General features: G+C 59.8%; 46 protein-coding genes (1 of these 46 cut by a window edge). 14 read left to right on the top strand and 32 right to left on the bottom strand.

Annotated elements, in window-relative coordinates; genetic code table 11:
* Positions 1 to 11 precede the first annotated feature (11 nt).
* The 9 genes from MMG91_RS28890 to MMG91_RS03150 form a co-directional block, all read right to left on the bottom strand.
* Entirely contained in the window at positions 12 to 401 is a 390-nt protein-coding gene (locus tag MMG91_RS28890) for an Imm50 family immunity protein (RefSeq protein WP_405046509.1), read from the bottom strand.
* A 164-nt stretch (positions 402 to 565) separates the two neighbouring features.
* On the bottom strand, positions 566 to 955 hold the full coding sequence (locus MMG91_RS03185; protein ID WP_310658710.1) for a hypothetical protein: 390 nt from the start codon (positions 953 to 955) through the stop codon (positions 566 to 568).
* 105 nt (positions 956 to 1,060) lie between these two features.
* On the bottom strand, positions 1,061 to 1,405 hold the full coding sequence (locus MMG91_RS03180) for a hypothetical protein (RefSeq protein ID WP_310658709.1): 345 nt from the start codon (positions 1,403 to 1,405) through the stop codon (positions 1,061 to 1,063).
* A 105-nt stretch (positions 1,406 to 1,510) separates the two neighbouring features.
* The gene (locus MMG91_RS03175) at positions 1,511 to 1,897 is read right to left on the bottom strand and encodes a hypothetical protein (RefSeq protein ID WP_310658708.1); all 387 of its coding nucleotides are present in this window, start codon (positions 1,895 to 1,897) and stop codon (positions 1,511 to 1,513) included.
* On the bottom strand, positions 1,898 to 6,559 hold the full coding sequence (locus tag MMG91_RS03170; protein WP_310658707.1) for an RHS repeat-associated core domain-containing protein: 4,662 nt from the start codon (positions 6,557 to 6,559) through the stop codon (positions 1,898 to 1,900).
* On the bottom strand, positions 6,559 to 7,296 hold the full coding sequence (locus MMG91_RS03165; protein WP_310658706.1) for a DUF4123 domain-containing protein: 738 nt from the start codon (positions 7,294 to 7,296) through the stop codon (positions 6,559 to 6,561). Before MMG91_RS03165 ends, MMG91_RS03170 begins: the two co-directional genes overlap by 1 nt.
* Positions 7,286 to 9,328: a type VI secretion system tip protein TssI/VgrG gene (tssI, locus tag MMG91_RS03160; RefSeq protein ID WP_310658705.1), complete on the bottom strand. Its 2,043-nt coding sequence runs from the start codon at positions 9,326 to 9,328 to the stop codon at positions 7,286 to 7,288. The genes MMG91_RS03165 and tssI overlap by 11 nt, the downstream gene beginning before the upstream one ends.
* Positions 9,329 to 9,459: 131 nt before the next feature.
* Positions 9,460 to 9,975, bottom strand: a complete 516-nt coding sequence (locus MMG91_RS03155; RefSeq protein WP_007900657.1) for an Hcp family type VI secretion system effector — start codon at positions 9,973 to 9,975, stop codon at positions 9,460 to 9,462.
* A 123-nt stretch (positions 9,976 to 10,098) separates the two neighbouring features.
* A complete protein-coding gene (locus MMG91_RS03150; protein WP_310658704.1) occupies positions 10,099 to 10,275 on the bottom strand; it encodes a hypothetical protein in 177 nt (58 codons plus the stop codon).
* Between the two features lie 101 nt (positions 10,276 to 10,376).
* Between MMG91_RS03150 and MMG91_RS03145 the strand changes: the two genes are divergently transcribed.
* A complete protein-coding gene (locus MMG91_RS03145; RefSeq protein WP_310658703.1) occupies positions 10,377 to 11,054 on the top strand; it encodes a type 1 glutamine amidotransferase domain-containing protein in 678 nt (225 codons plus the stop codon).
* Positions 11,055 to 11,175: 121 nt separating this feature from the next.
* On the opposite strand, the gene MMG91_RS03140 is transcribed toward MMG91_RS03145, so the two are convergent.
* The 5 genes from MMG91_RS03140 to MMG91_RS03120 all read right to left on the bottom strand — a co-directional run bounded on the left by MMG91_RS03140 (position 11,176) and on the right by MMG91_RS03120 (position 17,513).
* On the bottom strand, positions 11,176 to 12,567 hold the full coding sequence (locus MMG91_RS03140; protein WP_305449212.1) for a VOC family protein: 1,392 nt from the start codon (positions 12,565 to 12,567) through the stop codon (positions 11,176 to 11,178).
* A 145-nt stretch (positions 12,568 to 12,712) separates the two neighbouring features.
* Positions 12,713 to 13,930 carry a glycolate oxidase subunit GlcF gene (glcF, locus tag MMG91_RS03135; protein ID WP_310658702.1) on the bottom strand — a complete coding sequence of 406 codons (1,218 nt, stop codon included), beginning with the start codon at positions 13,928 to 13,930 and terminating at the stop codon, positions 12,713 to 12,715.
* A gap of 1 nt (position 13,931) precedes the next feature.
* Positions 13,932 to 14,981, bottom strand: coding sequence for a glycolate oxidase subunit GlcE (gene glcE, locus MMG91_RS03130; protein WP_310658701.1), 1,050 nt, complete (start codon positions 14,979 to 14,981; stop codon positions 13,932 to 13,934).
* Complete coding sequence (glcD, locus tag MMG91_RS03125) at positions 14,981 to 16,480, bottom strand: glycolate oxidase subunit GlcD (RefSeq protein ID WP_310658700.1); 1,500 nt, start codon at positions 16,478 to 16,480, stop codon at positions 14,981 to 14,983. Before glcD ends, glcE begins: the two co-directional genes overlap by 1 nt.
* 88 nt (positions 16,481 to 16,568) lie before the next feature.
* A complete protein-coding gene (locus MMG91_RS03120) occupies positions 16,569 to 17,513 on the bottom strand; it encodes an alpha/beta fold hydrolase (RefSeq protein WP_310658699.1) in 945 nt (314 codons plus the stop codon).
* Positions 17,514 to 17,823: 310 nt separating this feature from the next.
* Between MMG91_RS03120 and MMG91_RS03115 the strand changes: the two genes are divergently transcribed.
* Both MMG91_RS03115 and MMG91_RS03110 read left to right on the top strand, forming a co-directional pair.
* Positions 17,824 to 18,897 (top strand): diguanylate cyclase, encoded by a 1,074-nt coding sequence (locus MMG91_RS03115; protein ID WP_305449217.1) that lies wholly within the window; start codon positions 17,824 to 17,826, stop codon positions 18,895 to 18,897.
* Between the two features lie 115 nt (positions 18,898 to 19,012).
* Complete coding sequence (locus tag MMG91_RS03110) at positions 19,013 to 20,254, top strand: M20/M25/M40 family metallo-hydrolase (RefSeq protein ID WP_305506091.1); 1,242 nt, start codon at positions 19,013 to 19,015, stop codon at positions 20,252 to 20,254.
* Between the two features lie 130 nt (positions 20,255 to 20,384).
* Here the strand turns inward: MMG91_RS03110 and MMG91_RS03105 are convergent, their stop codons facing one another.
* The 8 genes from MMG91_RS03105 to MMG91_RS03070 form a co-directional block, all read right to left on the bottom strand.
* Entirely contained in the window at positions 20,385 to 21,254 is an 870-nt protein-coding gene (locus MMG91_RS03105; protein WP_310658698.1) for an oxaloacetate decarboxylase, read from the bottom strand.
* A 357-nt stretch (positions 21,255 to 21,611) separates the two neighbouring features.
* Positions 21,612 to 22,646, bottom strand: a complete 1,035-nt coding sequence (astA, locus tag MMG91_RS03100; RefSeq protein WP_305449220.1) for an arginine N-succinyltransferase — start codon at positions 22,644 to 22,646, stop codon at positions 21,612 to 21,614.
* Between the two features lie 61 nt (positions 22,647 to 22,707).
* Positions 22,708 to 23,739: an arginine N-succinyltransferase gene (locus tag MMG91_RS03095; protein WP_310658697.1), complete on the bottom strand. Its 1,032-nt coding sequence runs from the start codon at positions 23,737 to 23,739 to the stop codon at positions 22,708 to 22,710.
* A 119-nt stretch (positions 23,740 to 23,858) separates the two neighbouring features.
* Positions 23,859 to 25,208: an APC family permease gene (locus MMG91_RS03090; protein WP_305449222.1), complete on the bottom strand. Its 1,350-nt coding sequence runs from the start codon at positions 25,206 to 25,208 to the stop codon at positions 23,859 to 23,861.
* Positions 25,209 to 25,265: 57 nt separating this feature from the next.
* The gene (locus MMG91_RS03085; protein ID WP_310658696.1) at positions 25,266 to 26,018 is read right to left on the bottom strand and encodes an N-formylglutamate amidohydrolase; all 753 of its coding nucleotides are present in this window, start codon (positions 26,016 to 26,018) and stop codon (positions 25,266 to 25,268) included.
* Entirely contained in the window at positions 26,002 to 27,333 is a 1,332-nt protein-coding gene (locus MMG91_RS03080; protein WP_310658695.1) for a glutamine synthetase family protein, read from the bottom strand. The genes MMG91_RS03085 and MMG91_RS03080 overlap by 17 nt, the downstream gene beginning before the upstream one ends.
* Complete coding sequence (locus MMG91_RS03075) at positions 27,330 to 27,974, bottom strand: isochorismatase family cysteine hydrolase (protein ID WP_305506101.1); 645 nt, start codon at positions 27,972 to 27,974, stop codon at positions 27,330 to 27,332. Before MMG91_RS03075 ends, MMG91_RS03080 begins: the two co-directional genes overlap by 4 nt.
* 2 nt (positions 27,975 to 27,976) lie before the next feature.
* A complete protein-coding gene (locus MMG91_RS03070; protein WP_305449226.1) occupies positions 27,977 to 28,831 on the bottom strand; it encodes a MurR/RpiR family transcriptional regulator in 855 nt (284 codons plus the stop codon).
* A gap of 342 nt (positions 28,832 to 29,173) precedes the next feature.
* Between MMG91_RS03070 and MMG91_RS03065 the strand changes: the two genes are divergently transcribed.
* Both MMG91_RS03065 and cobF read left to right on the top strand, forming a co-directional pair.
* Entirely contained in the window at positions 29,174 to 29,746 is a 573-nt protein-coding gene (locus MMG91_RS03065; RefSeq protein ID WP_305506105.1) for a histidine phosphatase family protein, read from the top strand.
* Entirely contained in the window at positions 29,746 to 30,501 is a 756-nt protein-coding gene (gene cobF / locus MMG91_RS03060; protein ID WP_305506107.1) for a precorrin-6A synthase (deacetylating), read from the top strand. Before MMG91_RS03065 ends, cobF begins: the two co-directional genes overlap by 1 nt.
* 120 nt (positions 30,502 to 30,621) lie before the next feature.
* On the opposite strand, the gene ftrA is transcribed toward cobF, so the two are convergent.
* Positions 30,622 to 31,596: a transcriptional regulator FtrA gene (gene ftrA / locus MMG91_RS03055; protein ID WP_310658694.1), complete on the bottom strand. Its 975-nt coding sequence runs from the start codon at positions 31,594 to 31,596 to the stop codon at positions 30,622 to 30,624.
* A 101-nt stretch (positions 31,597 to 31,697) separates the two neighbouring features.
* On the opposite strand from ftrA, the gene MMG91_RS03050 reads away from it, so the two are divergent.
* Positions 31,698 to 32,132 carry a rhodanese-like domain-containing protein gene (locus tag MMG91_RS03050; RefSeq protein ID WP_310658693.1) on the top strand — a complete coding sequence of 145 codons (435 nt, stop codon included), beginning with the start codon at positions 31,698 to 31,700 and terminating at the stop codon, positions 32,130 to 32,132.
* 117 nt (positions 32,133 to 32,249) lie between these two features.
* Here MMG91_RS03050 and MMG91_RS03045 read toward each other — a convergent pair whose 3' ends face one another.
* Positions 32,250 to 32,891: a type 1 glutamine amidotransferase gene (locus MMG91_RS03045; protein ID WP_310658692.1), complete on the bottom strand. Its 642-nt coding sequence runs from the start codon at positions 32,889 to 32,891 to the stop codon at positions 32,250 to 32,252.
* A 322-nt stretch (positions 32,892 to 33,213) separates the two neighbouring features.
* On the opposite strand from MMG91_RS03045, the gene MMG91_RS03040 reads away from it, so the two are divergent.
* From MMG91_RS03040 to MMG91_RS03030, 3 genes are all read left to right on the top strand, one after another.
* Entirely contained in the window at positions 33,214 to 33,993 is a 780-nt protein-coding gene (locus tag MMG91_RS03040; RefSeq protein ID WP_305506115.1) for an ABC transporter substrate-binding protein, read from the top strand.
* 102 nt (positions 33,994 to 34,095) lie between these two features.
* Complete coding sequence (locus MMG91_RS03035) at positions 34,096 to 35,208, top strand: M14 family metallopeptidase (RefSeq protein ID WP_310658691.1); 1,113 nt, start codon at positions 34,096 to 34,098, stop codon at positions 35,206 to 35,208.
* Between the two features lie 192 nt (positions 35,209 to 35,400).
* Positions 35,401 to 36,117, top strand: coding sequence for an alpha/beta hydrolase (locus MMG91_RS03030; RefSeq protein WP_305506119.1), 717 nt, complete (start codon positions 35,401 to 35,403; stop codon positions 36,115 to 36,117).
* An 11-nt stretch (positions 36,118 to 36,128) separates the two neighbouring features.
* On the opposite strand, the gene MMG91_RS03025 is transcribed toward MMG91_RS03030, so the two are convergent.
* The 5 genes from MMG91_RS03025 to MMG91_RS03005 form a co-directional block, all read right to left on the bottom strand.
* Positions 36,129 to 36,716 (bottom strand): hypothetical protein, encoded by a 588-nt coding sequence (locus MMG91_RS03025; RefSeq protein WP_201060113.1) that lies wholly within the window; start codon positions 36,714 to 36,716, stop codon positions 36,129 to 36,131.
* A gap of 87 nt (positions 36,717 to 36,803) precedes the next feature.
* A complete protein-coding gene (locus MMG91_RS03020) occupies positions 36,804 to 37,559 on the bottom strand; it encodes a hypothetical protein (protein WP_310658690.1) in 756 nt (251 codons plus the stop codon).
* Between the two features lie 233 nt (positions 37,560 to 37,792).
* The gene (locus MMG91_RS03015; RefSeq protein WP_310658689.1) at positions 37,793 to 38,971 is read right to left on the bottom strand and encodes an acetyl-CoA C-acetyltransferase; all 1,179 of its coding nucleotides are present in this window, start codon (positions 38,969 to 38,971) and stop codon (positions 37,793 to 37,795) included.
* Between the two features lie 11 nt (positions 38,972 to 38,982).
* Entirely contained in the window at positions 38,983 to 39,648 is a 666-nt protein-coding gene (locus MMG91_RS03010) for a CoA transferase subunit B (RefSeq protein WP_310658688.1), read from the bottom strand.
* A gap of 35 nt (positions 39,649 to 39,683) precedes the next feature.
* The gene (locus MMG91_RS03005) at positions 39,684 to 40,382 is read right to left on the bottom strand and encodes a CoA transferase subunit A (protein ID WP_007896014.1); all 699 of its coding nucleotides are present in this window, start codon (positions 40,380 to 40,382) and stop codon (positions 39,684 to 39,686) included.
* 148 nt (positions 40,383 to 40,530) lie between these two features.
* Between MMG91_RS03005 and MMG91_RS03000 the strand changes: the two genes are divergently transcribed.
* Positions 40,531 to 41,430: a LysR substrate-binding domain-containing protein gene (locus MMG91_RS03000; protein WP_310658687.1), complete on the top strand. Its 900-nt coding sequence runs from the start codon at positions 40,531 to 40,533 to the stop codon at positions 41,428 to 41,430.
* 41 nt (positions 41,431 to 41,471) lie between these two features.
* Here MMG91_RS03000 and MMG91_RS02995 read toward each other — a convergent pair whose 3' ends face one another.
* Positions 41,472 to 42,518 carry a class I SAM-dependent methyltransferase gene (locus tag MMG91_RS02995; protein WP_310658725.1) on the bottom strand — a complete coding sequence of 349 codons (1,047 nt, stop codon included), beginning with the start codon at positions 42,516 to 42,518 and terminating at the stop codon, positions 41,472 to 41,474.
* 302 nt (positions 42,519 to 42,820) lie between these two features.
* Between MMG91_RS02995 and MMG91_RS02990 the strand changes: the two genes are divergently transcribed.
* Both MMG91_RS02990 and MMG91_RS02985 read left to right on the top strand, forming a co-directional pair.
* Positions 42,821 to 43,657, top strand: coding sequence for a DUF692 domain-containing protein (locus MMG91_RS02990; RefSeq protein WP_310658686.1), 837 nt, complete (start codon positions 42,821 to 42,823; stop codon positions 43,655 to 43,657).
* Positions 43,650 to 44,420, top strand: coding sequence for a putative DNA-binding domain-containing protein (locus MMG91_RS02985; RefSeq protein WP_310658685.1), 771 nt, complete (start codon positions 43,650 to 43,652; stop codon positions 44,418 to 44,420). Before MMG91_RS02990 ends, MMG91_RS02985 begins: the two co-directional genes overlap by 8 nt.
* Positions 44,421 to 44,632: 212 nt before the next feature.
* On the opposite strand, the gene MMG91_RS02980 is transcribed toward MMG91_RS02985, so the two are convergent.
* Complete coding sequence (locus tag MMG91_RS02980; RefSeq protein ID WP_310658684.1) at positions 44,633 to 45,943, bottom strand: HAMP domain-containing sensor histidine kinase; 1,311 nt, start codon at positions 45,941 to 45,943, stop codon at positions 44,633 to 44,635.
* Positions 45,940 to 46,680, bottom strand: coding sequence for a response regulator (locus MMG91_RS02975; protein WP_008011892.1), 741 nt, complete (start codon positions 46,678 to 46,680; stop codon positions 45,940 to 45,942). Before MMG91_RS02975 ends, MMG91_RS02980 begins: the two co-directional genes overlap by 4 nt.
* A gap of 302 nt (positions 46,681 to 46,982) precedes the next feature.
* Here MMG91_RS02975 and MMG91_RS02970 point away from each other — a divergent pair, with 302 nt between their 5' ends.
* Together MMG91_RS02970 and MMG91_RS02965 are read left to right on the top strand one after the other, a co-directional pair.
* Positions 46,983 to 47,246 carry a DUF2790 domain-containing protein gene (locus MMG91_RS02970; protein ID WP_310658683.1) on the top strand — a complete coding sequence of 88 codons (264 nt, stop codon included), beginning with the start codon at positions 46,983 to 46,985 and terminating at the stop codon, positions 47,244 to 47,246.
* Positions 47,247 to 47,395: 149 nt separating this feature from the next.
* On the top strand, positions 47,396 to 47,594 hold the start of the coding sequence (locus MMG91_RS02965; RefSeq protein WP_310658682.1) for a cytochrome c biogenesis protein DipZ. It continues 1,013 nt past the right edge of the window; 199 of the gene's 1,212 nt are visible here — the first part of the coding sequence; its start codon is at positions 47,396 to 47,398; the stop codon falls past the right edge of the window.

The following is a 47,594-nucleotide window of genomic DNA, read 5'->3' as shown; positions in this document are numbered from 1 at the left end:
ATGTTCTTTTGCTACACTGCACCATAGTTATGGTATGCCTTAATATTTGCTATTGTAATGTTTTTTGCATTGCATGTGGCTGTACATGAATTTCCAAACCCAAGTGTGACTTTGTAGTTTGAGCCATCTTGAGTAACGATTATAGTTGTGGGGCCGCTGAAGTTGAAATTTTCTACATTGAAATTTTCTACATTTATTATGTAAAGCTGGAATTCGTACTCGTTATAATCTTTTTTCAGCCATTTCTTAGGGGCGACTGCTTGTTCTACTTGGCTGCATAGTTTTAAACATATAGAGTTTCCGTCCAGCATGACGTAAGAAGTGCGCATGCTGGTAGGGGAGTAGTCTTCTCCAAAAATAGAAGTCCACTGTTTTTTATTCGATATTGATGATGTCCACATTTTAGATTACTCAAACACGTAATGATTGGCCGCACTTTTGAGGTGGAGTGTTTTAGTTCGATGCAACCAAAGGGGACAGATTTACTTTCATGAGTGTGCAGAAAATAATCTGTCCCCTTTGTTGTCCGGCTAGTGGGTATCAACTTTTATAGTTGTTTTTAGGTTTACAGGGGGTAGTCACATCGCCATGGTGGTGTGAAAAGTTCAGGGGTGATATTGTTTTTTTCTAGAAAAGTATTTGTTTCTTCTTTCGAGTCCATCGTTTCAAGTTTTATTGTTGTGATGTCTCGGTCATCAATGCCGTCGCTTGTTTTTATTGTTTCAATTGGTGTTGAGAACTCTATTGCTGTACAGCGTGAGTTCTTTGATGAGTTTATGAAATCATAATATTGAAAAGGGGCATCTGGCGAAAATTCAAATTTGTAAATTGCATATATGGTAATCCATTTGCGCAGTAATGGAGTTTCAGACTTAAGTTCTTGTGCAATTTTGTCATAGCCAGTACCTTCGAGTCCGTACCAAACGCTTCGTGGGATGATTTTTCGGTCGTTCATTTTTGCCCCTCAATTGATTTGGCCAATCGAAAAGGTGACAGATTTATTTTTATGAGCGCTTAGAAAGGTGGCTAGAAAAATAAATCTGTCATCTTTCTGTTGTTGTTAAATTCCAAGCATGTAAGATTCAATTTTGTCAATAGACTCGATTTTGTTTTTGGTCTTGAAGTCGCCCAGAAAAACTTCCGAGTTCTTTACGGGTTTTCCTTTGTTGTCATATTGGATCGTTAAGAACTCAATAACGAATTCCCCCTCGGGATCCCCCTCTGGCTCAACTCTAGCGTCAAAGCAGTGCCCAGTGCTTTTTCTTACACCGCCTAGAAGTACTGAGCTGCTGAACCATTCCGTTGTTTCTTTTGTGAGCTCTACTTCGAATAAGTTGTTTATTGTGATTGTCCAGCCGCTTGGTACTCGAATTGGTTGGAGTTTATACTTTAGCTTCGAATTCATTCGCTTGGCCTTCCCCAAACCCAAAAGTGGTGTATTTATTTTTATGGGTGCATAGGGGGAAGTTTGTCTCCTTTCGTATCTATTTGCGTTGTTGTTAATTTTTAATTAAATATGTGTAGGGTGTAGGGAGGTTTCTTTTGCACTTATGTCAACAAACATTGGTAAGGAGTAGTGTGCTTGATTTAATGATATTAGAGCTATTGAATCGCCGATTCTCAATGCCCCACAGCCATCGTCTTCGCTAGAAATTAGCTCGGCCGTAATGTGAAGCTTCCCGGAGTGAAAGTCGATCGATGGTGCATGCTTGATTGATGGGGTTATATTTTCACTCCAAAAAAAATCGTCATCAATGCTGATCTCTACATCATATGTCAGACCTTCTTTGACTTCAGGGTCGGCAAAAAATGATGAGCCAATTCCATAAAGTGTAGAGAACTCCACGTTGGTGCCGAGAGCAGTGGAGTCGATGATGCGTAGTATAGTTGCCTTCATCTACTTAGTTCCTAGCGGAACGCGGACAACGGTATTGTCGACATTCATGACATTGTTTATCAAGTCGAGCGTCCATGTTTCTTCATGGTAATGATGCTTGTTCGGCTTGCTGTTCATTTCATGAGCTCCGTACCGAATACTTCTTTTTCCGTCAGCAGAAACTAACCGATCATTATCGGGAAGCCCCGTCCGTGGATGGATATTAGTATATGGACCCTCACCCAGGAAATCATGCCACTTCCCAGCGGCATCTTGTGGTTTTACTGGTTTACTCGCGTAAACCTCGTTGTGATACCCCTGTCCTGGCGGGTTGGCGGGAGCAGGAGGGGTGGCCGGGCCTGCGGCGTGAACATTAGTTCCTGAAGAGCTATCCGGTGTTTCACCCAAAGGCAGTTTCTTGTCTGCATCAGGACAATTGCCACTCAACCCCAACGGATCCACCCACCCCGTAGGGTTAGGCACGTACTGGTAGCCGTTCAACCCACCCGCAAGCTTGATCGGATCCGGCGTCAGAAACCGTCCAGTCCCCGGATTGTAGTAGCGATGCCGGTTGTAATGTAAGCCCGTTTCCGCATCGAAATACTGACCCTGAAAGCGCAGCGGGTTGTCGATTTCGGCAACGTCGAGGGTGGCGAGGTTGCCGTAGGCGCGGTATTTCGCCGACCACATGATCTCGCCGCTGTAGTCGGTGAGTTCCTGCGGTGTGCCGAGGTGGTCGAGTTGGTAGTAGAACGGCGTGGCTTTCAGCGGGCCTTCGCCATCGAGCATGGCCAGCGGACGGAAGCTGCCCGGTTCATAAATGTAAGTGCGGTAGCGGTTGTCAGCGCTTTCGGCGATGAGACGTTCGCCTTGCCACAGGAATTCAGTGGTGTGGCCATCGACGGTTTTGGCGATGCGGCGGCCAAAGGCGTCGTACTTGTAGCTTGCGATGCTGCCGCCGGGCAGGCTGACGCCGATCAGGCGATGCTGGCAGTCGTAACGATATTCGGTGACGAGTTTCTGGCCGGTGCCGCGACGTTCGCGAATCAGGTTGCCGTGGGCGTCGTAGTCGTAGTGACGGTCGCCCTGCATGAGCAGGCGGTTGCCTTTGACGTTGGCCAGGTTCGCGGTCGGCTGGTCGCCTTGGCCGAGGAGGTTGCCTGCCGGGTCATGGGCGAAGCTTTCCGGGATAGTGCCACGGACGTTGATCAGGCGATCGAGCGGATCGTAGTGATAGCTGCGGTTGCCTTTGCGGCTGTCGTCGATGCCGGCAAGGTTGCCGTTTGCATCGTAGGCGTAGCGGCGACGGAACAGGTTGCGTTCCTGTTGGCTGACGGTGTGGGCTTGCAGTCGGCCTTGTTCGTCGTACTGGTATTGGCTGAGCAGCAGGCCTTGTTGGCGCTGCTGTTCGCGACCGGCGTTGAACTGGTGCGTGGTCAGGCGCGAGCCGTTGAGGTCGATGCTGCTCAGACGGCCGCCGGGTTGGTGGCGGTAGTCGAGTTTGCTGCCGTCTGGGAGGCGGCAGTGACTCAACTGGCCGAGGTTGCCGTACTCGTAACGCAAGGTGCCCCAGCCCTGGTGTTCGGTGATGAGGCGGTCTTGCAGATCATATTCGTAGGCGAGGGGCCAATGGCCGTCGTCGACGTTTACGAGGCGGCCGAGGGCGTCGTAGCTGTAGTGAACTTCTTCACCGTCGGCCAGGGTTTTCACCAGCAAGCGGCCTGCAGCGTCGCGTTGGTACTCGGTGATCAGCTCGCTGCCGTTGTCGCCGAATTCGGTTTTCTTCAGCAACTGGCCGTTGAGGTCGTACTCGTAGGCCGTACGGCGACCGTCGAAGCCGGTTTCCTGTTGGATCAGGCCGTTGGGGTAGTAGTCGAGGTGGTAGTGCTCGCCACGTTCGTTTTCGATCTCAGTGAGCAGCAAACGTGAGTTGTCGTAGCGGTAGCGAAGCTGACTGCCATCCGGGTTGAGGCGACAGCTGACCAGGTGCAGGCCATCGGCGTATTCGTAGCGCGTGACGCGACCCAATTCATCACGTTCGGAAGTGACTTTGCCGTAGGCGTTGTAGGTGAATGCGCGCGTCGCACCGCCGGGCAGGGTAATTTGCGCGAGGCGATTAGCGGCGTCCCATTGGTAGTGGGTGATGGCGCCGGTTTCTTCCTGGCGGGTGATCTGCCGGCCCAAGACGTCGTAACGGTACTTGCGCTGGCCGCCGTCGGGTAGGCGCTCTTCCAGCAGTTGGCCGAGGTTGTTCCAGCCCAGTTGATGGCGGCTGCCATCGGGATGGCGGATTTCCAGCAGCCGGCCTTGGCGGTCGTAGCTGTAGAGGGTGGCATTACCATCCGGGTCAATCTGTTGAGTGATGTCACCCTGATTGTTTCGTTGATACTTCCAGATGGCTTTGCCACGGCGCACATCACTGACGAACCCGTTGCTGTATTCATACGAAACGGGTTCATCTTCCGGAGGAATGACGGCGGTCATCAGGCCGTCTTCGTCGTACCGATATTCGGTCACCGCGCCTAATGGGTCTTTTTCTGCGATCAGCTGACCTTTTTCGTCATAGGCCTTCAGGTGTTCAGCGCCGTCGGGGTCGATCTTGCTGACAAGCCGTGCTTTATCGTCGTGGGTGTAAACCTCTTCGCTGCCATCGGCGTTGGTAACGGTGACGCTGCCTTTATCGTCCCAGACGTAATGCGCTTCCATCTGCGAGAAACTTGCCCAGTGATGGACGCAGCGCGACAACTTGCCTTCGTTCTCCCACTCCCAAAAGAAACTCGCACCACCCGCCAGTTGCCGTTCAAGAATCACGTGCTGATCGTTGTAGCGATAGTGTTCGGCCTCACCGGCAGCGTTCTTCGCTTCAATCAGCCGGTGCTGCGCGTCATAGCTGTACGTGACTAACGTCTGGATGGTGTTCCAGGCGTCTTCTAGGTTGTCAGCGGGAATAAATTGTTGATAGTCGACGGCGATGATGTGTTTGCGGTCGTATCGCAAGAGCAGGGCGCGACCGGCACCATTGTCGAGGCGTTTGATCCTGCCGTGGATGTCACGGGTGATGTGCAGCCGGTTGCCATAGCTGTCGCTGATGGCGATCAGGGTTGCGCCCTTGCTGTTGTAGCGGAAGTGGTAGAACGATGGGCGGCTCCCGGATTGCGCCAGGACAAGTTCCGACGGGTCGTCACCGAGGAAAATCGCTGCCCGTGAGAGGCTGTTGGTGATCGCTGGTCGTTGTTGGCTTGGAAGTGGAAATGGCGTTGACCGGTTTTCGTGGTCGGTCCAGATGACTTCATCGCCATTGATTTCGACTCGATGAGCCAGCGCATGGCTCCAGCCATAACCCAGACCGCAATCGATTTCCACTGCGCTGCTTCGGTAAAGACGTGTCCACTCAAACGGCAGCAGGCCGTCGAGCTGGCCATCATTGAGCGTCAATAACTCTTCACCGGTGACCATCGATACAGGGCACTTGTCGGTGCAGGTTTTGGCGGCGGGCTCAGCACTTTTGTCGGCAGGTGTCTTGGCTTGCCTGGAAGCGTCGTCGCCCGTTTTGCCCTTGCCCAGTTTTGTATTTGTCTTCCCGTCAAAGCGAACCTGCGCCACCCCTTTCTTCACCTGAGCCGTCACGCCACGAGCCGCTACCGCGGTGTATTTCGCGACGTATTCCATGAAGCCTTTGATGATCTTGAACACCGACTCCACAAAACCGGTCACGGCCTTGATGATGATTTCGCCGTACTTTTTCAAGCGCGCGGCGAGGTAGATGACACCAGTACCCTCCGCAGCAATGGTCAGCACGATCGAAATCACGATGTCGATCGCGATGCCAACGACCGCCGCAGTGGTCATTTTTGCCGCGTCACCGGCCATCTTCATCGGTGGCAGGCCGGCCAGCCAGATCACGGCACTGCGTACCATCAGGAACAGGGCGGCCTCGTCGCTGGCCAGCAACATGGCCTTTTTCATGACGTCTGGAGTTTCTTTTGCCAGCGCAATCAGCTTCTGGGTGCCGGCACCGAGGTCTTTCGCAAACTTGCTCGGGTCTTGCAGGATATCGAGCACCAGGCTGATGCCGTCCCAGACCCCTTTGATTGCTTCCCAACCACCTTCAAGGATGCCGTTGCCGACCGCCATGGCGGTCCCCGAAGCAGACATGTTCGACCATTGCGGTTTGAAGCCGGCCCATTCCTTACGCAGGAAACCTTCCAGTTGACCGGTCAGGCCGTCATAGGACTTGAACAGGGTATCGATCTGAGCGGGCGTCACTTCGTTGTGAACACGGATCTTGTAGAACTTGCCCGGAATACCGCCCGTCCAGCTGGCTTTGCCTTGGGCGTCGAGTTTGACTTTGCTGACCGCGCCGCCTTCTACCGCAACGATTTCGACTTCGATGTCACCCAGCGGGATGTCATACACCGATTCGAATTTGCTCTCGATCAGCAGCGGCCCCTTGAGTGGGCACTGGGCAACATTCGAGGCGAAGTCGCCATCGGTCATGCTCACCGATTTGCTGGTGTTGCCGACCTTTATGACGCGCTCCATGCCCAGCAGGGAGGGTAGGTCTGTTGCTCGACTGCCTTTATCGGCGGCTTTCGCGTACCAGGTTTTGGTCTGTTCTTGATACAGCTTCAAGCTGTCCTTGAACGTGCTCAGTTGGTTGTCAACGTAGGCAACGCGATCCATCAGCCTTGCTCCAGAATCAGGTGGTTTAAAAGTGCTTCATTAAGGCTTTTCGGAGCATCCGGGCGGCGCACGAAACGTGCGACTTTCAGCTTCAGATTGCTCTCGGGGTAAGCGGCGTAGATGTCTGGACGTTCCTCTTCCAGCCATTGCATCAGGTTGCCGATCAGGGTCGACGGGTTTTGTTTCGCGAGGCTGTCGAGTAGCTTCTGCGGCACCTCCCACCACGGCCAGTCCTTCGCCGGCGGCACCGCGCGCGGCCCCACCTCCAGGCTTTTCCCATTGATCAGATACCGATCAAACACCGGCAGCACCTCACCGGCGGCGTCGCCGAGTCCGTCCAAAATCGGGTAGATATGCCGCCCATCCCAGAACCGGAAAAACACTTCCGTCCCATCCGGCATGCGAACCTGCGTGAGGCTACGCAGATGTTCGAACACCACGTTCGGTTCGCTGCTGGAAACGGCCAGCCACCCCCAATCGAGGGCGTCGGTTTCGGCAATCCATGACAGGAAGCTTGAGTTGGGTTTCAACTCGGTGAGGTAGGGCATTACTGGTTGCCAAGCCGCGTAGGGTGTACCGCCCCAGATCGGGATCGCCTGGGTTGTGGGTTCAGTTTGGTAAAGCGTCTTGAGCGCTTCGGCATCACTGGCCGCGCTAACGATCAAGTACAACCGCTCACCCGTCCGCAACGGCCGTTCAGCCAACCACGCCTGTGGAGTCAACAGATCAGATCGCACAAGCACCTGCCTTGCATTTCTCGCACTCTTCACAGAATGGCGCGTTACGTTTCAGGGTGTTGATCTGCGCCGGGCTCAGAACCGCACCAGCCTTGTCCGCATCCGCCTGTTTCAACGCCCCCGGCATCAACGGTGCCGCCCCGGTGCCGCTGCCCGGGCTGCCGCCGGAGTTCATGTTGATCACCGGGCCGCTCAGCGTCACGCCGCTGGCGTCGATCTTGATGAAGCTGCCGCCGCCCTTGAGGGTGAGTTCGCTGCCGGCTTCGAGCACGACTTTCATGCCGCTGCTCAGGTGGATTTCCTGGCCGGCTTCGATGAACTGGCCGGTGCCGACCTTGATGTGCTGGTTGACGCCCACGGTGAGGTGGTCGTTGGCGCGGGTTTCGACTTTGCGGTCGGCGTAGACAGTGTGGTGTTCTTCGGCCTTGAACTCGCTGTAGCTGTTTTGCTCGACGGTGTCGTGGCGTTCGTTGCCGACGCGGATTTTCTGGTCGTGCTCGATGTTTTCGTCCCAGTCGCGCTGGGCGTGCAGGAAGATCTGTTCCTGACCTTTTTTGTCTTCGATGCGCAGCTCGTTGTAACCGCCGCCACCCGGAGAGCTCAGGGTTTTGAAGGTGCTGCGGGTCTTGTTCGCCGGCAGGGCGTACGGGACGACGTTTTCCTTGTGGTACAGGCAGCCGCTGATCAGCGGTTGGTCGGGGTCGCCTTCGAGGAAGCTGACCAGCACTTCCATGCCGATGCGGGGAATGGCGATGCCGCCGTAATGGGCGCCGGCCCAGGCGGAGGACACGCGTAGCCAGCAGCTGGTTTTGTCGTCGGCCTGGCCTTCGCGATCCCAGTGAAATTGCACTTTGACGCGGCCGTATTGGTCGCAGTGGATTTCTTCGCCTTTGGGCCCGGTGACCACGGCGCTCTGGCTGCCGAGGATCCGTGGTTTGGGGTGGTTCAGTGGCGGGCGGTTCGGCACGTCCCAGGGGGTGGCCTGGAAGCGGTTGCGGTAGCCCTGATGGAAATCGCCCTTGAGCTGGGTCGTGTTGCTGGTGACCGACTCTTCCAGCACTTGCGGCTGTTTGCCTTCATGGAGGATTTCGGTCAGCAGCCACAGGTCGTTCCATTTGGCTTTGGGGTGTTGGGTCAGGGGCAGGAAGTGGCCGCTGACCAGCAACGGCTGATCACTTTTGCCTTCGGCGAGCTGGAAGTCGCTGCGATGACGCTCGAGGGCGCGTTTGGCCAGGTGCTTGCCGCGTTCGCGGTCGATGAAGCGACCGGGGTAGTCGTAGTCTTCGAGGTCGGGCAGGGCATCGCCACGGTTCTCGCTTTCCAGGGTCAGGCGCGGTTTTTCGAAGTCGTAGTCGCGGCGGGTGGTGCGGCTGGTGCGGGTTTCCAGGCGCAGGTCGAAGCGCTTGATCGTCGGGTCGTTGGCGACCATGCCGGAGTCTTGCTGGTAGGCCACGGGTGCGAGTTTCGGGAACACCGTCTGGTCATCGCCGAACACCAGCTTGTGGGCCGTGGCGCTGTGCTGGAAGTGGTAGTGGATACCTTCTTCCTCGCACAGGCGCTGGATGAACTGCAGGTCCGATTCATCGTACTGAACACAGTAAATGCGCTCGGGATAGATCGCTCCGACTTTGAATTCGTAGGCATTGCTTTGGATGCCGTGCTCTTCGAGGACCATGCCGACGATTTTCGGCACGGTGAGGTTCTGGAAGATGCGTTGGTTGATGCGGTGCGCCAGGTAGGACAGCCGCGGGCGCAGGGTCACGGCGTAGCGGGTCAGGCGTTTGCCCGAATCGCCTTGGGCGGCGCGGTAGATCTGGCCATGGATGCCGCTGCCGTCAGGCGAGAGCTGCAAAAAGGCTGGTTTGTGCAGCAGGGGCTCGAGGTCCAGGGATGGCTGTTCACTGACCAGCTCCACCTCAAACACAAAAGGCTGGCTGATGGCTTCCCGACCTTGCAGGGAAAGGACCTGGAGATCGTTTTCCAGACCTTCGATAGTCAGGGCAAAGTGAGTCTGATTGGCCGGCGCGAACATCCCTTGTTCCTCGTGCAGTGCTGCGGCGTTCGTTGACACCCGGAAGCCGGGTAACGGACGCAAAAATTCCTGGAAGGCGCAAATGACATCGACCAGCAGAGCTGGCCGATGTTTGGAACCGTCAGCCGCGATTAAGCGACTGGAACACGCCAGTCATCGGAACCCGAAGTACCGGATACTTCGTGGGTCCAGGTGATTTTGCGGTAGGTGAATTGCACTTCTTCCAGGTGCGTGAAGTGCGAGTTCGACGGATCCTGGCAGTTGTGCATTTTGTTGTTGATGGCGACGATGATCGCGTCTTCCAGTTTGGTGGTGTAGTAGTGCTCTTGGGTGCCTTGAGCCGAGGTGCGGTACCACTGGATAACGATTTCGCTCATGCGCTCGCCGGAGGTCAGTGCCGCTTGCAGCAGTGGCGAAGACTTGTCGTAGACCTTGGTGATCACGACTGGCTTGTGTACACGCTGACCGGTCGGTTGGCCGGACTGTGGGTCACGCGGGATGATCACGTCGTGGCTGAAAGCCTGAACCATGACCTGGTCTTCGTGACCTTCCTGGTAGGTGTTGCCAACGGAGTCGGCGGTGAACGCGCCGGCAGTGATCAGGCCTTGTTTCTCGCCAGTAACGGACATGTACGCTGGTGTAGCCATGGATGTGCTCCTTGCTAAAAGTTAGGGTGCCCGGGAGGCGGTATCGCCCGGTGGGTGCCTGACTGTTATCAAGGTCCATGCCAGAAATGATTAAAGCTATATAAATCAGGTGGTTGAGGCGATTTATCCAGCGCCGAAAGAGTTTTCGGCAAGGATCAGCTGAAAAGGTGCGCAAGAAGTTGCGCACCACTGCGCAACTTCTTGCGCACTGGGCTGGAGGGCTTGATAAACCTGGCGTCCAGCGCCGCTGGGGGACTTTTCATCAAAATAGTTGCGCAACTTCTTGCGCATCAAGGCCATGAAGCGATCACCCCGAAAATGGGCGCAACGAACAGCGCTGTCCGATGGTCAAACCCAGCGCCGAGATCACTGAATAACCCTGAAATCGACTGGAGAACGACATGAAAATCCTGATGGTTTTAACGTCCCACGATCAATTGGGTAACACCGGTAAGAAAACCGGCTTTTGGCTCGAAGAATTCGCCGCACCGTATTACATCTTCAAGGACGCTGGCGCGCAGCTGACCCTGGTCTCACCCAAGGGCGGCCAGCCACCGCTGGACCCTAAAAGTGATGAGCCAGACGCGCAGACTGCGGCCACCGATCGTTTTCGCAAGGATTCCGCTGCCCAGTCCGCATTGGCGTCTACCAGGGTGCTGAGCACCGTGAGGGCCGAAGACTATGACGCTGTTTTTTATCCAGGCGGGCATGGCCCGTTGTGGGATCTGGCTGAAGACCCCTTTTCAATTGTGCTGATCGAGTCGTTTTTCAAGGCGGGCAAACCGGTGGCGGCGGTCTGTCACGCACCGGGGGTGTTGCGTCACGTCAAGGATGCAGACGGCCAGCCGTTGGTTAAAGGCAAGCGGGTGACGGGCTTCACCAACTCCGAAGAAGCCGCTGTGCAGCTGACGGATGTGGTGCCGTTTTTGGTGGAGGACATGCTCAAGGCCAATGGTGGTCTTTACTCCAAGGCCGATGACTGGGCGAGTTACGCGATCGCGGATGGTCTGTTGCTGACCGGTCAGAACCCCGCCTCGTCGGAAGCGACCGCCAAGGCGTTGTTGGCGAAGCTGGAATAAGATCAAAAGATCGCAGCCAGCGGCAGCTCCTGCCTCGATCGCGTGCAACCGCGATGCAACGGGTGTACCCAACCCCCGTGGGAGCTGGCGAAGCCTGCGATCTTTTTTGCGGCCATAACGCCTATTCGGAAATGTTCAAGCCCAGTGCGGCAAAACACTCATCAATCGACCGCTGCTGCGTCTGCGCATACAACCCCAACTCATCAATCGTCGATCTTCCCAAGGCCTTTTCGAACGCTTGCTGGTTCGAATGCACGCCATAGTGGGTTTGTGCCGCATCCCCCAGGTTCGACTGAAAAATCCCCGCCGCGCTGACCGGCAGGAAATCTTCGTACACCAGCGGTTCAACCCGCACATAGCCGTCACGGAGTAAATCTTCCAGCGACGCGCCTTTCAGTTCATCCGCCGCCAGGCCTTTTTCCGTTACGAAGTAGCGAAAGTACGCCAGTTCCTGTTGGCGCATTTCTTCAACGGTGTCAGGGAATTCGCCAAAGTGCTGCGTCATTAGCGCGTTGTAGCGTGCGGCGTTGGCTTCGTTGGGGAAGTCCTTCAGTTCATCCCGGGCAGCGTTGAGCAAGCGGTCGTAAAGCGCCCGGCCTTTGGGGGTGAGCGCCGCGCCGCGTTGCTCGATTTCACCGAAGCGGGCGCTGTGGCTGCCGCGGGTCTGGGCTTGATCTGTGAAGGTGATGGGCTCGTCCAGCGCCTTGAAGCTGGTTTGGCGCAGCAGGATCGGGCATTGGCGGCGGGGCGGGCCTTCGATCACCGCTTTGGGGGTGATGCCATGGGTGGGCATTTGTGCCTGGACGATATCGATGTCCAGGGTGCGTGGCGTCAGGTGGTTGATGTGCGGGCCTTTGAACGCCACCACGTCGGCGATCAGGCGATGCTGGGCGCTCAGTTGCTGGTATTGCTCGGCGGTGACGGTGGCGCTGTGGTGCCAGCGGAAGGTTTCCAGGGCTTGTGTGACGAAGTCCTGTGCTTCGTGTTCGGTCAGGCCGCCCTGGGTTTCAGCGCGTTCAATGAGGGCCAGCGCCGCCGGGGTGAAGATCGAGCGCGCATCCAGCACCGATTGGGCAAAGGCTCGCAGTTCGGCGTCTTCGATCAGTTCCAGGCGCAGCAGCGAGGTGAACACCCGGAACGGGCTGACCTGCAACGCCGCCTCATGCACCGCACGGAACGCGGTGGAATGCACCGGCACGCCGGCCGGGGTCAGGTCGTAATAGCCCACCGGCTGCATGCCCATCACTGCGAACAGGCGGGCGAGGGTCGCCAGTTCAGCGGCGGTGCCGACGCGGATCGCACCGTGGCGCTCCAGGTCCAGTCGCTGGATTTCGCCGGTGCTGTTCAACTGTCGGGCGATCTGCGGGTCGCTGTCCAGCACATGACGGTTGGTCTGTTCCACCAGTTCCATCAACGCGCCGTACAGCGGCACTTCTTCGCGGTACATGTCGGACATCGCTTTGGAGAAGCGTTGGCGGATCAGGTCAGGGCTGACGAAGTTCGGATGGCTCATGAAAAGTTTCCTGGCGCAGTGACGTATCGGATGCCGGAAAAGATCGCAGCCTTCGGCGGCGCCGACAAACGAAGTTTCTGACGAACTTCATTCTGCCAAGGACTGTTCTTGCAGCGCAGGGTTGCTCTTGCAACGTAGGCTTCGGTTATCGCAGCACTTGGTCCACCAACTCGATCCAGTGCCTGACCGGCGTTCGTCCTGCGCTGTTGAGGTGGCTCTGGCAGCCGATGTTGGCGGTAGCGATGACCTCGGGGTGGCCGCTTTCCAGAGCGTTGAGTTTGTTGTCTCTCAGTTGCCGGGCCAGTTCCGGTTGGGTGATCGAATAGGTGCCGGCCGAGCCGCAACACAAATGACTGTCGGGCACTGCCGTGAGATTGAAGCCCAACCGCGTCAGCACGGCTTCTACCGCGCCGCCGAGTTTTTGGGCGTGCTGCAAGGTGCAGGGGCAATGGAAGGCGATTCGTCGGTCGGTGGCGGCGCAAACCCGTTCCAAAGGTTCATCGGCCAGCACTTGCACCAGGTCCAGGGCCAATTCGCTGACCCGCTGGGCTTTGGCCGCATAGACCGGGTCACGCTCCAGCAGATGCCCGTAATCCTTGATGAACGCGCCGCAGCCGCTGGCGGTTTGCACGATGGCTTCGGCGCAGTTTTCCAGGTGCGGCCACCAGGCGTCGATGTTGCGTCGCGCGCGGTCCAGGCCCATGGCTTGGGCGTCGAGGTGATAGTCCAGCGCGCCACAGCAGCCGGCTTCCGGGGCTGGAATCACGCTGATCCCCAGCCGATCCAGCACCCGCGCGGTCGCGGCATTGGTGTTCGGCGACAGACCGGGCTGCACGCAGCCTTCGAGCATCAGCACCCGGCGCGCATGCCGGGGGGCAGGGCGCTCGCCCGTGGCGGGGAGGTCGTGGGGCAACTTTGCCTCAATGCCCCGTGGCAGCAATGGCCGGAAGGTGGCGCCGATTTGCAGCAAAGTCCTGAACAGATTCGGGTTCGGCGCCAGTGCCCGCAGCCCCTGGCGCAACAGCCGCTGACTGGCCGGGCGCGGCACCGCTTGATCGATCACCGCGCGGCCAATGTCCAGCAGGTTGTGATAATCCACCCCGGACGGGCAGGTGGTTTCGCAGTTGCGGCAGGTCAGGCAGCGATCCAGGTGCAACTGGGTTTGGGCCGTGGCGGGGGCGCCTTCGAGCACTTGCTTGATCAGGTAGATGCGCCCGCGCGGCCCGTCCAGTTCGTCGCCCAGCAGTTGATAGGTCGGGCACGTGGCGTTGCAGAACCCGCAATGCACGCAGGTGCGCAGAATCTTGTCCGCTTCTTCGGCGCGGGGCAGTAGTTTGGACTGTTCGCTCAGGTTGGTTTGCATGCTAGAACTCCGCGTACATCCGACCAGGGTTGAACAGCCCTTGCGGGTCCAGTTGCGCCTTGAGTTGCCGGTGATAGCGCAACAGCGCCGGGCCCAGCGGCTGGAATGGCGTTTCGCTGACGCCATGGCTGAAACAGGTGGCGTGGCCGCCGAGTTCAAGGGCCCGCGACTGAATGTTGTCGGCCGCGGATTTCAACCAGCGTTGCGCGCCGCCCCAGTCGATCAGTTGCTCACCGGGCAAGTCCAGAGGCCCGAGGTTGTTGGGTAATGACAAGCGCCACAGCGGCAGGCCCTCATTAAAAAAGTCTAGTCGTTGTTCGTTCAGGTCGGCCCAATAACCGGAATCCAACGGTTCGCCGCCGAGCCGTTGATGGGCGGCCGTCACCGAACCTTCGCCGCCTTCCAGTCGCAGGTACAAACGCTGACCGTCGTGGCAGGCGGCGCTGATGGGCAGCGGTTGCTGGCCCCATTGCGCCAGATTGGCCAAGGCGTGGGCGCAGTCGATGTCCAGGCTGATGCTCAAGCATTGCCGGGGTTTGGGCAGCACTTTGAGCGAGACTTCGGTCAGCACCCCGAGGCAGCCATAACTGCCGACCATCAGGCGCGAGAGGTCGTAGCCGGCGACGTTTTTCATCACTTCACCGCCGAAGCGCAGGTGGGTGCCGAGGCCGCTGATCACTCGGGTACCGAGGACAAAGTCCCGCACCGAACCGGACCACGGGCGCCGCGGCCCGGACAACCCCGCCGCGATCATTCCGCCGACAGTGGCGCCCTCGCCGAACGATGGCGGCTCGCAAGGCAGCATTTGCCCCTTTGCATCCAGTGCGGCAAACAGTTCGCTCAGCGGCGTGCCGGCGCGAACGCTGATCACTAGTTCGGTCGGGTCGTAGCTGACGATGCCGCGATGGGCGCGGGTGTCGAGTATTTCTCCGGCCACTTCACGGCCAAGAAATGAATTGGTGTTACCGCCCTGAATGCGCAGCGGCGTGGTGTTTTCCCGCGCCTGTTTGACCTGCTCCAGCAGGGCTTCACTGGCATCGAAATCGGGCATCAGAAACGCTCCAGCTCAGGAAACGGTAATTGCCCGGCGTGGATGTGCATCGCACCGAATTCCGCGCAGCGGTGCAGGGTCGGGATGTTCTTGCCGGGGTTGAGCAGGCCCTTTGGGTCGAACGCGGCTTTAACGGCGTGAAACAGGGTTAATTCGTCACTGTTGAACTGCGCGCACATCTGATTGATTTTCTCCCTGCCCACGCCGTGCTCGCCGGTGATGCTGCCGCCGACTTTCACGCACAGTTCGAGGATCTTGCCGCCAAGGGCTTCGGCCCGTTCCAGTTCGCCGGGTTGGTTGGCGTCGAACAGAATCAGCGGGTGCATGTTGCCGTCGCCGGCGTGGAAAACGTTGGCCACGCGCAAACCGTACTCTTGCGCCAGGCTGGCGATGCCCTTGAGCACACCGGGCAATTCGCGGCGGGGGATGGTGCCGTCCATGCAGTAATAATCCGGCGAGAGGCGGCCAATTGCCGGGAAGGCATTCTTGCGCCCGGCCCAGAACCGCACGCGCTCGGCTTCATCCCGGGCCTGGCGCACCTCGCTGGCACCAGCCTGTTGCAGCACCTCGCGGACTCGCTCGCAGTCGTCGTGGACATCGGCTTCGACGCCGTCCAGTTCGCACAGCAGGATTGCCTCGGCGTCCACGGGGTAACCGGCGTGGATGAAATCTTCGGCAGCCCGGATTGCCAGGTTGTCCATCATCTCCAGGCCTCCGGGGATGATCCCGGCGGCGATGATTTCAGCCACCGCGCGACCGGCCTTTTCCACCGAGTCGAAGCTCGCTAGCAGGACTTTGGCGACCTGGGGTTTGGGCAGCAATTTGACCGTGACTTCGGTGATGATCCCCAGCAAGCCTTCAGAACCGGTGAACAGCGCCAGCAGGTCGAAACCCGGCGCGTCCAGCGAATCGGCGCCGAGGGTCAGGTGTTCGCCTTCGAGCGTCAGCACTTCAAGTTTCAGCAGGTTGTGCACGGTCAGACCATATTTGAGGCAATGCACGCCACCAGCGTTTTCCGCGACGTTGCCACCGATGGAGCAGGCGATTTGCGAGGACGGGTCCGGCGCGTAATACAAACCGAAGGGGGCCGCCGCCTGGGAAATCGCCAGGTTACGCACCCCCGGCTGGCCCCGTGCGGTGCGGGCGGCGGGGTCGATGTGCAGGATGTTGTTGAACCGCACCATCACCAGCAACACGCCTCTGTCCAACGGCAGCGCGCCGCCGGACAACCCGGTGCCGGCCCCGCGCGCCACCACCGGCACGTTGCGGGCATGACAGAGCCTGAGCAGCGCCTGCACCTGTTCCAGATGCCGGGGCAGGGCGACCAGCATCGGCGTGGTGCGATAGGCCGAGAGACCGTCGCATTCGTAGGGTTTGAGTTCTTCTTCGCGCCAGAGAATGTCCAGGTCCGGCACCTCCTGCTGCAAGGCCTTGAGTAACGCCGCCTTGTCGACATTGGGCAGAACACCGTCGATGCGTTCGTCGTAAAGAATGTTCATCAATCGCGCCTCGTATAAATCGCCGAGCATCTCCCTCCGAATTATCCGCCAAACCCCCGTAGCGGCTGCTGAGCCTGCGAGGCTGCTGCTACGGGGCGGTGGGGGTCATGTGATGCGCCCCCAGAAACTCCCGGTACAACTGTGCCGTGTTGGTCGGCTGTTCAACCATCGGCATATGGCCGACGCCGTCCCAGATTTCCACCCGCAGATCGGCGATGCCCTTGCTCCAGACTGGCACGCTGCTGACGTCGATCAAGCGGTCCTTGCGCCCCCACAGGAGCAGCGCCGGGCATTTGATGTCGGGTAGTTTCGGCTCCATCGGCGGGCTGGCGTGGAAGTCCCTGAAAATTTCTTCCAGCTCGTCGCGCTGCTGTTCATAGCGCTGGGCGACGGCATCCAGCACGATTCCCGGCACCCACGGCGGGGAGGCCATGGTCATGGCGTAGAAATACTGGAACTCTTCACGGGAATGAATCAAAAACGGGTTGTGGCCGCGGGCCAGGTGTCGCTCCATATCGCTGAGCTCCGGGGCAGTGACGCCGGCCGGGTCGAGCAGCGCCAGCGAGATAATGCGCTCCGGATAAGTGGCCGCCAGCCACGCCGCGATGTAACCGCCCATGGAGTTGCCGATCACATGCACCTTTTCGACCCCGCAGATATCGAGCAACTGGATCAATCGTTTGGCCTGGACCGGAATGTCATAACCACCGCCGGCCTTGAAGCCGGTTTCGCCGTGCCCCGCGAGGTCAGGAATAATCACCCGGTAGTCGTCGACAAAATGCCGGGCGAAGCGCAGCCAGATGTTCTTGTCGGCGCTGAAGCCGTGCAGCATCAGCACGCTGCTGGAGGCTTCGTAAGGCCCGCCTTGCCAGGTCGAGACGGTCATTTCGGGGATTGGCACGACAATTTTGTGCAACCGGTACAGCCGGGCCTCCAGCGCCATGTTCAAGTCATAGAGCCAGTAACCGATGGCCGGGTAGCTCAACCAGCTCCAGGCCACGAAGACGGCGATAGTGACAACCAACAAAAGCATCAGGCTATTCCTTTGCAGTGATCAGGACAGAGTGTGGTCGGCGGGTTTGAGCGCCCGGGTCAATGGGTGATAACTGAAATCCAGATACCCCAATCAAGCCATTTCCGCTGCTACAAAGGCCTCCTCTTTATCGTTGTTTATCGATCCCTCCCTTCATGTATAGACCAAACATTGGGTATTCAGCTCATGGCGAGGCCATGCTATTCAGACCGTCAACCAGTGATGGCTATTTGCCGTTGCCCTGATAGACTTCAAACACGCTTTCAATCCCGTGTGTTGTCTGGCTCCGTTCAGTGGTACAGAGGCCGCTATGGAAAAAAAGGGAGGAAAGGGACTTTCACTGGCCAGGAGGCTTTATGGGTCGCGAATCCTGGGGCTGGCCCTTGGGTTATTGTGCGTCGGCGCAGGGATGTACCCACTCAACCCGGCGCCTTGGGTCTGGGGGGTGATGCTGTTCAACGGGCTGCTCTGGCCGCATGTGGCCTATCAATGGGCGCGCCGGGCGGAAATTCCTTTTCGTGCCGAACACCGCAACATCCTGGTGGACGCGTTTCTCGGCGGTTTCTGGGTGGCCGCCATGCAATTCAATCCGCTGCCCAGCGCGGCAACGTTGTCGATGATGGCGATGCACAACGTGGCCATCGGCGGTTTGCGTTTTCTGTTGATGGGCGCCGTCGCGCAACTGCTTGGGATTGGCCTCGGGTTGCTGGTGTTCATGCCGGCTTTTGTCCCGCAAACCAGTCCGTTTCAGCTGTACGCCTGCTTGCCTTTGCTGTCGATTTATCCGATGTCCCTGGGCTGGATCTGCTTCCATCAGGCCCATACTCTTGGCCGACACAAGCGCGAACTGTTGGCCCTGAGCCGCACCGACAGCCTGACTGGCCTGCTGAATCACGGTGCCTGGAAAGATCAGCTGGAAATCGAGTTTCAGCGTTGCCAACGCCAGCAGCAGGGCGGGGCGATAGCGCTGATCGACATCGATCATTTCAAAATCATCAACGACACCTACGGCCATGTCGCCGGGGACATCGTTCTGCGTCAGCTGAGCAAAATGCTCAAGCAGAACCTGCGGGCAGCGGATGTCGCCGGGCGCTATGGCGGCGACGAATTCTGCGTGCTGCTGCCAGACTTGCCGCTGGACCGTGCCGCCGTGGCGATGGATGCGCTGCGTGATCGTTTCGCCACATTGGGTTACGAGCAGAACCCGGCGTTGAAAGTCAGTTTGAGCATCGGCCTGGCAGCCTTCAACCCGGCCCACGACGACGCGACCCTATGGCTCAACGACGCCGACCAGGCGCTCTACGAAGCCAAGACCACCGGCCGCAACCGCGTCATCTGCCACAGCGATGGTAAACCGCATAAAGCGTTGCTCGATTCGGTGTAACCCAATCACCACAAAAGCCCGCTTGTATGGTCATGCATGTGTCGCATCCGGTGTAGAGCCTTGCGTCGTAGTCAGGTAGGGTTTCAGGACCCCGACACGAAACAAGGATCGATTCATGACGTTCAAACCCTCTCGCTCCCTCCTGGCCACCAGCCTCGGCCTGACCCTCGCCCTCGGCGCCTTCACTCCTGCTGCCTTCGCCGAACCCCACAAACAAGTCCTCGCCGATGCCGAACAGTACAAGGGTGAAGCCCTGAAACTGCTGGAGCGGCTGGTGAACATCGATTCCGGCTCCGGCTATGAACCGGGCCTGACCCAGGTGAGTGACATCGCCATCGAAGAGTTGAAGAAGCTCGGTGCCACCATCGAACTCGTGCCCAACACCCCGGACAAGAGCAACCATGTACTGGCCACCCTCAAAGGCACCGGCAAGGCGAAAATCCTGCTGATGGCGCACATGGACACCGTGTTCAAGGAAGGCACCGCCGCCGCGCGCCCGTTCCAGATCAAGGACGGCCGCGCATATGGGCCGGGCGTGATGGACGACAAGGGCGGCATCGTCGCCGGGATCTATGCGCTGAAAGTCCTGAAAAACCTCGATTTCAAGGACTACGCGCAGATCACCTTCCTGCTCGATGCCAGCGAAGAAACCGGCTCGGATGTCGCCACCGACCTGATCAAGCGAACCGCCAAGGCCCACGACGTGACCCTCAACCTCGAACCGGGCCGCCCGGCGGATGGTTTGGTGGTGTGGCGCAAAGGCAGTGCCACTGCCGTGGTCGAAGTCAAAGGCAAGGCATCCCACGCCGGCGTCGCGCCGGAACTGGGGCGTAACGCCGCCATGGAGGCCGCGCACCAGATTCTGCAACTCGGCAAACTGGGCGATGCGCAGAAGAAAACCACCATCAACTTCACCGTGCTCAATGCCGGCGATCGCACCAACGTGATTCCGGATCAGGCCACCGCCAAGGCTGACGTGCGGGCAGCGGTGCCGGAAGAGTTCGATCGGATCGAGAAGGACCTGGTGCGGGTTTCCAAGGACAAACTGATTCCCGAGACTGAAGTCACCACCACCCTAAAACGCGGCTTGCCGCCAATGCCGCAAACGGCGGAGTCGGATCGCTTGATGGCCATGGCCCAAGGGATTTACGGGGAAATTGGCCGCAAGTTGACGGAAGAAGGCAGCGGCGGGGCAGCGGATGCCAGCCTCTCGGCCGGGGTGGGTACGCCGACGCTGGACGGGTTCGGGATTGTCGGCGGGAATATCCATACGCCCGAGGAATACGCCGAGGTCGAGAGCGTGGCGCCACGGATTTATCTGTTGTCGCGGATGATTATGGAGTTGACCAAAAAATAAGCCACACAGCCTCCAGATATCGGGCGTGGTTCTCTGTGGCGAGGGGGGCGGTGGTTCGGAATAGGGAAGTTCAAGGTCGCGATTTAGCGATGGCGTCATGTCGGTTCACACCGTCATACCGGCCGAACCCTCACTCCTTGACGCTCATATATTCCTCCGCCCAACGAATGTAATCCTCAGGCTGCGTATAGGTGTGGGTCAGTTCAGTGGCGTTCAGGTCCGATGCCTGAGTAAAGATCTGGCGTTGTTCGCGCAGGCTGTCGTAAGTCGCCTTGATCGCGGCGAAGTAGGCGCCATGGCCGTCGATGGTGACGCGCACGCCCAGTTCGGCCAGGCGTTTGTCGTCGCGCAGCAGCGGGTTGCCGTAGGTGACCAGCATCAGCGGCACATTCAGGTGCTCGGCGATTTGTTCGAGGTGGTCGAAGTCCCGCACGCCCACCATGCAAATCCCGTCGGCGCCGGCCTGCTGGTAATGCTGGGTGCGACTGATGATTTCCTGAACCGACAGGATCCCGGCATTGGTCCGCGCGATGATCGCCATTTCCGAATCGCCCCGGGCTTCGAGCGCCGCGCGGATCTTGCCGACGCCTTCCGCGACCCCGATCAGGTCAGTGGATTTGCGGCCGAATTGCGCCGGCAACAGGGTGTCTTCAATGGTCAGGGCGGCCACGCCGGCGCGTTCGAGTTCGACAATGGTACGCATGACGTTGAGCGCGTTGCCATAGCCATGGTCGGCGTCGGCGATCACTGGCAATTGGGCTACGCGACCGATGCGGGTAGCCTGCTCGGCGAACTCGCTCAGGGTGATCAAGGCAAAGTCTGGAGCACCCAGCACCTGCAGCGACGCAACCGAACCACCGAGGATCCCCACTTCAAAACCCAGGTCCGCGGCGATGCGTGCCGACATGGGGTCGAAGACCGACGCGGTGTGATAGCAGGTGTTGGAAGCGAACAGTTGGCGGAAATTACGACGCAAATCTTGATGAGATAGCCTGGACATACGAGTTCCACCAATACAAAGGAATGGAAGGGCTTGAGCAAAAGTGTCAACGCCGAAGGAACAAAAGGCTATCACGTGGGCGGATAAAGAATGATGACGAATTTGCCGGCCAAGGGATGCGAGATCAAAAGATCGCAGCCTGCGGCAGCTCCAGCAGCATCTGGGTTGATACGAATCCTGGCCTCGACACGACCTCTTGTAGCAGCTGCCGAAGGCTGCGTTCGAGTGCGAAGCACTCGCCATCACGGATCGGAAGTCATGCAGAAAAAGATCAAGTCGGTGATCAGTCTCAAAGGCTGAGTTGGCAGGTTTACGACTGCTCCGCAGCCGAACGCAGCCTTCGGCAGCTGCTACACGTCACGCCGCCACCGCCTGCTGCTGTCGGTTACGCAGCGGCACGGCGCGGACCGAGTTGCCGGGTTGCAGTTGCAGGCGTTTGGCGGTGAGCCGGTCGACGATCAGGCTGTTGCCGACCAGCCGCGCCTGGGCGGTGGTGATGCGGCAGTTTTCCAGGCGGCGGTTGTGGAGCAGCCACACCGGCGCCTGGTCGTCGGGCGTGCCGATGGCCAGTTCCAGGCATTGACTGTCACGCACCGTGCGGATTTTCGACACCGGGGCTTCGATCACCGGGCCTGCGTCGAAGATGTCGATGTAACCCTTATGAGCAAACCCCTCGGCAGTGAGGATCTTCAGCGCAGGTTCGGTGTGCGGGTGCGGCTTGCCGATCACCGCCTGGGCCTGTTCGGTGAGCAGGCAGGTGTAGAGCGGCTGGCGTGGCATCAGTTCAGCGATGAATGCTTTGTTGCCCAGCCCCGACAAATGATCGGCATGGCTGAAATCCATCTTGAAAAAATGCCGGCCCAGGCTGTCCCAAAACGGAGAGCAGCCTTGTTCGTCGGCACTGCCGCGCAGTTCGGCAATAAGCTTGTCGCCGAACAGGTGGGGGAACTCGGCAACGAACAGCAGGCGCCCCAGCGACAGCAACCGACCATTATTGCCGTGACGTTGATCGTGTCGCAGAAACAGCGAACAGATTTCAGATTGGCCGGTCATTTCGTTATTCAGAAACAACGTGGGGATCTGGCGCTGGATACCCAGATCCGGCGACGAGCTGACCGTCAGTCCGACCCGGTAGTTGTACCAGGGCTCCCGCAGGCCGACCGCCCCCGCCAGGGCACTGACGCCGACCACTTGTTGATCGTCGTCTTCAAGCACGAACAGGTAATCGGCATCCGCACGCTCGACCTGTTCGGCAAAGGTGCGCTGGGACCAGCGCACTCGGTGGGTCAGGCGTTCCTCACTGGCCGGCAGGGTGGTGACCCTGGGGGCGGCCCGTTGCACCAGATCCAGCAGGGCGGGCAGGTCGGTGACTTGAACCGGACGGACAATCATGATGCAGCTCCTTCTTCGCGCTTGTTCGGGCGCTGTCGTTGGGCACGGGGCCGGTGGCGGCTCACAGGGCGATCAACCGAATCGCACTGGCGTCGGTCACATTCAGGGCCGCGCACATCTCGGCGCTCAAGGCCACGGGTTGCCCGGCGTGGTAGTCCAGCTCGGCAACAATTGCGCGGTAGTCCTTCAACGAATCGTTGCTCACCAGGTAGTTGCTCACCAGGGAACTACCACGTGCATCAATGGCCGAGCCAGGCTGCACCGTGCCGGTCTGGCTTTGGGCGATGGAGCGAATGTTCGAGGTGCGTGCGTACAACGTCGGGCCACCGTCGAACAGGTCGATGTAGCTGTTGGTCTCGAAGCCTTCGCGTTCAAGAATGTCGAAGGCCTCCTGACCGTCAGGATGAATCCGGCCGATACATTCCTGTGCCGCCGGGGGCAGCATCGGCACGTAGATCGGGTATTGCGGCATCAGTTCGGCGAGAAATGTCCGGCTCTGCAGACCGCAAAGCCGCTCGGCCTCGACGTACGGCAGGTCGAAGAAATGCTTGCCCAGCGCATCCCAGAACGGTGACTGGCCCTGTTCGTCGCTGTAGCCAACGATTTCGGTGATCACCGCTTCGGCAAAGCGCGCCGTGTGTGCGGCGATGAACAGCAGCCGCGCCCGGGACAGCAATTCGGAAAACCGCGTGCGTTCCAGCGCCGCGTCGATATGGAAACCGCGCAGCAAAGTATGACCACTGAGGTCGTGGCACAACGACAGCGCCGGCACCCCGTGCTCAATGTTCAGCTCCCGTGAGGTGCTGGTGAAATGACGGTTGCGCAAACTGTAGAACGGCTCGTTGAACCCTGCGGTGGCGAGGATTTCCGAGCAGCCGACCAAATGGCGAGTCGTGAGATTGTCCAGCACGAAGAAATAGTTTTCCGGGCCAGGACCCTGGACGTCTTTCTCGAACGAAGCGCAGGAGGCGAGAATTTTCTCGCGCAGGCGTTCGGTGTCGTCCGGCAGGGACGTGACCCCCACCAGGCTGTCGCGCGCCAGTTGCTGCAACTGGGGCAGGTCGGTTAACTCCACTGGGCGTAAGACCAGCATGGATGTACTCCTGTATCAAAGGGTTCGGCGATTTGCACCGAACCTGACTATCACTGTCGGTTTCCACGCGTTAAATCGGCAGTCGCCTGAATTCATGTCAGACGCTGCCCTTTTTCTTGTCAGCCATTGCTTGGGTCGGGTAGGACCGTGCTGGCACCCAGTTTGTTGAGGAAGAATAGATAGACCAGCCCCAAGGCAATCCAGATCAGGCCGAGTTTCTGTGCATCGACGCCCATGTTGTACATTATGGCTGCGACGATGATGAAGCCGATCACCGGGCAGAGCAGGTGACGAATCACCTGGCCGGACTTCTGCCGACGCCAGTAATAGTTGATGACGGTCAGGTGCAGCAACATGAAGCCGCTCAGGGCGCCGAAGTTCACCAGGGAGGTGAGGGTGTCCACCGAGTTGATGAACAGGTAGCAGATCACCAGCGACAGCGCCGCCACCAGATAGATGCTCACATACGGCGTGTTGTGCTTCGGGTGCACCTTGGCCAGCACTTTCGGCAGTTTGCCGTCCCGGGCCATGCCGAACAGCAGGCGCGAAACCGCCGCTTGCGAAGTGATCGCGACCGCGACGCCCCAGGCCAGGGCGGTGGCTACGGCGGTCAGGGTCGCCAGCCAACTGCCAGCGGCGATTTCGGCGATTTCATAGAACGCGGTGTCGGCGGACTTGAAGCCCAGGCCGGCGGCCAGATCCGTGGCAATCCAGGTCTGCACCACGAAGATCACGCCCATCACCAGCAATGTAATCAGCGCAGCCTTGCCGACGCTGCGGCCCGGGTCGCCCTTGATCTCTTCGGCGAGGGTGGAAATCGCATCGAAACCGAGGAACGACAGCACCGCAATCGACACCGCTTGCATCAGCAGGGCGAAGTTGAATGTCTCGGGGTTGTACAGCGGCGCCAGAGTCAGCTCGCCGTTACCACCGCCGTTGTGCAGGGCATTCCAGGCATAGAACAGGAAGATCCCCAGCACCACCAGTTGCGCCAGTAGAAAGACGATGTTCATCCGCGCGGTGAAAGTAATGCCCCGCAGGTTGACGAAGGTGGCGCTGACCAGAAAGGCCAGGATGAAACCGACTTTCGGGATGTCCGGGTACAAATGATTCAGCGCCATCGCCGCATAAACGTAGAGCAGTGGCGGAATCAGCAAATAATCGAGCAGCATCAGCCAACCGGCGATAAACCCGACATGCGGGTTGAGGCCACGTTGTGCGTAGGAATACACGGAGCCCGCAATCGGAAAAGCCCGGGCCATGCTGCCGTAACTGAGGGCGGTGAACAGCATCGCCACCATGCCGATGATGTAGGCCAGCGGCACCATCCCCGGCGCTTCGGCGTTGACGTAACCATAAACGCCGAACGGGGCGATGGGGATCATGAAGATCATCCCGTACACCACCAGGTCCGTCAGTGACAGGCTGCGTTTCAATTCCTGCTTGTAGCCGAATTCTTCTATTTCCATGAAGCCCTTCTCCTTGATATGAAAGCAGCTGCACGCTGCGAGTTTGAAGCTATTGCTCTACAGCAGTGGCGCCAGATAGTCGGTCCAGCGACCGATGTCCTCGGGGGTGCGCAGCAGATCGTTGCGCACCTCGATCAACACTGACTCAAGCCCTCGTGCATCGCCGTGAACCGGCACGGTCATGTCACCCAGCGGATCGACTTTGTACGGTTGATTACCTGCGACTTTCAAGGGGTGCCGACTCAACCCGTCGATCACTCGCTGGGCGTACTCCCCGGCCTGTCCGTACAACACGCCGGCTTCCAGCGACCGTGGCTGGCCGTGATAAATCGGCGTGAAACTGTGAATCCCCACCACGCGAACCGGTCGACCTTGCGCCACACGGGCGTCGATCAAGGATTGCAGGCGTGCATGAAACGGCTTGAACAGGCAGTGCCGGCGATAGTCGCGGGTGGCCTCGTCCAGATCCCGATTGCCCGGCACCTGATAAATCTCGCTCTGCAACGGAATGCTGTCCGGCGCATGGCGCGGGCGATTGAGGTCGATCAACAGCCGTGAATAATTGGCCGCCAACAGGGTCGCGCCCAGTGCTTCGGACAACCCCTCGGCCAGCGCCAGGGCGCCGATGTCCCAGGCGATGTGTTCGCGGGCGGCTTCATGGCTCAAGCCCAGGTCATTCAACCCGGCCGGGATAAAACGACTGGCGTGTTCACACACCAGAATCAGCGGGTGCCCGGAGGCTTCCCGGGTCAGCGTGTACGCAGGCTGGGTATAGAGCCCCAGTTCGGCGGACTCAGTACAGGCGCGCATAGTGCTCACAAAGATCGGCGGGCGAGAGCTGTTCCGTCAGCCTCAGTTCCTCGGTTTTAAGGGCGAACCAGGTGTCCAGCAAGGCGCTCGGCAGGGCTTCGATCAGCGCCTCGCTGTTGCGCAGGCATTCCAGGGCCTGGGACAGGGACGCGGGCAGGGCGACGATGCCGCGGGCCTGGCGTTGCTCTTCGTTCAGGGAATCGGGGACTTCATCGGTGATCGCGTTCAGGGCCAGTTGCTGCTCTATGCCCAGACGCCCGGCGATCAGCAACGCGGCCATGGCCAGATGCGGCGAGGCGGTGGCGTCCATGGCGCGAAATTCCAGGTTGTACTGCGCCGCCACGGCTTTGCCGCCCAGGCTCACGGTGGGGCAAATCCGCAGCGCCGCTTCGCGGTTGCGTTGGCCGAGGCAGGCGTAGGAAGCGCTCCAGTGATGTGGCTGCAAGCGCCCGTAGGAAACCGGTGTCGGCGCGGTAAAGGCGCAGAGCGCTGGCAAATAGTGCAGAACGCCGGCGGCCCAATGCTGGCCAAGGGTCGACAGGCCGTTGGTGGTGCCGGCGTCGTACATCACCGGGTGGCCGGCCAGATCCTGCAGGCTCACGTGCAAATGCACGCCATTGCATACCGCCTGCTCGGAGGTCTTGGGCGCGAAACTCAGGTCCAGGCCCATTTGCCGGGCGATCTCACGGGTGATCTCGCGCACGTTCACCGCGCGGTCGGCAGCGGCGACGCCGAGGGCCGGGCGGCAGGTGATTTCGTATTGGTGCTTGCCGTATTCCGGCAGGAACATCTCTGGTTCTACACCGCCGGCACGCAGTGCGCTGAGCAACCAGCCGCCGAACTCGGCGCCCTGGCGCTGCGCCTCAAGAGAGAACGCCAGATGCTCAGCCGCGCCGCTGCCGAGGTTGAATTCATGTTCGAACGCGGCGTTGATCTGCAGTCCCAATTCGTCGCGATAACGCTCCACCTCGTTGCGCAATAGCGTGCGCGGGCAGGCACCCCACGGGCGGCCATCGGTTTCGCGAATGTCGCCGTGAATGAAGTCCAGCGCCGGGGCATTGGCGTCCGGGCCGTTGTTGACGGTTACACGGCTGCTCAAGTCGGGGATCAGCCGCAAGTCTCCATAAGCACCCCATGGATTGCTGGAGGCGATGATGTCTTGCGGGGTCAGGGCGCTGTTGGCCGGCACCCAGCCGCAGCCCGCCACTTGATAGGCTTCGAGCTCGTCCGTGGGAAAGGAACGGCCGCGCGTCACGCCGATCAGGTCGGTGGTGACGATCGTGGTCATGGGCAGTGGCGACAGGCGAGCGCTCATGGCTGCATCTCCTGCAACCGGCCGAGCACGGTCTGGGTGTCGGTGATCCAGCAGTAGCCCTTGATGGCGTTCAGGCAGGCGTGATGCCGTTGTTCGGTGTAGGTGGCGCAGGCATCTTCGACCAGCGTCACCAGGTAACCGCGGTCGGCGGCGTCGCGCACGGCCATGTCGACGCACTGGTCGGTGACGATGCCGGCGATGATCAGGTGGCGGGTTTCAAGGTTGCGTAGCACGTAGTCGATGTTGGTGGAGTTGAAGACCCCGGAAGAGGTCTTGGGCAGTACGATTTCGTTTTCGATCGGCGTCAGGTCATCGATGATTCGCGCTTGCGGGCTGCCCTTGGGCAGGTGCATGTCCGAGAGTTTGTGGTCCAGCGAACGGTCGCGACCATCGGCGGTGAGGCTTTCGATGAGCGTGTGCAGCACGTTTTGTCGTGCATTACGAAAGGCACTGAGCAACCGGCGTTGATTGGGCACCACTTGCATGTGGGCGCGGGTCAGAAAGTATTCGGCATCCGGCCCGTTGAGGTGCGGGTCGAACTGCGGCTCGAGCCAGGCACGCTGCATGTCCACCAGCAATAGTGCGGTGTGGTCGGCGGCAAACGGCAAGTCCCGGGGCGAGTGGTGGGGGAGCGTGAACATCCTTATTTATCCTCCAGCAGGTGAGTGTCGAAGTCGGTCCGCAGGGCGTCGATGCCTTCCAGGCGATCGGCCAGATCGGGGCTGCGCAGGGACAGGCAGGCAACCAGTGCTTCAACCTGGGCCAGCGCCGGAACCATCGAGTCGAAGGCCGACGCCGACTCCACCGGTGCACTGATGATCAGGTCGGCCATTTCTCGCAGCGGTGACGCGTAGATGTCGGTGAACAGCACGACCCGCGCATGTCGGCTCTTAGCGGCATGGGCGACCCGCAGGGCCTGGGACTGATAGCGGCGATAGTCGAATACCAGCACCACGTCCTGACGCTGCACGTCGAACAACCGGTCCGGCAATTGCGCGTTGTCTTCCAGGGCAAAACAGCCGGGCCGCAGCAGGCGCAGATGGTTGAGCAAATAGTTGGCGAGGAAACTGCTGAAGCGGCCACCAAAGCAATGGACCTGATGGCGGGTGTCGAGCAGCCATTCGATCAGAATTCGTACATCTTCGGGTTGAGTCAGCGCCTGGGTGTCGACCAATGCCCGATGACTGTTCGCCAGATAATGGCCCCAGGGATCATCTTTCTTGAGATGGGCACGGGGTTGCAACAGGGTACTGGGAGAGCGCAGGCGGTCATCCATGTCGCTGAGCAAGGCTTCCTGAAAGTCGGCATAACCGCTGAAACCAAGCTTCTTAACCAACCGCACGATGGTCGGATCGCTGACACCGGCATGTTCGGCCAGACGTGACATCGGGCCCAGCCCGTTACGCGGGTACTGATCCAGCAAGGCACGTATGACTTTGCGTTCCGACGGCGTGAGTTCCAGGTCGGGATCGGTGATCAGGTCTCTGAGAGAGGGCATCCGGGCTCCTGCTGGATGGGTGTGTCGGTTTCGTTTCATAAATTGCTAAAACAGTATTTATGTAACGTGTGCTACATGTCTAGTGAATTTTCGCATGGATTTTAAAAGCCGCAAAATGGGGCGAAAACCCCGTGCGCCGGGGGCTACGCGGATGTCGACTGACTTTGTAGGACATTGCCCATAGTGGTGTCAGAGATCGCTACTTATCGGGGATAAAATTGGGGCCGCCAACCCGATCGACTGCTTGAAACGAAGCGCCCTGGATCGCGCTTCTTGCGGCACAATGACCCGATTGTTCACGGCATCGTGCCGTTTTCCATCCTATCGACAGAGTGATCTTCCGTGCAGGCGACCCGCTTGACCCTGATGTGCCACGCTCGAACCGTCGCACAAAAATTGGCGTGTTTTCCTACGAATGAGCCGTTGGAAATGGATTGGCAATCGGCGAAGGGTTCGCGTTGCCGCCAGTTCAAGGGCACACCCCGTTTGCTCTGTGGCCCGGAACTGCGGACCCGGCAAACAGCGTCGCTGTTTGGCGACGACGTGGAGATTGTCGCGGCACTGGCAGATTGCGATTTCGGACGCTGGAAAGGCACGTCGATCGACGACCTGCAAACAACCGAACCGGAGACGCTCCAGGCCTGGCTCAATGACCCGACCTCGGCGCCTCACGGTGGAGAATCGGTGACGCAACTCGGTGAGCGGGTGGCTGCGTGGTTGAGTACCCTTGAGGCAACGCCGGGGCATATCGTTGCCATCACCCATCCTTTTGTCATTCGCGCCGCACTGATGCAGGTGCTGCAGGGCGCGGCGTTCAACCAGATCGACGTCGAACCGTTGTCGGCCATCGAGTTGCGGTTCAACGGTCGCTGGCGCCTACGCTTGATGGGCACGGACACTGAGGGAGCACGTTGATGAAAAAACTTCTGGTCATCGGTGTCGGCGCCGGCAACCCCGACTACATCACGATGCAGGCGGTGAAGGCGCTGAACCGCGTCGATGTGTTTTTCCTAATGGACAAGGGCCAGAGCAAAGACAAACTGATCGACCTGCGCCGCGAGATCTGTGAGCACTACATCACCGATCACGACTACCGCTTCGTCGAAGCCCACAGCCCGGAGCGGGAACGCGGGGATGTGGACTACAAGGCCAGTGTCGAAGACCTGAACCGCGCCAAGCAGCAGACCTTCGAGCGGCTGATCAACGAGGAAATGACCGACGACCAATGCGGCGGTTTTCTGGTGTGGGGCGATCCTGCGTTGTACGACAGCACCATTCGGATTCTGCAGGCGATTCTGGCGTCAGGCCGGTGTGTGTTCGAGTTCGAGGTGATCCCCGGGATCACCAGCGTGCAGGCGTTGGCGGCGCAACATAAGGTGCCGCTGAATCGCATCGGTCGCTCGATTGAAATCACCACCGGCCGGCGATTGGCGGCGGGGCAGGTGAGTGACGCCGACAGCCTGGTGGTGATGCTGGATGCGCAAGATGCCTACCATCACGTGGCCGATCAGGAGACAGAGATTTACTGGGGGGCTTACCTGGGGACGCCGGATGAAATCCTTATCAGCGGCAAGCTCAAGGATGTCGCGGATGAGATTGAGCGAGTGCGCAAGGCGGCGCGGCTGGTGCATGGGTGGATTATGGACACCTATTTGTTGCGCAAGTCTTGAAATAATGGGTGTCCGGGCGGACGCCTTCGCGGGCAAGCCTGGCTTCTACATTGGATCTGTGGTGACCACAAGACCACTGTAGGAACCAGGCTTGCCCGCGAAGAGGCCCTCAATAACACCTCAAAAAATCGCCTTTACCTCGCGCCCAAACCGCTCCCGATACACCGACGGCGGCACGCCGACTACACTGCGAAACGCCACCCGGAAACTCTCCACCGATCGATAACCGCAGTGCTGGGCAATCTGCTCGGTATTCTGGCGAGTGCTCTCCAGCAACTCACGGGCCCGGGCCAGGCGCTCATGTTGCAACCATGCCTTGGGCGGCAGGCCGCTGGCTTCGGTGAACCGCCGCAGGAACGTGCGTTCACTCATGGCCGCTTCGCTGGCAAGGTCGCGAACCTCCAGCGGTTCGTGCAGACGTTCCCGCGCCCATTGCATGACCCGCGACAGATCGTTGCGCGGCGTCGGGCTGACCGGTGACGGAATGAACTGCGCCTGGCCGCCGGTGCGTTGCGGCGACATCACCAACCGCCGCGCAACCGAGTTGGCCACCTGAGTGCCGAAATCCCGCGCGACCAGGTGCAGGCAGGCATCAATGCCCGCGGCGCTGCCGGCCGAGGTGATCAATTGGCCGGAATCAACATAGAGCACGTCCGGGTCCACCTGAATGTCCGGAAAACGTTCGGCCAGTTCCGCGGTGTAGCGCCAATGCGTCGTGGCGCCATGACCGTCGAGCAAACCGGTGGCCGCCAATACAAATACCCCGGAACAGATCGACAGCAATCGCGCCCCCCGGGCATGGGCCTGGCGCAGGGCGGCGAGCAAAGGTTCAGGCACCGCCGCGCTGCGGTCGCGCCAGCCGGGGATGATGATGGTCCGGGCTTCTTCAAGCAGTTCCATCCCGCCGTCGGCCAGCACCTGAATACCGCCCATGGCGCGCATCGGCCCTTGGTCGACGGCGACGATACGATGCTCATACCAAGGGAAATCGAACTCCGGCCGCGCCAGGCCGAAGATCTCCACGGCAATGCCGAATTCGAACGTGCAGAGGCCGTCGTAGGCCAGAATCGCGACCAATCCAGGGGTGGGCTGCATTTGGCGGAAAATTCCCGGTGAGTGTCTTGTGCGCCACTGTAGCGGCAAGCGCGGGGCAGATAAAGTCTTCCCACACCCACCGAGACTTTGGAGTACAGCCCATGCCCAGCCTGGTTCGCGAAATTCCCGCAGCCCCATCCGCCATTGCCCTGATGCATTTCAGCAACCGTCTGACTTTCGAAACCGATTGTTCCGACGTCTATGGCAGCCAACAGGCTGGCGAGGTGGATTTTGTCCTGGTGGACGTGCGTGGACCGTTGGCGTTCGAACGCGGCCATGTGCCGGGCGCGATCAACATCCCGGGCCGACTGATCACGGCTGACGGTTTGACGGCTTATTCGAAGACCACGCTGTTTGTGGTTTATTGCGCAGGGCCCCACTGCAACGGCGCCAACAAGGCCGCGGTGAAACTGGCGGCGCTGGGTTACCCGGTCAAGGAGATGATTGGCGGGGTGACCGGGTGGCAGGATGAGGGGTTTGAATTGAGTGTTGTGGTGCAACGGCCGGTCAGCACCGTGATCGGTTGCGAATGTTGATGTAGCCGAAAAGATCACAGGCTTCGCCAGCGACTACATTGACCGAGTACACCGGTGAAATTACGGCTGTACGTCCCCGGTAGGAGCTGCCGAAGGCTGCGATCTTTTGATCTTGATTCAAACCGCTGTCCGCGCCGCCCACCATTGGTCAAGCGTCACCTGCAACCAGCCAAACACGGCTGCGTAGGCAGCACTGTCCTGTGGTCCCCGAGGCAACGGCGATTCCTCGGCAAAGTGCTCATTGAGAATCGCCACCGATTCGGCATTCCACTCCGGGTGGAACTGCAACCCCACCCGCGTCGCCCCGACGCGATACATCTGCTGCTCACACACGTCACTGCTGGCCAGCAATTGCGCATCCTCGGGTAGATCGATCGCGTCTTCGTGCCATTCCAGCACCTTCAGCCTCTGGCCATCGGCAAAGGTCACGGTGGTCCAGCCCGTTTCGGGATGAGCCATCCGCCGCACATTGCCACCCAGGCTCAACGCCAGCAATTGCGCGCCCAGACAAATCGCAAACACCGCCGCGCCCTGAACCAGACTGCCTGCCAGCCACTGACGCTCCGCCTCCAGCCACGTCGGCCCGGCATTGGATTCGTAAGGCCCGCCCAACAGGATCGCGGGTGCCGAGCTCACCGGCGGCAACTGGCCGAGGTCGGCGCGAAACACATACAGCGTAATGCCACGGGACTGGGCCCATTCGGCAATGGCGCCAGGACCTTCGGCAGGATGGTGCTGGATCAGGTTCAACGTGGGCATCACGCTTCTCTTTTGGGAATGGGTTGGCGGGGTCAATGTGCCGCAAAAAAAGCTTCATCACCAGTGCGACTGTTCAGTCGGATTACACCCGAAACCTTGTAGGTTTTATCTGAAACAAGGGATTGTCCTACAGCCCTTGCACCACCGTGGCGCACGCTTCAAGTGCCTTGAATCCCGTGGCAGTTCTTCTATAAGTATTTGTCGCTTAAACGCAATTTGCCCTCCTGAAGCCGCTCTAGACTGCCGGCCACTTCGGTCTTCACTAACCGAAAGTTGCCAATCGAAAGCTGCCAATAAAAGCCTCCGCACACAGGAGTTATAAATGAAGAAGCGAGTGATGTTCGGTGCCCTGGCACTGTCGATGTTGTCCCTGACCGCCGTGGCCGATGAGGCCAAGCCGATTCGCCTCGGTATCGAAGCCGGTTACCCGCCATTTTCGATGAAAACCCCGGACGGCAAACTCACCGGTTTCGACGTGGACATCGGCGATGCGTTGTGTGAGCAGATGAAAGTGAAGTGCACCTGGGTCGAGCAAGAGTTCGATGGCCTGATCCCCGCCCTGAAGGTCAAGAAAATCGACGCGATCCTGTCGTCCATGACCATCACTGACGATCGCAAGAAGAACGTCGATTTCACCATCAAGTACTACCACACCCCAGCGCGCTTCGTGATGAAGGAAGGCACCGCCGTCAAGGATCCGCTGACCGAGCTCAAAGGCAAGAAAGTCGGTGTGTTGCGCGCGAGCACCCACGACCGCTTCGCCACTGAAGTACTGGTACCGGCCGGCATCGACCTGGTGCGCTACGGTTCACAGCAGGAAGCCAACCTGGACATGGTCGCCGGTCGCCTCGACGCGATGCTGGCTGACTCGGTCAACCTGGACGACGGTTTCCTGAAAACCGACGCCGGTAAAGGCTTCGCCTTCGTCGGCCCGACCTATGAAGACGCCAAGTACTTCGGCGGCGGTGCCGGCATCGCTGTGCGCAAGGGTGATAAAGAGCTGGCGGACAAATTCAACACCGCCATCACCGAAATCCGCGCCAACGGCAAGTACAAGCAAGTACAGGACAAGTACTTCGCTTTTGACGTTTACGGTCATTAATACGAATACGCCGTAGAAAAAAGTGGCCACTGTTGACGCGGTGGCCACTTTTTTTATGCGCTCTTTATAGTGATCTTGCGGTTCACACATTCAGGAGTCCCCATGCAACGCATCGACCATCCATTGCCCTGGAGCCATCTGGGGACTGAACGCACACTCAGCGTGTTTCGTTATGGCGCGGGCACTCGCAAGGTTTACATCCAGGCCAGCCTGCACGCTGACGAACTGCCGGGCATGCGCACCGCCTGGGAACTGAAGAAGCGTTTGAGCGAACTCGAAGCTTCAGGCCAGCTTCAGGGTGTGATCGAACTGGTGCCGGTGGCCAATCCCATCGGCCTCGATCAGCACCTGCAAGGCAGCCACATGGGCCGCTTCGAACTGGGCAGCGGCAAGAACTTCAACCGTTCGTTCGTTGAACTCAGCGCGCCGGTGGCCGAGTTGATTGGCGACCAATTGGGTGAGGATGCCCAGGCCAACATCGCGTTAATCCGCCAGACCATGGGCCAGGTGCTCGATGGTTTGCCGGCCGCGGCTTCTCAGCTGGAAGCCATGCATCGCTTGTTGTTGCGTCACGCTTGCGAGGCGGACATCACCCTCGATTTGCATTGCGATTTCGACGCGGCGATTCACCTGTATGCGTTGCCGCAGCATTGGCCGCAGTGGCGCTCCCTGGCGGCTCGCTTGAAGGCCGGGGTGGCGTTGCTGTGTGAAGATTCCGGTGGCAGCTCTTTCGACGAGTCGTGTTCTACGCCGTGGTTGCGTCTGGCGCGGGCCTTTCCTGAAGCGGCGATTCCGCCGGCCAATCTGGCGACAACGCTGGAGTTGGGCAGCATGGGCGATACCCGGGTCGATCAGGCTCAGGCCAATTGCGAGGCGATCCTGGGGTTCCTGGCCGAGCAGGGTTTCATCACCGGCACCTGGCCGGCCGCGCCGAGCGAATGCTGTGAAGGCATGCCGTTCGAAGGCACCGAGTACCTGTTTGCACCGCATCACGGGGTGGTCAGTTTTCTGCGTGATTCGGGTGAATGGGTGGAGCGCGGTGATGCATTGTTTGAAGTGGTCGATCCGCTGAACGATCGCGTCACCACTGTGTGTGCCGGGACCAGCGGCGTACTGTTTGCCATCGATCGCGGGCGCTACACACAACCGGGGACCTGGCAGGCGAAAGTCGCCGGGCGCGAGCCGATTCGGGTTGGGAAGTTGGTTAACGATTAAGGGGGCTTTCTCACCGATCGTTCCCACGCTCTGCGTGGGAATGCAGCCCGGGACGCTCCGCGTCCCAGAAGCCGAACGCGGAGCGTCCGTTGAGGCATTCCCACGCAGAGCGTGGGAACGATCGTTAGGCGGCGTATCCGGGAAGAGATGTTAGGCTTTGCCCCGAATCCTGCGCTCTGTGAAGGAAGGTTTATGTTGAAGGTACTCGCTCTGCTCACGCTCCTGGCGTCCACCGCCGTCCACGCTCAAGCTCCGTTGCACACCGATCTGCCGCTCAAGTACCTGGAGCAGGCCAACGCTGAATCCCGTAACCAACCCTTGGTGATTTTCCTGCACGGTTACGGCAGTAACGAGCACGACTTGTTCGACATCAAGGAAGAATTGCCGTCGCAGTACAACTACCTGTCGGTGAGAGCGCCGATGACGCTGGAAGAGGGCAGTTACCAGTGGTTTCGCCAGAAGGGCGAGGGCGCCTATGACGGCGAGACGGACGACCTGAAGGCCAGCGGCCAGGTGCTGCGGGATTTTGTCGCACAAGCGGCGAAGAAATATCACACCGAAGCGGACAAGGTATTCCTGGTGGGTTTCAGCCAGGGCGCGATGATGTCCTACGAGGTCGCGTTGCGTCATCCCGAGGCGGTAGGCGGGATTGCGGCGTTGAGCGGGCGCATCCTGCCGGTGCTCAGGTCCGAGCTCAAGCCGGATGAAAAACGCCAGCAGCTGGCGATTTTCATCGGTCATGGCACCGCCGACACACTCCTGCCCTACAACGACGGTACTGAGGCCGACAGCCTGTTGCAGCGCCTGTCACTCAAGCCCGAGTTTCATGCTTATCCGGGTGTCGGTCACAGCATCAGCGCCCCCGAGGTGAAGGATTTGAGCGCCTGGTTGCAGCGGCTCAATCCCTGAATCGGTCGGGTTTATTTGCCGCTGACGATTTGTTTGACCAGCGTTTCGTGGCCGGTTTTGTCGTTGGGTCGGGAAATGATCTGAACGATGGCCATGCGCGTGCCGGAAGCGGCCATCAACGTGCTGTCCAGCGTCATGCCACCGCCCTGGGTGGCGGTGCTGTCGATCTGCCGAAGGCCCAGGCCCGTGCCTTTCTGGGTCAGGCTTTTTTCGCTGGTTTTATTGAAATCCGGTAAAGCGTTGCGTTGCTCGGTGGCGAAGGCGGACACGGTGGCGTCGAGGAATTCACCGTCGTTGTCCTTGACGTTGGCGCCGCCGGGGATGGTGTTTTCAGCGGCGATCACCACGGTTTTGGTGGTCTGGTTGGTGTACATCGTGCCCGTCGCCCCGGCAGTGCCGGTGGCCGCATCGCCGGCCGGCAGCGGGTTGGCGATGAACCCCTTGGGCAGGGTGAAGGTGAACTTGCCGCCGAGCATCGAGACCTTCTGGGCCGGCGCTTTGTCGCTGGCAGTGGCCTTGGCCGCCTGCGCATTCAAGGCACCCAGGCTGGTAGCCGCCATCAGCAGCAGAACAACGGCTTTTTTACTCAACAATGACATTCAAACTCTCCGTGGGATGATCCGCGCTTTGATGGCGATCATCCCACGGATCGCGATTTGTAGCAGCTGCCGCAGCCTGCTGCGTTCTCACCTTGGACGCAATGCCAGCCGTTTGGTGATCACCAACATCCCCAACGACACGCCTACCCCTAAGACAAACCCCAGCCATCCCAACCTCGGCAACGCCAGCGCCAGCACCAGACAAAATGCCGCAAACGAATACATCCCGGTCGCCGTCGCCCTGAGCAAGGCAGCAGTAAACGCCGGCCCGCGAGTCTGTTGGGAGAAAATCGCCATCACACTGCCCAACACCGGGAATACCGCGAGCAGACCGCTCCAGCGTTCGCCGACGGTGCTGGCCAGCAACGTCACAGCCATGGTGAGCAGGGCACCGGCGATCATGCGCAGCAGCAGTTTGTCGGACTTCGGCGCCGGGCCTGAAACGATGGGCTGCACCGCGGGAAACAGGTACGGCGCGGCCAGCAATGCGGTAGCGGCGGCGATCACCGAAAACACCAGTGACGGCGGGATCAGCGACAGCACACCGGCAGCCAAGGCCCAGACCAGCAGCGAAATCGTCAGCGTCCACGGCCAGCTCAAGCGTTGTGCAATCTGGGCGTAGGTCACGCAGAAAGCAATCATTGCGAACATCGCTGACAGTGCCGCCGTTGCTGCCTGAGCGGCGAACATCACGCCTTGCTCGATGGTGAGAAAAAACAGAATCGGCCCGACCACCACCGGCAACCCGGACAGCCAACCGGCCACGCTTGGGCCCCAGCGTTTTCCGGCCAGGGAAATCAGCAACAGAAATCCCGGAATCACCAGCAGTTTGAGCATCAGCACGCACGCGTCTCCATTCGGTGTGAGCCGGCCACGTTAGCATTGTGGAGGATGAATTGCTCAGCGCGGCTGGGCGGGCCTGCGCGCGATGAACGATTACGCGGTATCCCGAGCAATTGATCGTTCCCACGCTCTGCGTGGGAATGCCTCACCGGACGCTCCGCGTCCGCTTTTTGGGACGCGGAGCGTCCCTGGCTGCATTCCCACGCAGAGCGTGGGAACGATCATGAGTAGGATTACCGCTCGATAGCTAGTGCTACACCTTGGCCGCCGCCGATGCATAACGTCGCCAAACCCTTCTTGGCATCACGCTTGATCATTTCATGCAGCAAGGTCACCAGCACCCGGCAACCCGAGGCCCCGATCGGATGGCCCAGGGCAATGGCGCCGCCGTTGACGTTAACCTTGTTCAAGTCCCATTCCAGATCCTTGGCCACCGCCAGAGATTGCGCAGCGAAAGCTTCGTTGGCTTCGATCAGGTCCAGTTGATCAATGGACCAACCGGCCTTGTCCAGGCAACGACGAGTGGCCGACACCGGACCGATGCCCATGATCGCCGGGTCGACGCCCGCGTTGGCATAAGCGGCGATCTTCGCCAGCACTGGCAGCCCCAGCGCCTTGGCTTTCTGCGCACTCATCAGAATCACCGCAGCGGCGCCATCGTTCAGCGAAGAAGCGTTACCGGCCGTCACTGAACCGTCCTTCTTGAAGGCGGCTTTCAGTTTGCCCAGGGAGTCGGCGGTGGTGCCGGCCCGAGGCTGTTCATCGGTGGCGAAGGACAGCGGATCGCCCTTGCGCTGGGGGATCAGGATCGGCGTGATCTCATCGGCAAACCGCCCGGCTTCGATGGCGGCCACGGCTTTCTGCTGCGAGGCGGCAGCGAAGGCGTCCTGTTGCTCACGGGTCAGGCTGTATTTCTCGGCCAGATTCTCAGCGGTGATGCCCATGTGGTAATCATTGAACGCATCCCACAGGCCATCGCTGATCATCGTGTCGACGATCTGCGCGTGGCCCATGCGCAAACCGGTGCGGGCGCCCGGCATGACGTAATTGGCCAGGCTCATGTTTTCCTGGCCGCCAGCGATGATCACTTCGGCATCGCCGCAGCGAATCGCCTGCGCTGCCAAATGCAGGGCTTTGAGACCCGAGCCGCAAACCTTGTTCAGGGTCATGGCCGGTACGGCGAAGGGCAGGCCGGCCTTGATCGCGGCCTGACGCGCCGGGTTTTGTCCGGCACCGGCGGTCAATACCTGGCCCATGATCACTTCATCGACCTGCGCCGGATCCAGACCGGTTTGCGCCAGCAACTGGCGGATCACCGCAGCACCGAGGTCAACCGCGGACACATTGGCCAACGCCCCCTGGAAGCTGCCAATGGCAGTGCGAGTGGCGGCAACAATCACGACTTCTTGCATGGAAAAATTCCTCACTGGGCAGCGAACTGCATTTGCGGGACGTGGTCAGGCACGATCAGTTTACCAGCGGTCTTGGCGACGATTTCCTCGACGCTGACGCCCGGCGCGCGTTCCTTGAGAACGAACGCGCCGTTGTGGATTTCCAGGTAGGCCAGGTCGGTCAGCACGCGTTTGATGCAACCGGCGCCGGTCAGCGGCAAGCTGCAACGCGACAGCAGTTTCGACTCGCCGTCCTTGGACGCGTGGGTCATGGTGACAATGATGTTATCCGCACCGGCCACCAGGTCCATCGCGCCGCCCATGCCCTTGACCAGTTTGCCGGGGATCATCCAGGAGGCGATATTGCCTTCGACGTCCACTTCAAACGCGCCCAGCACGGTCAGGTCGATGTGGCCGCCGCGAATCATTGCGAACGATTCGGCGGACGAGAAAATCGATGCGCCGATACGCGCGGTCACGGTTTGCTTACCGGCGTTGATCATGTCCGCGTCGACTTCGGCGTCGGTCGGAAAGGCGCCCATGCCGAGCAGGCCGTTTTCCGATTGCAGCATGACTTCCATGCCTTCGGGGATGTAGTTGGCGACCAGGGTCGGAATGCCGATACCCAGGTTCACGTAGTAGCCGTCCTGCATTTCGCGGGCGACGCGCTGAGCCATTTGTTCGCGGGAAAGTGCCATTGTTGTTGTTCCTTATTCGGTCTGGAGGCAGGGGGTCACTTACGCACGGTGCGCTGTTCGATGCGCTTTTCGAACGTGCCGCAAATGACCCGGTCGACGTAGATGCCAGGGGTGTGGATCTGCGACGGGTCCAGCTCGCCGGGTTCGACGATTTCTTCGACTTCGACCACGGTGATCTTGCCGGCGGTGGCGGCCAGCGGGTTGAAATTCTGGGCGGTGTGGCGATAGACCACGTTACCGAAATGGTCGGCTTTCCAGCCTTTGACGATGGCGAAGTCACCGGTGATGGATTCTTCCATCAGGTACTGGCGGCCCTTGAATTCGCGGACTTCCTTGCCATCGGCCACCGGAGTGCCGACGCCGGTCGCGGTGAAGAATGCCGGGATGCCGGCACCGCCTGCGCGCATTTTTTCGGCGAGGGTGCCTTGGGGGGTCAGGACGACTTCGATTTCGCCGCTCAGCAGTTGCTTCTCGAACAGCGCGTTTTCGCCGACGTAAGAGGCCACCACTTTGCGGATCTGCCGGTCTACCAGCAGCACACCAAGGCCGAAACCATCGACGCCGCAGTTGTTGGAGACCACGGTGAGATCACGCGTGCCGCGGTGCTGGATCTCGGCGATGAGGTTTTCCGGAATCCCGCACAGACCGAAGCCGCCGGAAATCACAGTCATGCCGTCTTCAAGACCTGCCATCGCTTCCTCATAGGAATACACGCGCTTGTCGAACCCTGCCATATGCACCTCTTTTATTCTTTGTGGGCGGCTGGCTAGCCGGATGGGGAGGGAGTGTCTCGCTGGAGGATTTATTTGTTAAGTTGATTTTTAAGGTTGATTGATAGATAAAACTCACTAATTAATTTCTACCTCGTTGGGAACAGTGGCCATGACCGTCAAACAGATCCGCGCATTCCTGGCCGTGGCCCAGAGTTTGAGTTTTGCCGTGGCGTGCGAGCGGCTGCACCTGTCCCAGTCGGCGTTGAGCCTGACCATCAAGGCGCTGGAGGAGGGCCTGGGTGGGCGCCTGTTCACGCGCAATACCCGCAACGTCGCACTGACTGCCGAAGGCGAATCGCTGCTGCCACTGGCTCGTCGATTGATCGCGGACTGGGACAACGCCGAGGATGAACTGCGCCAACGCTTCACCCTCCAGCGCGGCCGCGTGACCCTGGCGGCGATGCCATCGTTTGCCGGCAACCTGCTGCCGCCGATCCTCAAGACCTTTCGCGCGCGTTATCCCAAGGTCAACGTCACGGTGAACGACGTGATCAACGAGCAGGTGCTGGAAATGGTCCGCGACCGCCAGGTGGAGTTGGGCGTGGCATTTGAACCGACCCAGAGCTCGTCGCTGGAATTTACCCCGTTGTACATCGACCGGTTTGTGGCGGTGGTGCCGCTCGACTCACCGCTGGCGCAGCTGAACGACATTGATTGGCAGACCTTGCTCAAGGAACCGTTCATTACCTTGCAGCGACCCTCGACGGTGCGGGTGATGCTCGAAGAGCACCTGCAGGCGCGGGGCATGAAGCTGCCGGTGGAATTTGAAAGCCATCAGTTGGCGACAGTCGGGCGGATGGTGGCCAGCGGATTGGGTGTGAGCGCGGTGCCGGCCTTGTGCGCCGGGCAGATGCGCGAACTGGGCGCGCGTTGCATTACCCTGCGTGACCCGGTGGTGGAGCGGGCGATCGGGGTGCTGACGACGGGGCATGAACTGTCGGCGGCGGCGCAGGCGTTGTTCGATATTCTCAAGGCCGAGAACCTTGGCCAACAATTGTCCACGCAATAAGTGTGGGAGCGGGTTAGCCTGCCCGGGTGATGATTCTGTCCTTATTTACGCGCCTCCAGAATAAGGTTGAACGGCGTTTCCGTGGCCCGCCGGAACTGGGTGAATCCCGCTTCGGTGAAGACCTTGCGCAACCGTGCCTCACCCGCCTGGGCACCGAGCCCGAGGCCGACTTCCTGGGACAGTGAGTTGGGCGTGCAGATAAAGGTCGAGGCCGCGTAGAACAGTCGTCCCACTGGAGTGGTGTTGGCATCGAGCGTGTCGTTGGCGAAGGGCTCTACCAGCAGCACCGAGCCATCGGGTTTGAGCGATTCATAGGCATGCTTTGCGGCACCGACCGGGTCACCCATATCGTGCAGGCAGTCGAAGTAGCAGACCAAGTCATAGTCGCCGCCCGGATAGCTCTTGGCGGTGCCCTGGAAGAACCGTGCCCGGCCGGACACGCCACCTTCTTCGGCGCGCTGGGTGGCGACGGTGACCGAAGGCGCGTGGTAATCGAAACCGACGAACCGTGAATTCGGAAACGCCTGGGCCATGATCACGGTCGAGGCGCCGTGGCCGCAGCCGATGTCCGCCACCTTGGCGCCGGTTTCCAGTTTGGCGACCACCCCGTCGAGGGCCGGCAGCCATTCGTTGACCAGATGCGCCTTGTACCCTGGGCGGAAAAACCGTTCGGTGCCGCTGAACATGCACGGATGGTGATCGCCCCAGGGCAGGGCGCCATTGCCGCGCATGGCGTTGACCAGTTTGTCCTTGTCATGGAAAAACGACGCAACCACGCCGATACCGCCGGCCACATAGACCGGTGAATCTTCGATCGCCAGCGCCAGGGCTTGCTCTTCGGGCAGGCGGAACTGGCCGTCGCGGTGCTCCATGTAACCGGAGGCGGCGTGGGCGCTGAGCCATTCACGCAGCAGACGGGTGTTGCAGCCGGTCTTTTCGGCGAGTGCTTCGGGGGTGACTGGCTGACTGTCGGCCATGGCCCGGTAGAGGCCGAGTTCTTCGCCGAGGATGACGTTGGCGAGCATCGCCGCGCCGCCCATGTCGTTCACCAGTTTGCCCATGAAATCATTGAGTCTGGCCTCGTCCATCATGTGTGCTCCTTCAGCAGGATCAGGGCCCAGAGGCATTGTTTGTTTGTCGAGGCATGCACCTTTGGGCGGTGATCGTGGGAATGAACAGGACGATAACGGCGTCCTGGACCCCTGCGGGGGGTAATCAATAAGTCTAGTTCGTGTATCTCACTGTATCTGACTGCCTGTCCGATACAGTGGCCCCAGAAGAGCGGCGTTTGTGAACACAGTCCCGACACACCGCGGCGCTTGACTGGGCCTGCCGGCCGGCACTGAGTTTTCAGACGCTGGAGACCGGATCCCAGGATGAGATCGACACCATGCAGACTCCCCTCACATCAGCGAAGGCGACCGTCGGGCTAGGCTTGCGCCGCGGCTTAATAAAGGACCTTCAAGCGGCCCCGGTGGGCGCTTTCGACTTTCTGGAGGTCGCGCCAGAAAACTGGATCGGCATCGGAGGCGCTCATGGCGCGGCGTTTCGCGCCTTGGCCGAACGCTATCCGTTGTCCTGTCACGGCTTGTCATTGTCGTTGGGTGGGCCGGCGCCGCTGGACGTTGGTTTCCTGCAGGAAGTGCGGGTTTTCCTCGATCACCACAAGGTACCGCTGTACAGCGAACACCTCAGCTACTGCAGCGATGACGGGCATCTTTACGATCTGCTGCCGTTGCCGTTTACCGAAGAAGCGGTGCGCCACGTCGCCGCCCGAATTCGCCAGTCACAAGACATTCTCGGTCGGCGCCTGGCAGTGGAAAACGTCTCCTACTACGCCGCGCCCCGGCAGGACATGGACGAACTGACGTTCACCAACGCAGTGCTGCGCGAAGCCGATTGCGACCTGCTGCTGGACGTCAACAATGTCTACGTCAACTCGATCAATCACGGCTTCGATCCGCAGACGTTTCTGGCCGGCATCGACGCGGGGAGGGTGGTTGCCATGCATGTGGCGGGGCACTTTGATGAATCCGACACGCTGAAGATCGACACCCATGGGGCCTCGGTCAAACCGGTGGTCTGGTCGTTGCTGGCCGAGGCGTATGCGCGGTTTGGTGTGCAACCGACACTGCTGGAACGGGATTTCAACTTTCCGGCGTTCTCTGAGTTGGTGAGCGAATTACAGACCATTCGCCGGCTGCAACAAGGTGAACACCGTGGATAAGCCGAGTTTGTATCAGCAGCAAAACACATTGACCCGCTACCTGCGCGACCCCGACCAGTGTGCGCCACCCGCCGAGATGGACGTGGCACGGGCACAGGTTTATCGCGACCTGGTGTTTTCAAATTTGTCGTCGTTGATTAGCGGCACCTTTCCGGTGTTGGTGAAGATTCTTGGCGATGATCATTGGCGTGTATTGATGCGGATTTTTCTGCGGGACCACCGCGCTCAAACGCCAAAATTCGGCGAGATCGCCCAGGAGTTTGTCGAGTTCCTCGCCTCCGAGCCACAGGCGTTGAACGATGGAACGTGGCCGCCATTCATGGTTGAGCTGGCGCATTACGAATGGGTCGAAATGGCCCTGCAACAATCCGACGCCGAGCCGTTGCCGGCCAGCGATGCGGGGTTGCTGCTGGATCGACCGTTGCAGATTTCGCCGTTGGCCTGGCCGTTGGCGTATGGCTGGCCGGTGCAGTTGGTGGGGCCGGATTACCTGCCGGACTCGCCGCCGGCTCAGTCGACGTTGCTGTTGGTTCGTCGAGACGAGGACTGGAGTGTGCGCTTCTCGGAACTGAGCCCGTTGGCGTGGCGGTTGTTGCAGCGGATCGGCGAGTTGCCTCAGCTCGATGGCCGAGCGCAGCTGGAAGGGCTGGCGGTGGAGGCGGGGACGGTTGCGTCGCCGGAGTTCATCGATAGCGGGTTGGCGTTATTGCGGCAGATGCATGGGGAAGGGGTGATCGGTATAGCGGAATTTAGTCGCTTGTAATTGGAGGGCGGTTGCGGGCTCCGCCTTCGGAATAAGGTTGCTGAACGATCGTTCCCACGCTCTGCGTGGGAATGCAACCCGTGACGCTCTGCGTCACATCGGTGTCTGGCTCGACAGCGGCGGTGGGGCTGGAACGCGAAGCGTCCCTTGAGGCATTCCCACGCGGAGCGTGGAACGATCAATACACCACGCCTACATTGGATTGGTGGTGTTTATTGGGGCTTCGGCAACCTGAGCTCCGCACACAACCCACCGCCCTCGCGATTGCTCAAGGTCAGCGACCCGCCAATCGCCAGCGCCAATTGCTGCGCAATCGCCAACCCCAACCCGGTCCCGCCGGTGCTGCGGTTACGCGAATTCTCCACGCGGTAGAACGGCTCCATCACCTGCGCCAATTCCTCTTTGGCAATCCCCGGCCCACGGTCCATGACCTTCACCGACAAGCTGTCATCAGCCTTCGTTTCCACCCACAGCTCTGCCGCGCCGGCGAATTTCAGCGCGTTGTCTATCAGGTTCACCAGTACCCGCCGCAAAGCATGGGGCCGGGTGTTGATCACGGCTGCGCTTTTACCATCGAGCTGCACATTTTTGCCCATGTCCTGATAGTCGAACACCAGGCTGTCGAGGAATGAATCCAGATCGGTGCGGCGACTTTCCTCGGTGGCACCATGGATGCTGCGGGCATAGGCAACGCCTTCGCGCACCAGGTGTTCCATCTCGCCGAGGTCATTCCACAATTTGTCTTTCTCGCTGGAATCATCCATGAATTCGGCGCGCAGTTTCATGCGGGTGATCGGGGTTTGCAGGTCGTGGGAAATCGCCGCCAACAGTTGCATGCGTTCCTTGAGATAAGCCGCAATACGCGCCTGCATCGCATTGAACGCCCGGGCGGCGTAGGCGACTTCGGTCGGGCCTTTTTCATCCAGGTGCACGGCGTGGGTGTTGGGGTCGAGGGTTTCCACCGCTTGGGCGAGGCGGGTGAGTGGGCGGATGGCGATTCTCACGGCCAGCCAGGTGCAGGCAATCATCAGCGCCAGTTGCCCCAGCAACACCGCCGGCAACCACGGCGACAACGGTACCATTGAAGGCCGCACATCGATGGTGACAGGGCTGCCGTCCTTCAGTTTCAGGTGGGCCTGGAAGTGTTTTTTCGGGCCGGGGATGTCGGTGAAGGTCAGCGGGTAATCATCGCCGATGGCGTCCTGAATCGAGGTCACTGCAATCGGCACATTGCGGGCTGGCATCGGCGTGCCCGGCGAGCCTTCATTCAGCAGATAGCCATAGTTGGTGCGTTCCAGGCGTTGTAGCCAGCTCATACGCTCGTTGGCGGGCAAGCGGTCGAGGATGGCGAGCGAGGTCGAAACATCGGTTTCCAGATTGCCCAACATCGTATTTTTCGCACTTTCGTAACGCTCGTAGTACTGAGCGCCAAAGGACAGCGCCTGGGCGAGGATCAGGCCAATCAGGAAAATCAGCGACAACCGCGAGGCCAGCGTACGAGGCCAGTGCAGCGCAAGATTCATGACGGTGCACCGAGCACTTCCACCGGCAGCGAAAACACATAGCCTTCACTGCGTACGGTCTTGATGTAGGCCGGTTCCCGGGCATCGTCGAGCAGACGCTGACGCAAGCGGCTCACCAGCAAATCGATGGAGCGGTCGAACAGATCGGCGTCGCGGCCTTGGGTCAGGTTGAGCAATTGGTCGCGATTGAGCACCCGCTGAGGATGATCCAGGAACACTCGCAGCAGGCGATATTCCGCACCGCTGAGGGCGACCATGGTGCCGTCCTGATCCAGCAGATGCCGGGCCGAGGTGTCCAGGCGCCAGCGACCGAACGCCAGCAGGCGACCGCTTTCGGTGATCACCAGATTCGGCGGCAGCATCCGCGTGCGGCGTAGCACGGCGTTGATGCGGGCGAGCAGTTCACGGGCGGCGAACGGCTTGACCAGGTAATCGTCGGCACCCATTTCCAGGCCGATGATGCGATCGGTTTCATCGTTGCGAGCGGTGAGCATCAGCACCGGCGTGGCTTTGTGTTTGCCGGCGCGAAGTTCGCGGCAGAGCACCAGGCCATCGTCGCCCGGCATCATGATGTCGAGCACAATCAAGTCCACCGGCGTGGACTCCAGAAACGAGCGCATTTGCCGTCCATCCGCCACCACGGTGGTGCGCAGACCGTTCTTCTTCAGGTAGTTGCCTACCAGTTCCCGGATCTCGCGGTCATCGTCCACGATGAGAATGTGATCGACGTGTTCCATGAGCCAAGCCTCTAAATGGGGGATATCGCGCAGTCTATCGAGCCTCGGCTCGCTCGCCTGCCGCCGATTGTATTGCAGTGTATCTGGTGTATCGGCAGATACACGGGGACGCAAAAAACCGCCGATTTCAGTGGTTTTGTATCGCTGTGTATCGCAGGCCTGCGCGGATACACAGCGATTTACCCGCGCCAGTTCTGGACACAGACGGGATACCTCACGGGTTTCAAATAGGTTCCATCGAGGCAAACCCAACCGCCTCGCTCAATCAACGATTGACCTATTGAAGCCCAGAGGAAATCACCATGAACACCAAAGCCATCTACGCGGCCTGCCTGTTTGCCGCCCTGAACATCTGCACCTTGTCGGCCCGCGCCGAAGCCGACGTCACCCCTCAAACCTACACCTATGGCACGCACCTGGACATCCAGAAAGTGCTGTCGATGAAACAGGACGCCAGCCCTGCCTGCGGGATTGTGAATGCCCGGATGACCTACCTGGATTCCCAAGGCAAAACCAAGGTTCTGGATTACAGCAAATTCGCTGACGGCTGCAACGAAGGTAACTGAGTCCTTCGACGACCCCAATTCCCGCAGTTCCTGTGTGGGAGCGAGCCTGCTCGCGATGACGGCAGCATATTCAACATCTATGTGACTGCCAGACCGCTATCGCGAGCAGGCTCGCTCCCACATGGGACTCGTATCTCAAGGTGATCCCCATGTTTCTCATCGCATTCCTGGGCGGCATTTTGACCGTCCTCAGCCCCTGCATCCTCCCGGTCGTGCCGTTTCTGTTTGCCGGTGTCAAGCGCACGCGTTCTTCGATCCTGCTTACCCTCGGTGGCATGGCCCTGACCTTCGCCCTGATCTCCAGCCTGGCCGTGGTCAGCAGCGATTGGGTGGTACAAGCCAACAACA

Origin of the sequence: Pseudomonas sp. JL3, from assembly GCF_031570575.1 — a bacterium.
Taxonomy (GTDB): domain Bacteria; phylum Pseudomonadota; class Gammaproteobacteria; order Pseudomonadales; family Pseudomonadaceae; genus Aquipseudomonas; species Aquipseudomonas cucumis.
The sequence above is the reverse complement of the archived record's forward strand: the minus strand, read 5'-3'. Positions and strand labels throughout refer to the sequence as shown.

Bases quoted from the DNA above. Each gene is read 5' to 3' on its own strand.
- MMG91_RS03040 (WP_305506115.1), top strand. From the start codon at position 33,214: ATGAAGAAGCGAGTGATGTTCGGTGCCCTGGCACTGTCGATGTTGTCC.
- MMG91_RS03170 (WP_310658707.1), bottom strand. From the start codon at position 6,559: ATGGATCGCGTTGCCTACGTTGACAACCAACTGAGCACGTTCAAGGAC.
- MMG91_RS03175 (WP_310658708.1), bottom strand. From the start codon at position 1,897: ATGAAGGCAACTATACTACGCATCATCGACTCCACTGCTCTCGGCACC.
- MMG91_RS02995 (WP_310658725.1), bottom strand. From the start codon at position 42,518: ATGGACGAGGCCAGACTCAATGATTTCATGGGCAAACTGGTGAACGAC.
- MMG91_RS03050 (WP_310658693.1), top strand. From the start codon at position 31,698: ATGCCCAGCCTGGTTCGCGAAATTCCCGCAGCCCCATCCGCCATTGCC.
- MMG91_RS03095 (WP_310658697.1), bottom strand. From the start codon at position 23,739: ATGCTGGTCTTACGCCCAGTGGAGTTAACCGACCTGCCCCAGTTGCAG.
- glcE (WP_310658701.1), bottom strand. From the start codon at position 14,981: ATGCCCGATTTCGATGCCAGTGAAGCCCTGCTGGAGCAGGTCAAACAG.
- MMG91_RS03145 (WP_310658703.1), top strand. From the start codon at position 10,377: ATGAAAATCCTGATGGTTTTAACGTCCCACGATCAATTGGGTAACACC.
- MMG91_RS02975 (WP_008011892.1), bottom strand. From the start codon at position 46,680: ATGGAACACGTCGATCACATTCTCATCGTGGACGATGACCGCGAGATC.
- MMG91_RS03155 (WP_007900657.1), bottom strand. From the start codon at position 9,975: ATGGCTACACCAGCGTACATGTCCGTTACTGGCGAGAAACAAGGCCTG.
- MMG91_RS03085 (WP_310658696.1), bottom strand. From the start codon at position 26,018: ATGCGCGCCTGTACTGAGTCCGCCGAACTGGGGCTCTATACCCAGCCT.
- MMG91_RS03030 (WP_305506119.1), top strand. From the start codon at position 35,401: ATGTTGAAGGTACTCGCTCTGCTCACGCTCCTGGCGTCCACCGCCGTC.
- MMG91_RS03120 (WP_310658699.1), bottom strand. From the start codon at position 17,513: ATGCTTTTGTTGGTTGTCACTATCGCCGTCTTCGTGGCCTGGAGCTGG.
- MMG91_RS03015 (WP_310658689.1), bottom strand. From the start codon at position 38,971: ATGCAAGAAGTCGTGATTGTTGCCGCCACTCGCACTGCCATTGGCAGC.
- MMG91_RS02990 (WP_310658686.1), top strand. From the start codon at position 42,821: ATGCAGACTCCCCTCACATCAGCGAAGGCGACCGTCGGGCTAGGCTTG.
- MMG91_RS03010 (WP_310658688.1), bottom strand. From the start codon at position 39,648: ATGGCACTTTCCCGCGAACAAATGGCTCAGCGCGTCGCCCGCGAAATG.
- MMG91_RS03005 (WP_007896014.1), bottom strand. From the start codon at position 40,382: ATGGCAGGGTTCGACAAGCGCGTGTATTCCTATGAGGAAGCGATGGCA.
- MMG91_RS03000 (WP_310658687.1), top strand. From the start codon at position 40,531: ATGACCGTCAAACAGATCCGCGCATTCCTGGCCGTGGCCCAGAGTTTG.
- MMG91_RS03035 (WP_310658691.1), top strand. From the start codon at position 34,096: ATGCAACGCATCGACCATCCATTGCCCTGGAGCCATCTGGGGACTGAA.
- MMG91_RS28890 (WP_405046509.1), bottom strand. From the start codon at position 401: ATGTGGACATCATCAATATCGAATAAAAAACAGTGGACTTCTATTTTT.
- MMG91_RS03105 (WP_310658698.1), bottom strand. From the start codon at position 21,254: ATGTCCAGGCTATCTCATCAAGATTTGCGTCGTAATTTCCGCCAACTG.
- tssI (WP_310658705.1), bottom strand. From the start codon at position 9,328: ATGTTCGCGCCGGCCAATCAGACTCACTTTGCCCTGACTATCGAAGGT.
- MMG91_RS02980 (WP_310658684.1), bottom strand. From the start codon at position 45,943: ATGAATCTTGCGCTGCACTGGCCTCGTACGCTGGCCTCGCGGTTGTCG.
- MMG91_RS03070 (WP_305449226.1), bottom strand. From the start codon at position 28,831: ATGCCCTCTCTCAGAGACCTGATCACCGATCCCGACCTGGAACTCACG.
- MMG91_RS02970 (WP_310658683.1), top strand. From the start codon at position 46,983: ATGAACACCAAAGCCATCTACGCGGCCTGCCTGTTTGCCGCCCTGAAC.
- MMG91_RS03185 (WP_310658710.1), bottom strand. From the start codon at position 955: ATGAACGACCGAAAAATCATCCCACGAAGCGTTTGGTACGGACTCGAA.
- MMG91_RS03075 (WP_305506101.1), bottom strand. From the start codon at position 27,974: ATGTTCACGCTCCCCCACCACTCGCCCCGGGACTTGCCGTTTGCCGCC.
- MMG91_RS03150 (WP_310658704.1), bottom strand. From the start codon at position 10,275: ATGGCCTTGATGCGCAAGAAGTTGCGCAACTATTTTGATGAAAAGTCC.
- MMG91_RS03045 (WP_310658692.1), bottom strand. From the start codon at position 32,891: ATGCCCACGTTGAACCTGATCCAGCACCATCCTGCCGAAGGTCCTGGC.
- MMG91_RS03110 (WP_305506091.1), top strand. From the start codon at position 19,013: ATGACGTTCAAACCCTCTCGCTCCCTCCTGGCCACCAGCCTCGGCCTG.
- MMG91_RS03090 (WP_305449222.1), bottom strand. From the start codon at position 25,208: ATGGAAATAGAAGAATTCGGCTACAAGCAGGAATTGAAACGCAGCCTG.
- MMG91_RS03080 (WP_310658695.1), bottom strand. From the start codon at position 27,333: ATGAGCGCTCGCCTGTCGCCACTGCCCATGACCACGATCGTCACCACC.
- MMG91_RS03140 (WP_305449212.1), bottom strand. From the start codon at position 12,567: ATGAGCCATCCGAACTTCGTCAGCCCTGACCTGATCCGCCAACGCTTC.
- MMG91_RS03180 (WP_310658709.1), bottom strand. From the start codon at position 1,405: ATGAATTCGAAGCTAAAGTATAAACTCCAACCAATTCGAGTACCAAGC.
- astA (WP_305449220.1), bottom strand. From the start codon at position 22,646: ATGATTGTCCGTCCGGTTCAAGTCACCGACCTGCCCGCCCTGCTGGAT.
- MMG91_RS03115 (WP_305449217.1), top strand. From the start codon at position 17,824: ATGGAAAAAAAGGGAGGAAAGGGACTTTCACTGGCCAGGAGGCTTTAT.
- glcF (WP_310658702.1), bottom strand. From the start codon at position 13,930: ATGCAAACCAACCTGAGCGAACAGTCCAAACTACTGCCCCGCGCCGAA.
- glcD (WP_310658700.1), bottom strand. From the start codon at position 16,480: ATGAACATTCTTTACGACGAACGCATCGACGGTGTTCTGCCCAATGTC.
- cobF (WP_305506107.1), top strand. From the start codon at position 29,746: ATGAAAAAACTTCTGGTCATCGGTGTCGGCGCCGGCAACCCCGACTAC.
- MMG91_RS03025 (WP_201060113.1), bottom strand. From the start codon at position 36,716: ATGTCATTGTTGAGTAAAAAAGCCGTTGTTCTGCTGCTGATGGCGGCT.
- ftrA (WP_310658694.1), bottom strand. From the start codon at position 31,596: ATGCAGCCCACCCCTGGATTGGTCGCGATTCTGGCCTACGACGGCCTC.